Annotated in this window: 46 protein-coding genes (2 of these 46 cut by a window edge); 21 read left to right on the top strand and 25 right to left on the bottom strand. The window is 45.0% G+C overall.

The genetic code is table 11. The features are described 5' to 3' along the window. Window positions 1–1,155: the end of a tandem-95 repeat protein gene (locus GTQ48_RS11580; protein ID WP_163106855.1), read on the top strand. It extends 16,860 nt beyond the left edge of the window; 1,155 of the gene's 18,015 nt are visible here — the last part of the coding sequence; the start codon falls outside the window, past its left edge; the stop codon is at window positions 1,153–1,155. Window positions 1,156–1,378: 223 nt separating this feature from the next. Here GTQ48_RS11580 and GTQ48_RS11585 read toward each other — a convergent pair whose 3' ends face one another. Continuing rightward, entirely contained in the window at window positions 1,379–2,305 is a 927-nt protein-coding gene (locus GTQ48_RS11585; protein WP_163106856.1) for a virulence factor BrkB family protein, read from the bottom strand. Window positions 2,306–2,514: 209 nt separating this feature from the next. Further along, window positions 2,515–3,405, bottom strand: a complete 891-nt coding sequence (gene metF / locus GTQ48_RS11590) for a methylenetetrahydrofolate reductase (RefSeq protein ID WP_032094949.1) — start codon at window positions 3,403–3,405, stop codon at window positions 2,515–2,517. A gap of 161 nt (window positions 3,406–3,566) precedes the next feature. Between metF and metJ the strand changes: the two genes are divergently transcribed. Next, window positions 3,567–3,896, top strand: coding sequence for a met regulon transcriptional regulator MetJ (gene metJ / locus GTQ48_RS11595; protein WP_032094948.1), 330 nt, complete (start codon window positions 3,567–3,569; stop codon window positions 3,894–3,896). A gap of 187 nt (window positions 3,897–4,083) precedes the next feature. Here the strand turns inward: metJ and GTQ48_RS11600 are convergent, their stop codons facing one another. After that, window positions 4,084–5,301, bottom strand: coding sequence for a malic enzyme-like NAD(P)-binding protein (locus tag GTQ48_RS11600; RefSeq protein ID WP_163106857.1), 1,218 nt, complete (start codon window positions 5,299–5,301; stop codon window positions 4,084–4,086). A gap of 647 nt (window positions 5,302–5,948) precedes the next feature. On the opposite strand from GTQ48_RS11600, the gene GTQ48_RS11605 reads away from it, so the two are divergent. After that, a complete protein-coding gene (locus GTQ48_RS11605) occupies window positions 5,949–6,263 on the top strand; it encodes a hypothetical protein (protein WP_163106858.1) in 315 nt (104 codons plus the stop codon). Window positions 6,264–6,530: 267 nt separating this feature from the next. On the opposite strand, the gene rpmE is transcribed toward GTQ48_RS11605, so the two are convergent. Beyond that, the gene (gene rpmE / locus GTQ48_RS11610; protein WP_032094946.1) at window positions 6,531–6,743 is read right to left on the bottom strand and encodes a 50S ribosomal protein L31; all 213 of its coding nucleotides are present in this window, start codon (window positions 6,741–6,743) and stop codon (window positions 6,531–6,533) included. 555 nt (window positions 6,744–7,298) lie between these two features. Here rpmE and priA point away from each other — a divergent pair. From priA to hslU, 4 genes are all read left to right on the top strand, one after another. Continuing rightward, entirely contained in the window at window positions 7,299–9,491 is a 2,193-nt protein-coding gene (gene priA / locus GTQ48_RS11615; protein ID WP_163106859.1) for a primosomal protein N', read from the top strand. A gap of 101 nt (window positions 9,492–9,592) precedes the next feature. Next, window positions 9,593–10,195 (top strand): SPOR domain-containing protein, encoded by a 603-nt coding sequence (locus GTQ48_RS11620; RefSeq protein ID WP_163106860.1) that lies wholly within the window; start codon window positions 9,593–9,595, stop codon window positions 10,193–10,195. Window positions 10,196–10,340: 145 nt separating this feature from the next. Beyond that, on the top strand, window positions 10,341–10,865 hold the full coding sequence (gene hslV / locus GTQ48_RS11625; RefSeq protein ID WP_032094943.1) for an ATP-dependent protease subunit HslV: 525 nt from the start codon (window positions 10,341–10,343) through the stop codon (window positions 10,863–10,865). 154 nt (window positions 10,866–11,019) lie between these two features. Continuing rightward, window positions 11,020–12,348, top strand: coding sequence for an HslU--HslV peptidase ATPase subunit (hslU, locus tag GTQ48_RS11630; RefSeq protein ID WP_032094942.1), 1,329 nt, complete (start codon window positions 11,020–11,022; stop codon window positions 12,346–12,348). 198 nt (window positions 12,349–12,546) lie between these two features. On the opposite strand, the gene GTQ48_RS11635 is transcribed toward hslU, so the two are convergent. From GTQ48_RS11635 to GTQ48_RS11655, 5 genes are all read right to left on the bottom strand, one after another. Beyond that, window positions 12,547–13,503 carry an ATP-grasp domain-containing protein gene (locus tag GTQ48_RS11635; protein ID WP_163106861.1) on the bottom strand — a complete coding sequence of 319 codons (957 nt, stop codon included), beginning with the start codon at window positions 13,501–13,503 and terminating at the stop codon, window positions 12,547–12,549. 258 nt (window positions 13,504–13,761) lie between these two features. Next, window positions 13,762–13,956, bottom strand: coding sequence for a hypothetical protein (locus GTQ48_RS11640; RefSeq protein WP_163106862.1), 195 nt, complete (start codon window positions 13,954–13,956; stop codon window positions 13,762–13,764). Window positions 13,957–14,002: 46 nt separating this feature from the next. Beyond that, on the bottom strand, window positions 14,003–14,314 hold the full coding sequence (locus GTQ48_RS11645; RefSeq protein WP_032094940.1) for a helix-turn-helix domain-containing protein: 312 nt from the start codon (window positions 14,312–14,314) through the stop codon (window positions 14,003–14,005). Further along, complete coding sequence (locus GTQ48_RS11650; protein ID WP_163106863.1) at window positions 14,301–16,604, bottom strand: peptidase domain-containing ABC transporter; 2,304 nt, start codon at window positions 16,602–16,604, stop codon at window positions 14,301–14,303. Before GTQ48_RS11650 ends, GTQ48_RS11645 begins: the two co-directional genes overlap by 14 nt. Before the next feature lie 2 nt (window positions 16,605–16,606). After that, window positions 16,607–17,860, bottom strand: coding sequence for an HlyD family secretion protein (locus tag GTQ48_RS11655; RefSeq protein WP_163106864.1), 1,254 nt, complete (start codon window positions 17,858–17,860; stop codon window positions 16,607–16,609). 524 nt (window positions 17,861–18,384) lie between these two features. Here GTQ48_RS11655 and GTQ48_RS11660 point away from each other — a divergent pair. Further along, window positions 18,385–19,929 carry a hydroxymethylglutaryl-CoA reductase gene (locus GTQ48_RS11660; RefSeq protein WP_163106865.1) on the top strand — a complete coding sequence of 515 codons (1,545 nt, stop codon included), beginning with the start codon at window positions 18,385–18,387 and terminating at the stop codon, window positions 19,927–19,929. Between the two features lie 155 nt (window positions 19,930–20,084). Here GTQ48_RS11660 and GTQ48_RS11665 read toward each other — a convergent pair whose 3' ends face one another. The 7 genes from GTQ48_RS11665 to GTQ48_RS11695 all read right to left on the bottom strand — a co-directional run bounded on the left by GTQ48_RS11665 (window position 20,085) and on the right by GTQ48_RS11695 (window position 31,797). Beyond that, on the bottom strand, window positions 20,085–21,620 hold the full coding sequence (locus GTQ48_RS11665) for a M20/M25/M40 family metallo-hydrolase (protein ID WP_163106866.1): 1,536 nt from the start codon (window positions 21,618–21,620) through the stop codon (window positions 20,085–20,087). A 224-nt stretch (window positions 21,621–21,844) separates the two neighbouring features. Beyond that, a complete protein-coding gene (locus GTQ48_RS11670) occupies window positions 21,845–25,186 on the bottom strand; it encodes an amidohydrolase family protein (protein WP_420837606.1) in 3,342 nt (1,113 codons plus the stop codon). A 371-nt stretch (window positions 25,187–25,557) separates the two neighbouring features. Beyond that, window positions 25,558–26,907 carry a glutathione-disulfide reductase gene (gene gorA, locus GTQ48_RS11675; RefSeq protein ID WP_163106868.1) on the bottom strand — a complete coding sequence of 450 codons (1,350 nt, stop codon included), beginning with the start codon at window positions 26,905–26,907 and terminating at the stop codon, window positions 25,558–25,560. Window positions 26,908–27,266: 359 nt separating this feature from the next. Beyond that, window positions 27,267–28,574, bottom strand: a complete 1,308-nt coding sequence (nosR, locus tag GTQ48_RS11680; protein WP_163106869.1) for a response regulator c-di-GMP phosphodiesterase, NosR family — start codon at window positions 28,572–28,574, stop codon at window positions 27,267–27,269. A gap of 148 nt (window positions 28,575–28,722) precedes the next feature. Beyond that, window positions 28,723–30,384: an ATP-binding protein gene (locus GTQ48_RS11685; RefSeq protein WP_163106870.1), complete on the bottom strand. Its 1,662-nt coding sequence runs from the start codon at window positions 30,382–30,384 to the stop codon at window positions 28,723–28,725. 10 nt (window positions 30,385–30,394) lie between these two features. Next, window positions 30,395–31,210: a phosphate/phosphite/phosphonate ABC transporter substrate-binding protein gene (locus GTQ48_RS11690; RefSeq protein WP_203565203.1), complete on the bottom strand. Its 816-nt coding sequence runs from the start codon at window positions 31,208–31,210 to the stop codon at window positions 30,395–30,397. Window positions 31,211–31,236: 26 nt separating this feature from the next. Beyond that, the gene (locus tag GTQ48_RS11695; RefSeq protein WP_163106871.1) at window positions 31,237–31,797 is read right to left on the bottom strand and encodes a response regulator; all 561 of its coding nucleotides are present in this window, start codon (window positions 31,795–31,797) and stop codon (window positions 31,237–31,239) included. A gap of 341 nt (window positions 31,798–32,138) precedes the next feature. Here GTQ48_RS11695 and prlC point away from each other — a divergent pair, with 341 nt between their 5' ends. From prlC to GTQ48_RS11735, 8 genes are all read left to right on the top strand, one after another. Continuing rightward, window positions 32,139–34,175 (top strand): oligopeptidase A, encoded by a 2,037-nt coding sequence (prlC, locus tag GTQ48_RS11700; RefSeq protein ID WP_163106872.1) that lies wholly within the window; start codon window positions 32,139–32,141, stop codon window positions 34,173–34,175. An 8-nt stretch (window positions 34,176–34,183) separates the two neighbouring features. Then, a complete protein-coding gene (locus GTQ48_RS11705; protein ID WP_203565204.1) occupies window positions 34,184–34,873 on the top strand; it encodes a DNA-3-methyladenine glycosylase I in 690 nt (229 codons plus the stop codon). A gap of 68 nt (window positions 34,874–34,941) precedes the next feature. After that, on the top strand, window positions 34,942–35,796 hold the full coding sequence (gene ubiE, locus GTQ48_RS11710) for a bifunctional demethylmenaquinone methyltransferase/2-methoxy-6-polyprenyl-1,4-benzoquinol methylase UbiE (protein ID WP_203565205.1): 855 nt from the start codon (window positions 34,942–34,944) through the stop codon (window positions 35,794–35,796). Then, window positions 35,796–36,431, top strand: coding sequence for a ubiquinone biosynthesis accessory factor UbiJ (locus tag GTQ48_RS11715; RefSeq protein WP_163106873.1), 636 nt, complete (start codon window positions 35,796–35,798; stop codon window positions 36,429–36,431). The genes ubiE and GTQ48_RS11715 overlap by 1 nt, the downstream gene beginning before the upstream one ends. A gap of 9 nt (window positions 36,432–36,440) precedes the next feature. After that, a complete protein-coding gene (gene ubiB / locus GTQ48_RS11720) occupies window positions 36,441–38,072 on the top strand; it encodes a ubiquinone biosynthesis regulatory protein kinase UbiB (RefSeq protein WP_163106874.1) in 1,632 nt (543 codons plus the stop codon). 300 nt (window positions 38,073–38,372) lie between these two features. Next, on the top strand, window positions 38,373–38,582 hold the full coding sequence (gene cspE, locus GTQ48_RS11725) for a transcription antiterminator/RNA stability regulator CspE (RefSeq protein WP_032094913.1): 210 nt from the start codon (window positions 38,373–38,375) through the stop codon (window positions 38,580–38,582). 377 nt (window positions 38,583–38,959) lie between these two features. Further along, a complete protein-coding gene (locus GTQ48_RS11730) occupies window positions 38,960–39,754 on the top strand; it encodes a hypothetical protein (protein ID WP_163106875.1) in 795 nt (264 codons plus the stop codon). A 130-nt stretch (window positions 39,755–39,884) separates the two neighbouring features. Next, window positions 39,885–40,358, top strand: coding sequence for an Lrp/AsnC family transcriptional regulator (locus GTQ48_RS11735; RefSeq protein WP_203565206.1), 474 nt, complete (start codon window positions 39,885–39,887; stop codon window positions 40,356–40,358). A 245-nt stretch (window positions 40,359–40,603) separates the two neighbouring features. On the opposite strand, the gene GTQ48_RS11740 is transcribed toward GTQ48_RS11735, so the two are convergent. Genes GTQ48_RS11740 through GTQ48_RS11750 form a run of 3 tightly spaced genes read right to left on the bottom strand, consistent with a single transcriptional unit; the run spans window position 40,604 to window position 43,560 of the window. Beyond that, window positions 40,604–41,611 carry a cytochrome d ubiquinol oxidase subunit II gene (locus GTQ48_RS11740; RefSeq protein WP_163106876.1) on the bottom strand — a complete coding sequence of 336 codons (1,008 nt, stop codon included), beginning with the start codon at window positions 41,609–41,611 and terminating at the stop codon, window positions 40,604–40,606. A 9-nt stretch (window positions 41,612–41,620) separates the two neighbouring features. Beyond that, on the bottom strand, window positions 41,621–42,991 hold the full coding sequence (locus GTQ48_RS11745; RefSeq protein WP_163106877.1) for a cytochrome ubiquinol oxidase subunit I: 1,371 nt from the start codon (window positions 42,989–42,991) through the stop codon (window positions 41,621–41,623). An 11-nt stretch (window positions 42,992–43,002) separates the two neighbouring features. Then, window positions 43,003–43,560: a GbsR/MarR family transcriptional regulator gene (locus GTQ48_RS11750; protein WP_163106878.1), complete on the bottom strand. Its 558-nt coding sequence runs from the start codon at window positions 43,558–43,560 to the stop codon at window positions 43,003–43,005. Between the two features lie 212 nt (window positions 43,561–43,772). Here GTQ48_RS11750 and GTQ48_RS11755 point away from each other — a divergent pair, with 212 nt between their 5' ends. Beyond that, on the top strand, window positions 43,773–44,978 hold the full coding sequence (locus tag GTQ48_RS11755) for an MFS transporter (protein ID WP_163106879.1): 1,206 nt from the start codon (window positions 43,773–43,775) through the stop codon (window positions 44,976–44,978). Between the two features lie 207 nt (window positions 44,979–45,185). Next, window positions 45,186–47,888, top strand: coding sequence for an ATP-binding protein (locus tag GTQ48_RS11760; RefSeq protein WP_163106880.1), 2,703 nt, complete (start codon window positions 45,186–45,188; stop codon window positions 47,886–47,888). A gap of 126 nt (window positions 47,889–48,014) precedes the next feature. On the opposite strand, the gene GTQ48_RS11765 is transcribed toward GTQ48_RS11760, so the two are convergent. From GTQ48_RS11765 to ubiD, 4 genes are all read right to left on the bottom strand, one after another. Further along, the gene (locus GTQ48_RS11765; RefSeq protein WP_239060092.1) at window positions 48,015–49,127 is read right to left on the bottom strand and encodes a hypothetical protein; all 1,113 of its coding nucleotides are present in this window, start codon (window positions 49,125–49,127) and stop codon (window positions 48,015–48,017) included. A 299-nt stretch (window positions 49,128–49,426) separates the two neighbouring features. Then, window positions 49,427–50,773 (bottom strand): M28 family metallopeptidase, encoded by a 1,347-nt coding sequence (locus GTQ48_RS11770; protein ID WP_239060101.1) that lies wholly within the window; start codon window positions 50,771–50,773, stop codon window positions 49,427–49,429. Window positions 50,774–51,023: 250 nt separating this feature from the next. Then, window positions 51,024–51,719, bottom strand: a complete 696-nt coding sequence (gene fre, locus GTQ48_RS11775; RefSeq protein ID WP_163106882.1) for an NAD(P)H-flavin reductase — start codon at window positions 51,717–51,719, stop codon at window positions 51,024–51,026. Between the two features lie 53 nt (window positions 51,720–51,772). Further along, window positions 51,773–53,242, bottom strand: coding sequence for a 4-hydroxy-3-polyprenylbenzoate decarboxylase (gene ubiD, locus GTQ48_RS11780; RefSeq protein WP_163106883.1), 1,470 nt, complete (start codon window positions 53,240–53,242; stop codon window positions 51,773–51,775). 225 nt (window positions 53,243–53,467) lie between these two features. Here ubiD and GTQ48_RS11785 point away from each other — a divergent pair, with 225 nt between their 5' ends. Both GTQ48_RS11785 and GTQ48_RS11790 read left to right on the top strand, forming a co-directional pair. Continuing rightward, window positions 53,468–53,719 carry a TIGR02647 family protein gene (locus GTQ48_RS11785; RefSeq protein ID WP_032094905.1) on the top strand — a complete coding sequence of 84 codons (252 nt, stop codon included), beginning with the start codon at window positions 53,468–53,470 and terminating at the stop codon, window positions 53,717–53,719. A gap of 117 nt (window positions 53,720–53,836) precedes the next feature. Continuing rightward, window positions 53,837–54,487, top strand: a complete 651-nt coding sequence (locus tag GTQ48_RS11790; RefSeq protein WP_239060093.1) for a tetratricopeptide repeat protein — start codon at window positions 53,837–53,839, stop codon at window positions 54,485–54,487. Between the two features lie 164 nt (window positions 54,488–54,651). Here GTQ48_RS11790 and GTQ48_RS17710 read toward each other — a convergent pair whose 3' ends face one another. Together GTQ48_RS17710 and GTQ48_RS11805 are read right to left on the bottom strand one after the other, a co-directional pair. Continuing rightward, entirely contained in the window at window positions 54,652–55,539 is an 888-nt protein-coding gene (locus tag GTQ48_RS17710) for a cytochrome b/b6 domain-containing protein (RefSeq protein WP_239060094.1), read from the bottom strand. A gap of 103 nt (window positions 55,540–55,642) precedes the next feature. After that, window positions 55,643–55,927 (bottom strand): PepSY domain-containing protein, encoded by a 285-nt coding sequence (locus GTQ48_RS11805; RefSeq protein WP_163106884.1) that lies wholly within the window; start codon window positions 55,925–55,927, stop codon window positions 55,643–55,645. A gap of 344 nt (window positions 55,928–56,271) precedes the next feature. Between GTQ48_RS11805 and GTQ48_RS11810 the strand changes: the two genes are divergently transcribed. Beyond that, window positions 56,272–57,671 carry the 5' portion of a TonB-dependent receptor gene (locus GTQ48_RS11810; RefSeq protein WP_163106885.1) on the top strand. Its footprint extends 964 nt past the window's final position, so only the first 1,400 of its 2,364 coding nucleotides appear in the window; it begins with the start codon at window positions 56,272–56,274; its stop codon lies beyond the right edge, outside the window.

Raw genomic sequence — 57,671 nt, forward strand, 5'->3', positions numbered from 1 at the left:
CCTCCCGAGGCCGTCGATGATGCCGTATCAATTGATGTGGACCAATCTGTAACAGTAGATGTGCTTGCCAATGACTTTGATGAAGACGGCGACAGCATTCGTGTGGTAAGTGCTGAGGCGTCTATAGGTAGCGTGTCAGTTAATCCTGACAATACGCTGATCTTTACGCCGCCTGCAGCATTTACAGGTAATGCAGTAGTAACTTATGTTATTGAAGATACGCAAGGTGGCATGAGTGAAGGCAGGCTAACCATTACCGTCGAGCCAGTGACGGTCAGAATTGAAAACTCTGGCGGCGGTGGGGGCAGCATGAATGCTGCACTATTGATATTACTTGCATTTGTAATGATACTGCGCCGCTTAAGCGGCGCAGAGAAAGGGAGTATAAGCGTGAGAGTAAAAACCATGAATAGAACATTGATAGGCGGGCTAGCAAGCTTAGTGATTATAGGTGCAATGTTCTCTTCTCCAATAATGGCACAGCAAGAAGAGCAAGACGTATTTCCTGTTCTCGCTGGTAAAACGCAGTGCCTGTCTAAAGACGATGCAATGCGGCTTTCACAAGAACATGAGAAATGTGTAGCCAAGCACTTTTTTGTGAGTGCAAGTTGGGGAACAGCGTCAGGTGATTTTAAAGAAAGCGACGTTCAGCAGGAAGCGGCCAATCTTGGATTTGATGTATTCGACATTAATATCGACGATACGCGAGGAGCATGGAAAGCGGTAATTGGCACAAACCTCACTGAAAATAGTTTTATTCAAGCAGGATATACAGATTTAGGCGATGTTTCGGCCGCCTTTTCAACGACGACCAATGAACCAGCACGTTTTTTTAGCGATACCTCTGAAATTCGTCCGACTTCGGTAGACGGTTTTACTTTAAGCGTGGCATACCAGTTTTTGCGAAAAGAAGACTGGTTTTTACATGCTCATATTGGTTTGTTTTTTTGGCAGGGTGATTATAATTCACTCGATGTGTTTGAAAATGAAGTATTGCCCGAAGTTGCAGATGATGATGGCACCGACTTGTTCTACGGTGTAGGGGCAAACTATCGGGTGCAAAACAACTGGGCTGTCACTATTGAGTACGAACGCTACGACATTGATGACAACCCGACTGATCTTCTCTCGCTAGGTATTAATTATCTGTTCTAGTAGAGTGTGAGGCCAAATGTAGGACAGTTAATCTCTATTTTCGAGGCTGGCTCATCTAATGCTCTCCTCTTACCTCTTGCCTCTAAACCATAAAAAATCCGATGAGACCGCGCCATCGGATTTTTTATGGACATTGAAACGGTATCAGTCACTGCACTCAGCGCCACTATTTATTGCGAGAAGTCAGTGCAAGAATTCAATGCAATTCTCAAAACAAGCTTTCTTATTCGTAGTTCTGCCCACGCTGTGATGAATCAGTTGATCCGTCATCTTCAGGCACATACTTTTCTTTATCGACGACGTTTTGATTTTCAAAGGCTTCGCCTAGACTACAGGTGAATTCTGCGCCAAATAAGACGATTATCCATGACAGATACACCCACAAAAACAAAATAGGCACCACGGCTAGCGCGCCGTAAATTAGTTCATAGGATGGGAAGTTAGTCACATACAATGCAAAGCCCGACTTGGTGAGTTCAAAGGCAACCGTGGCGATAAAGGCTCCACAGGCAGCATGGCGGGCGTAAACCTGTTTATTCGGCACCATGGTATACAAAATGGTAAATGCGAGCATGGCCGCGCCACTAGGCACTAGGCTGAGCAGTAATGTACCCAACCCTGGGGTATATTCTTCGGTAAATGCGGCTAGGCCTGTAAGGTAGGTACTAACGATAACGCTAGAGCCTATCAAAATAGGGCCCAATGTTATTACCATCCAATATATAGCAAAGGTAAAGACAATGGGTCTTTCGCTTTTGGTTCGCCAGATTCTATTGAGGGTTTTATCTACATTTGAGATTAGCATCAGCGCCACAAAAAGCAGCGATAAAATGCCAATAGCACTCATTTCTGAGGCGTTACCCACAAAGTCTGTCATGTACTGGTGAACAACGTCGCTGGCGGTGGGAACGAAATTGCTAAAGATAAAATGCTCTATTTTGCTGCGCACCGATGCGAAAGCAGGAAAAGCCGACATAATGGTAAACGTCACCATAATAAACGGCACTAGCGAGAGTAGTGTAACGTAGGCAAGATGGCCTGCAGATATCGTTACATTATCTTCTTTGCAGCGATTGATGAATATAGTAAAGAGATCTTTTGCTTGCGGCCTTATATTCTCATAAATGGCTTTAACCCGCTCTACGTACACACTTGCTCTCCTGACAGTTATATCAACGTTTTGGCACGAACATTGAGTCGGCACCAACGTTTAGAGACGTTGCTGCTGAGGTTCTTGCTGTGGTTCTATAATTTGATGGTAACTGCCAGCGACGTTATGAGCAAAGGTTTATTCTAAAGCAGGTCGATGCATTTTCTCTGCATTTTGCCTGCATTGTGTCTGTGGCTTACGGTCGGCAATTACTTGCTGTCGCCACGTACCCCAAGCATATGGCAAATCGCATAGCTTAACTCGCTGCGATTTAGGGTATAAAAGTGGAAATGCTTTACTCCCTCTTTTGCTAATACCTTAACTTGGTCCATCGCAATGTTGGCACCAATCAGGTTACGGGTAGCTTGATCATCAGCGTCTAAACCATCAAACATTTTATGCAGCCAGCCCGGCACGTGAACATTGGTAAATCCAGCAAACTTCACTAGGGTTTGATAGTTTGTCACTGGAAGAATACCTGGCACTAAGTCTAAATCAACGCCGGCAGCAGCGGCCCGGTCTCTAAATCGCAGGAATACGCTAGTATCAAAGAAAAACTGTGAAATGGCCTCGGTAGCACCGGCTTCTGCTTTGCGCTTCAAATTCAGTAGGTCAAACTGCGCATTGCGAGCTTCAGGGTGTTTTTCAGGGTAGGCGGCAACCGATATATCAAAATCAGCAACCTCTTTCAGTAAGGCCACTAAATCCGATGCATACATTTCAGTGTTATCCATGCCCGGCGGTAAATCACCGCGTAAAGCAACAATGCGGCGTATTCCTGAATCCCAGTAGTCTTGCGCAATTTGCCTTAATTCGTCTTTACTGGCGTCAACGCAAGTAAGATGAGGAACTGCGGCGACGCCTGTTTGCTGCTGAATACGTTTGACCACATCGTGAGTTCTGTCTCGTTCGCCACTGTTCGCGCCATATGTCACCGACATATAGCTTGGTTTTAGTGGTGCTAAACGCTCAACTGACTTCCAAAGGGTTTGCTCCATGGCTTCTGTTTTAGGGGGGAAAAACTCAAAAGAGACGTCAATGTCACGCAGTTCCGATAGGGACTGGTTGAGCGCATCAATGCCTTGTGCATAAGAAACCATGTAATTTTCTCTCTACTAGCGATATTAATAGACGTTTAGACGTCTAAACTAAAGAATATATGTCTAGACGTCAAGAGGTTTACACTGCTCAATTGACCTTTTCGTGAACTCGTTTAGAATTTCACTTCATAACATAAATAAAATAAGACCGAGTTAGTACTATGGCAGAATGGAATGGTAAATATATACACCCCTACGCAGAGCACGGTAAGAAAAGCGAACAGGTAAAAAAAGTCACTGTTTCAATACCGATTAATGTGCTGAAAGCGTTAACTGACGAACGCACCCGTCGCCAAATTAATAACTTGCGACATGCAACTAACTCAGAATTGCTGTGTGAGGCATTTCTTCATGCCTTTACAGGTCAGCCTTTACCGAACGATGATGATTTGCGTAAAGACAACGGCAACAGAGTGCCTGCAGAAGCAAGAAGAATTATGGAAGAGATGGGCATTGATCCCAGCTTCGAGAATGAGCCTACCGAAGAATAGGGTAGAGCGAATGCACCTAAATATGACAGTGTGACGCTGTCATACTTAGGTGCTCAATTTAATAAAGCCGGTTTAATAAAACCAGCTTAATAAGACCATTATCAACACGTACGTCTGTGTTTTACATTCGCTCATATGCCTTTTTATTAAGCCTTTTTCTCAAACGTAATGGCTCAGACTGAGCGTCTTAAATGCCAGCTACCCCAGAGTCTATGGCAGCTTTTGATACTGCACTAGCAATGCGTTCGCACAATCGTGGGTCCATGGGTTTAGGAATAATGTAGTCCTTTGAGAAACTAAGACTTTTGCTATTGCTCGCGGCAAGCACTTCAGCAGGTACTTCTTCTTTTGTGATGGCGCGCAGTGCCTCAACGGCGGCTACTTTCATTTCATCGTTAATAGCGCTGGCTCGCACATTTAATGCGCCGCGGAAGATAAACGGGAAGCAAAGTACATTGTTTACCTGATTTGGGTAATCTGAGCGACCGGTTGCCATAATGAGATCATCTCGTACCGCGTGAGCGAGGTCTGGCCTAATTTCAGGGTCTGGGTTAGAGCAAGCGAACACGATAGGGTTATCGGCCATAAGCGCCAATGTTTCCGGAGGAAGAAGGTCTGGGCCAGACACGCCCACAAATATATCAGCACCGTCCATGACGTCTTCTAGGGTTCGCTTGTCGGTGTTGTTAGCAAATAATGATTTATGCTCTGTTAAGTCTTCGCGACGAGTGTGTATCACTCCCTTTCTGTCGAGCATGTAAATACGCTCGCGCTGTGCACCGCATTTTATTAGCAACTCCATACAGGCCACGGCAGCGGCTCCCGCTCCCAGACAAACAATTTTGGCATTTTCGATATTTTTGCCCTGAATTTCTAGCGCGTTAAGCATTCCGGCGGCGGTGACAATTGCGGTGCCGTGTTGGTCGTCGTGAAAGACGGGGATTTTACAGCGCTTAATAAGCTCTTGTTCTATTTCAAAGCACTCTGGCGCTTTAATATCTTCAAGATTGATACCGCCGAACGTATCAGCAATATTCGCTACCGTATTGATAAACTCTTCGGTAGTTCTGTGCTTCACTTCAATATCAATAGCGTCGATACCAGCAAAACGCTTAAACAGCAGCGCTTTACCTTCCATTACCGGTTTTGAGGCTAGTGGACCCAGATTACCTAAGCCTAAAATAGCAGTACCATTACTGATAACCGCCACCAAATTGCCTTTAGCCGTATACTTGTATGCGTTGTCTGGATCTTCAGCTATTTCTCTTACTGGCTCGGCAACACCTGGGCTGTAAGCAAGCGCTAAATCATCAACGCTGTCTGCGGGTGTCGATAGTTCAACGCTTATTTTTCCTGGCGTTGGCTTGGCGTGATAATCGAGAGCGCGTTGTCTAAAATCTGACATGTGAAATAGATTCCTTGAGTGTAGGGTTCATGGATATTGCTAGATATTACTATATGCTTAAAGGGTAGCGCCTACTGGCCATTTTTTTAAAGGCTAGCTGCATCAAATCCGGACTGTTATCCGTGTTATTTATCTGTGTTATTCTTGCTTTAGCGCACGTGGTAACACTAACACAGGCCATGGTGGTGTACATATCTGATCAGAGTTACCAGGCCGTTCTCTATTGTGCTACGTAACGACGTTGTTGAGTCATAATTAATGTAGGTGAGAGAAACTCGTTAGACCAGTAAAAGCAGACTATGTTTGTCATTCATGCATATTATGTTTATTTTTCGTTTCATATTTCTTCTGTATTTGTACAGCCTTTAAAATAATGCGTCAAAATTAACATAGTGAGTCGACAGGACCGGCGAAGAGGCGCTAGGCATAGAGCTACTTGGCAGATAGTCACCTGACAGAGAGCTACCTGATGGAGATCCTTCTGGCACAGAGAAAACAGTCGAAGAGCCAAGTATTTAGAAGATAGCTCTTTAAAAGCTGTGTTTAAATAGCTATCCAGTAAAGAGAAAATCACTAGTGAGCATAAATCCAAATGCTAAAGCTTTGGGTTAGCGTCCTTAAGTAATAAAAACGGTGAATGGGAAAATATGACAGAACGTCGATTAATCAGCGAGCTTACTGAGGTTTGCGAGGGGCTAAAAAAACAAGATAATGGCTTTGTTTGGCTCACTCATTTAGGTCACTGGCGCAACCCAGAGATTGTGGCCGTGTTTGACACCGACATAAATCGCAACCGCGCGCTTGAACAAAACTGGGACGCGACATTTATAACTCAGGTAGAAATAGCGCTGGAAGGAATTAAGTCGACGCTTGTATCTGTGCGTTTTGATAGTGAGGAGGCATGCGCAAAACAAAGCCAGGGAAATTGGGATACGCATTTCGCTAAAAATGTCACTCATTAGGTTTTCACATCTGAGAACTATCAACGCACAGCCAATGTTTTCTTGTACTCGCACGCTATTCAGTGTTTTCTTGTGCTCGCGCACTATTTAGTTTTTTCTTGTGCTCGCGCACTATGATACCTGTTCTCTTTGTCGCTCATTGGCGGCACTATCTTCTGCTTATGCAGAAGCCCACGGAGCTGATCATTCAAAAACCATCTAAAAAGCAGGCAATAAAAAAGCGCCCGAAGGCGCTTTTCAAACTCAATACTTGATACAGTACTCAGTTTATTTCTTGCTAAGTGCACCAAAACGCTTCTTGAAGCGATCAACACGGCCACCAGTATCAACGTTACGTTGCTTACCAGTGTAGAATGGGTGACAAGAAGAACATACGTCTAAGTTGATGTCTTTACCCATTGTAGAGCGGATTTTCATTACGTTTCCGCAAGAGCATGTTGCTGTCATTTCAGCGTATTCTGGGTGGATACCTTGTTTCATGGGATTACCTCACAATAAGGCCGTATCGCTATTTCGCCCGAAGCCAAACACCATACGTAACTTAATATTCAAATGATGAGCAGTTCTTGGAACAGCCCATCGCAAAAGAGCGGCGGATAATAAAGGAAGCCGCGCCAGCGATCAAGCGGTTTGTGAGTTTAAAATGTCCGTACCCTTTGTTGTGTCACCTTGATGCAGAGCCATTGCACCTGCGGTAACCCGCCGCGATTACAAACATTTTAAATCTCGCTGAGTGGGTAACTATCTATGCGGACTGGTATCAATTGACCAAAGCGAAAAAGGTAGGGTCAAAAAATAGGTTCTAGTACGGTAATCTAAAACTATTTGAGATGGTTTTATGGCAGCGATAAAAATTGTGTTTAAATATGCCCTATATTAACTCTCACATTTCAACTCTCAAATTGATTGTGTGTATTCATTTTTGTTAATAGTGCTCGTTGTATTTGCTTGTCGTATAAGCTCGTCATATTAACGGTTAGTTAATCGGGGGCCTAATAAACAGCGAAGACATTAGCTTTAGAGATGCGTTCTAACATGGCTTATATTTGTGTTGCGGTGCCAGTGCCTCTGCGACAGTTGTTTACTTATACTCACCATTGCGACTTGGCCGCAGGCGTGCGAGTGCGCGTGCCATTTGGGCCAAGAAAGCTGGTGGGTATTGTTGTTGACGAGCCAAACAAAGATGCCCCTGAGATAGAGAATGCCGATAAGTTAAAGGCCATAGAGACGGTGCTCGATGAAGCTCCTATCATCGATGCAGTGCTTTTGAAAATGGCACAGTGGCTGTGGCAATACTATCATCATGCACCCGGTGAAGTGCTTCACACTATGCTTCCTGTTTTATTGAGAAAGGGTGAAACAGCGCAAGTATTGCCAGAAGAAAGAATACGGCTGACTGAAACGGGGGAACGCACTTCATCTGATGAACTAACACGGGCACCGAAACAAAAAGCATTTTTTGAGGCGCTACAAAAATCCAGTTTGTCAGCGCAGCAAAGTCGAAAGTTATTTGGTTCGCCAGCGGTCAAGTCTATTATTGATAAGTCGCTTGCCGAAGTGGTAGATGTGGTGCCTGAAGTGCGAGAGCAAGAATGGCTATCGACGATAAGCATTGATGAAAAACCCATTCCCGATACCGAGCAGTCTGTTGCCATTGCAGCGCTTAATCAGCAGCACGGTAAGTTTGCCGTCAGTTTGCTTGAGGGCGTGACGGGGAGCGGAAAAACCGAGGTCTACCTACAGGCCATTGAGCCCTTATTACAAGCCGGTAAACAAATTCTTATACTGGTTCCCGAAATTGGACTGACTCCACAAACCGTATCTCGCTTTGAAAAGCGCTTCAGCATCGATGTTGGGGTGTTGCACTCTCAGCTTTCTGATAAAGCTCGGCTGCGGGTGTGGCAGCGGGCAAAATCTGGCGAGCTAGGCATCGTCATTGGAACCCGTTCGGCAATATTCACTCCTCTCGCTAATCCGGGGATGATCATTGTGGATGAAGAGCATGATGAGTCGTTTAAGCAGCAAGACGGGCTTCGTTATCACGCCCGCGACTTAGCGGCGATGCGTGCAAAACAACACAGTATTCCTTTACTGCTAGGTAGTGCAACGCCCGCTTTAGAAAGCCTTAATAACGCTTTAGGTGGTCGGTACGCCCATTTACATCTTACCCGCCGAGCAGGTGGTGCACAGAATACGCACCAGCACCTTCTAGATGCGCGAGATCAGCCTTTGCATTACGGTATATCCCAAGCGCTGTTAACTATCATGCGCCAGCATATTAATGCGGGAAATCAAGTGCTGGTATTTGTGAATCGCCGCGGATACGCGCCTGCTTTGCTATGCCACCATTGTGGCGAAACCGTAACCTGCAAGCGTTGTGACAGACCTTACACCGTGCATAAGTCGCACAATCGGTTACAGTGTCACCACTGCGCTGGCACTAGAGCAATGCCAAGGCAGTGCGAAGCTTGTCACAGTTCGTCTCTTGTAACCGCAGGCACTGGCACAGAGCAAGTGGAAGACGGACTAGCGTCTTTGTTTCCAGATGTTAAGCAGGTGCGTATTGATAGCGATACGGTGCGAGGGAAGGATAAACTTCATCAAACCTTAGGTGCCATTAATCGCCAGGAGTATCAGTTACTTGTTGGCACTCAGATATTGTCTAAAGGGCATCACTTTCCTCACGTTACGCTTGTGGCCGTGCTTGATTGCGATGGCGCCTTGTTTAGCGCCGATTTTAGAGCGCCTGAAAAGTTAGCACAGCTAGTGACTCAGCTAGCAGGGCGTGCAGGAAGAGCCAGTAAGCCCGGCGAAATGTGGTTACAAACCCACAACCCCCATCATCCGCTGTTACAAGATTTAGTGAATAACGGCTATGGCCATTTTGCTCGCCATGCATTAATAGAGCGAAAAGCGGCAGGGCTACCCCCTTATATCAGCCAATTCGTGGTGCGCTGTGAAGCGGCTGACAGTGCGTTGGCGTTTGCCTTTTTAAGCGGAAGCCGCAATGTGTTTGCGGCGAGCAACAATGACATAGAAATGAGTGGCCCTTTTCCATCGTTAATAGAAAAACGGCAGGGACGCTTTCGGTTTATGTTGATTTGCAGCCACAACAAGCGGGCTCCACTTCATGGCGTATTACGCCAGTCACTGCCGTTTTTGCAGGCACTGCCACAAGCAACAAAAGTGCGATGGTCGGTGGATATTGACCCAACAGATTTCAGTTAGCTTGTTAGCGAGCAATACGTTAAAATTCTTCGCATCAAAACACGTAGCATTAAAATACACATTTGGCATTTTAGTGATAATAAGCAGGAATATTGCCAACTATGGCTCAACGCGATTACGTCTCTCGTGGACGCACACAAAAAAATAAAAAAACACCAAAGAAAGCGTCAAGCAGCGCCAATAGTCATTCCAATAGCCACGCGAGCAGCCGACAGTCGAGCGCGCCAAGCTTTCATACGCTTCCGGTATTTAGGATTGCTATAATTATTGCCCTTGTCCTCGGCTTTGGCGTGTTTTTATGGTCAATTAAAGATAACGTAGAAGACGACGTGGATACCCAAGCTGCGCGTCCTGTAGCACCAACCGAAGAAGCCTTGCCTAAATTACCCGAAGAAGAATGGGAGTATATTAAAACGCTGCCTGGCTATGAAGTAGAAGTAGATGTAGAAGCCCAAGAGAAGTCAGACAAGCGCTATCTTATGCAGTGCGCATCGTTCAGGACGCGTGCCCAAGCAGAAGAAATGAAGGCGAAAATCGCCTTTCAGGGTTTAGAGGCGCTCATTCGTCAAAGTACTGGAAGTAACGGAGAATGGTTCCGCGTTATTTTAGGTCCGTTTGAGTCTAAGCGAGATGCAGAAAAAGCCAAGCACAGCCTTCGCAAAGTCAACATTGCCACCTGTCAGATTTGGTATTGGAATTTATAATAGATAAATCAGGTAAGCGTACAAACCCTCCAGCCCCTTGAAATTATAAACCGTCCCCCCACTTAAGGTTTATAGAATTGATAAGTTGCTGCCGCTCAGGTTCTGTCTAAGCGGCGTCAACTCCCAGACAAAACGGGGAATTAACGTGACAACGATTGTATCTGTACGACGTGGAAATCAAGTGGTAATGGCCGGTGATGGTCAGGTATCACTAGGAAATACTGTGATGAAAGGCAATGCTCGTAAAGTGCGCCGCTTGTATCACGACAAAATATTAGCTGGGTTCGCCGGTGGTACCGCCGATGCATTTACCCTGTTTGAACGTTTTGAATCTAAGTTAGAGGCGCATCAGGGCCATTTAACAAAAGCGGCCGTTGAACTGGCCAAAGATTGGCGAACCGACAGGGCGCTTCGAAAGCTTGAAGCACTGCTCGCCGTGGCCGATGAGACCGCATCGTTTATTATCACTGGTAACGGCGACGTCGTTCAGCCAGAAAACGATCTTATTGCGATAGGCTCTGGTGGCAACTTCGCCCAAGCTGCGGCAACGGCGATGTTAGAAAATACCGAATTAAGTGCTAAAGACATCGCTGAAAAGTCATTGACCATTGCGGGTGATATTTGCGTATTCACTAACCATAGCCAAACGGTTGATGTACTAGATTATTAATTAGTGTACTAATTTACTAACGTACTTATCCATCAGCGTATTAATGCATTAGATGGGCAGTAGCGACGTTATTGCTACTTTTTAACTGCGCGAACCGATACGTCGGTGTTTTCATAGCGCGCAGACCGAGCATGTTTTATAAAAGGGTTTATTCATGTCTGAAATGACACCAAGAGAAATTGTCCACGAGCTAGACCGTCATATTATCGGTCAACAAGATGCCAAGCGTGCTGTATCTATTGCGCTTCGCAACCGCTGGCGCAGAATGCAGCTAGAGCCTGAGCTGCGTCAAGAAGTGACACCTAAAAATATTCTTATGATTGGGCCAACGGGCGTAGGTAAAACCGAGATCGCTCGCCGTTTGGCTAAGCTTGCCAACGCACCTTTTATTAAAGTAGAGGCGACAAAGTTCACCGAAGTGGGTTATGTGGGTAAGGAAGTCGAAACCATTATTCGCGACCTTGCTGATATTGCCGTGAAGATGACGAAAGAAAACGAAATGAAGAAAGTGAAATTCCGCGCTGAAGAAGCCGCTGAAGATCGCATTCTTGACGCGTTGTTACCCCCTCCAGAAGACGCATGGGGTAACAAGGAAGAAGTAGAAGACCGCGGTACACGTCAGGCATTTCGTAAAAAGCTTCGCCAAGGTGAGCTAGACGACAAAGAGATAGAAATTGACGTTGCGCTTCCACAGGTAGGTGTAGAGATAATGGCGCCTCCTGGTATGGAAGAAATGACAAACCAGCTTCAAGGTATGTTCCAAAACTTGTCTGGTTCGCAAAAGAAAAAGAAAAAGCTGAAGATTAAAGATGCGTTTAAATTGCTGATTGAAGAAGAGGCGGCGCGCTTAGTTAATCAAGAAGACTTAAAGGAAAAAGCCATTGAGTCGGTAGAGCAGCACGGTATTGTGTTCGTTGATGAAATTGACAAAATTTGTAAGCGCGAAGGCAATAATTCTGGCGACGTGTCGCGAGAAGGTGTACAGCGCGACTTGCTACCTTTAGTTGAAGGCTCCACGGTATCAACCAAGCACGGTATGGTAAAAACGGACCACATCTTGTTTATTACCTCTGGTGCATTCCAAATGAGCAAGCCCTCGGATCTTATTCCTGAGCTTCAAGGTCGTTTGCCCATCCGCGTTGAATTATCGGCACTGAAAGTGGGCGACTTTAAACGTATTCTTACCGAGCCAAGCGCGTCGCTTACTCAGCAGTATATTGCACTAATGAAAACTGAGGGGGTAACGGTAACCTTCGACGATTCAGGAATTCAGCGTATTGCAGAAGCGGCGTGGCAGGTTAATGAACGCACCGAGAACATAGGCGCTCGTCGTCTTCACACCGTGCTTGAGCGTTTAATGGAAGATATCTCCTATGATGCATCGGAGAAAAGCGGCGAATCATTTGTGATTGATGCTGATTACGTTAACAGCCACCTAGAAACGTTGGTAGATAACGAAGACCTTTCACGCTTTATTTTGTAATTAAAGCAAAGGCCTGCCAATAGTCCTAATGAGAAAACTAACAAAAAACCCAGCTGCTAGCAGCTGGGTTTTTTGTTGGGTCACCTTGATGTATAACCACTGCACCTGCGGTAATACGCCGCGATTACGAACATTTAAAGTCTCGCTGAGTAAGTAATCATCTATGCGGACTGGTATACGCTACTACAAAGTCGCAACCTACATAGTTAACAGGTTTAACAGTCTTCCTGTGATGTCCAAACCAGTGTCGCGCTCTACTTTTAGGTAAAAAGGGCTCGGGTTTGCTTCTAAGAAAAAGTACGTGTCTTTATTGGTCTTGCGCCAATCAATAGCGCACCAATACATGCCAAGTGCTTTACATATTCTTACCGCCAAGCGTTTAATGTGTTGGGGGATCAGTGTAATTACCGGCGTTGCACCATCGTCGTTTCTGTAATCCAACTCATCTGAGTCGATGCGCACACTCACCACTTCATTACCTAGTACGTAGCTTCTAATATTCGTGCCGCTTATATACTTTTGAAAAGTAACGGGGCGCTGCGATAGCAAGGTTGTTAGCAAAGGCCGAAGATGTTCTGTTTTATTGACAAACTGAGCTACCTTGCCGCCCCGCACCGGTTTGTAAACGACCTCCTGCAAATTACTGCAAAATTGCGCAGCAGCCTCAGGCGCATTGCCCACAAAAGAGTAGGGGATATTCGCGCCTTGTTGCGATGCAATACTCAACTGCATGGGTTTACATTGATGCGATCGAACGGCGTCTATTGAGTTTACCCATTTGGTGCCATGGTATGTAAACCAGCACAACAGTGTGCTCGACAACTCTTGTTCAATCCACACGGCTTGTGCAGCTGTTTGTTGCAGGTTTTTAGATGCTGAAGAAGTATCAGAGTTCGCTATCATAGTCTTTGTAGGAATGTACTGGTGCCAGTACACGGCCTTTATCTGTGAAAACATTACCCTTTGTTTAGGCATAAGCTGATGTTGTGTAAAATGCAAATAGCCTTCGTTGCAATCGGGGTCAAAACTAATGGTCCACTGGCTTCCAAAATAGGCGGTATTAGCAATGAAATAGGGTGTGTTTTGTTGGGTTAGCGCGCTCGCTAAATGAATGAGTTGCGGGTCGTTTTCGTCGCCAATAAGTCCAATGTACATGCGATTTCCTTTTTGCATGAAAAATGTAAAAGCGCTGAAAAAGATAAAGGGCGTGACGCCCCTTTTCTCATCGATACCTGCGTAAATATTCATGCATTAAAGAGCGGCATTTAAATGGAACATTTAAGTGCAGCTTCTAATTGGAACATTTAACTGCAGCAATCAAGGGCAGAAAATGACTGCATAATTCAGCGCATAGGTTGCTGCCCAGCCGCGCTTACAACAACTAGCACGCAGTTAGGCAGGTATTACGTAGGGCTAGGCAAGTATATCCGGTAAGGTTCCTCCGCCTTCACCAATAGCCATGGTGATATAAACCGGTTCCTTGTAAATCGGCAGACTGGGTAAACTGAACGTTGGTGGTTTTACATCTTCCTCTTGATATGTCCGGCCGCCTGATACAACAAATAGTTGCTCTTCTGCTAGTGTTACAGCTTGTTGTTGGTCTTTCATTGGTTACGCTCCTTGTATTAGCGTGGGTTAAAATGAAGTCGTCGCGTTAGTGCGAGACGACTTCGCGGTAAAGGGTTCTGAAGCAGCCAGCGATAAGTGCTGTCCGACTGGTGATATTGAGCTTTTTATAAATATTGGCGCAGTGAAATTTCACCGTTCGCTCACTGATAAACAGCTGATCTGCAATCAGCTTGTTCGAGCATCCCCCCATTATTTTGTGAACAACCTGAAGCTCTCGTTTAGACAAACATTTTATAGGGATAAGTGTGCCACTTGACGTGATGCCCTGGGCCTCAACCTGCATTCGCTCAGATTCGGTCATTAGGACGTTGCTTTCTCTTACTTCATGTATTTTCATCGGTGTTCTCCATGGGGGTTTCTATAGGCTTTGTTTCTTCAGTTGAGGGTGGTAAAAGCTGTAAACTGGTATGTGTTAGTCGGTAAACGGTATCGGCAATGGCGATAGATTGAGGGCGATGTGCAACCATAATACGAGTGATATTCAGCGCGCTAAGATGGCGATTAATGCTTTCCTCGTTTGCCATGTCGAGATGGCTACTGGCTTCATCTAAAAATAAAATGTCTGGGCATTGGTAAAGAGCTCGAGCTAGCAATAGGCGCTGTTTTTGCCCGCCGCTTAAACTACTCCCCATGTCTCCCACCAATGAGTGATATTGCATAGGCATCGACGCTATTTCTTCGTGAATACAAGCTAGCTGAGCGGCGTGAATAATCTGCTCTAAACAGGCTGTTTCTGAAAAGCAGCTGATGTTATCGGCAATACTGCCATTTAAAAGGGTGTCTTCTTGTAACACCGAGGCTATTTTGCACCTTGCATGCTGCATATTGTGTTGCTGGTGGCTAACGTTGCCTTCAGAGGGCGCGTATAAGCCCATGAGGCATTTGATAAGTGTACTTTTTCCGCTGCCACTGTCTCCGGTAATGGCAATAATGTCGCCGTGGTGTACCGCTAAATTAATGTGTTTAAAAACAGGCTCGCTCGCTTCGCTGTACCGAAAACTCAGATTTTTTGCCAGTAACGCGGTGCTGTTACTCGTTGTATTAGTCGGACTGTTCAGCGTAATGCTCGCGCTTCTCGGTGTTTCAGCTTGCGCTGTTTCTATACCGCTGGCTTTTATACCACTTGCTTTGGAGTTATCGAGTGCTTCACGCTTTTGAGGTTGGTGGCTCTGAGGATAAAGCCCTGCCGAAGCTTTAAGGGAGTGAGTGGCTGGTTTAGTTAACACAATATCGCCTAAGCGAGTAAAGTGAACGCTCAGCATTTTAAATTCAATAATACTATTGATGACGCCATCAACTGCGCTGGTGAAGCGGACTTTATAGGCTATAAAGGCCAGCAGCATTCCAATGCTCATGGTGCTGTCAATCACAAGCAGAGCGCCGGCGTAAATAACCGCGAGATTCTCAAGGCCAAACATGGCTTTATTCACTGCGTCATTGCCAATGTTGAGCTTGCCCAGACTAATATCTTTATTCAACGTGGCAACAAGCTTATTTTGCCAATGACTGTGGCGCTGTACTTCTTGGTTATATACTCGAATGGGTAAAATACCGCGCATACTTTCAATGAAGTGACTTTGCTCCGTTGCCGCTAAGCCAATTCTTTCTGTCGTTAACCGTTTCATAAACGAAAGCACGGCGAGGCGACAGGCCACATACAGCGCCATTACTCCAACAACTAACGCGGTAAGCTGTATGGAATACACCGCCATGACCACCAGTGTAATAACGGCTAATAAACCATCTAGCAGGGCGGTAACAACCCCAGTAGTTAAAAATTCTCTTATCTGCCCTAGTGAGCTAAATCGAGAGACAACATCTCCCACATGGCGTTTGGCAAAATAGTCTAAAGGCAGTGAAAGAAGGTGTTTAAATACGGAAGCGGAAAGCTGTAGCTGCAAGCGCATAGACACAGATAATACGAGTAGTTTGCGCAATACATAGGTGAAAATTTCAATAAGTAGCAATAAGGCAAAGCCAAGCGCTAGCGCATTGAGAAGGGCATCATTACTGTAAATCAGCACATCGTCTACTACCGTTTGCATGTAGTACGGACTGGCCAGTACAAAAAGCTGTAGTAAAATGGACAGCGCAATAAGCGTAACGAGATTGCGCTTGAAACCAATAGCGTTGACGAAAAAGTCTTTGAGTGTGAGCGTAGGCGCGGTACTCACTGGCGTAAAACTGTCAGTAGGAGAGACTTCAAGGGCAATACCCGTCATTGACTTTGAGGCCTCGCTGAGCGTTAAAGTGCGCTCTCCCTGTGCGGGGTCGTTGATGGTGACCCTGTTATTATCAACGCGGGTCAACACAACGAAGTGCTTCATCTCCCAGTGCAAAATGGCAGGACAAGTCAACTGGCGCAAATGGTCTATTTCGATTTTCAGCGCACGACACTGCAGCCCAACATGTTGTCCAATACTCATTACATCAAGTAGTGTGCAGCCCCGCATCGATACCGACATGGTTTGCCGAAGGTGATTAAGGTCTCGTTTGTCGCCGTAAAATTGTGCAATCATATTCATGCAGGCCAGCCCACATTCTGCCGCTTCACTTTGTAAAATGAGTGGTACTCTGGTTTTTGGAAAAAACGAGATATTTAGTGGTGTACTTGCTTGTGCGAACATGATTATAACCTCCCTGAAAGACTATAAAGAGGCTCTAACAACCACTCTATGAGTGTGCGCCGACTTAGCTCAATATCTGCAGAAAAAGTCATTCCTGCTTTTAATTGAATATGCTCACCATAGGCAACAAGCGTCTCGTTAATAAGCTCGGCAGTAACCAAATAAGCAGGCTCGTTTGCAATGATCGGAGCATCGTTTAATTCGCCAGGCAAAATTAAGGTTTTAGAGATACGAAGAATGTGGCCCGACTGCATACCAAACTTTTGATAAGGAAACGCATCGTAACGAATATTGAGTGATTGTCCTTCGTCGATAAACCCAGCTGAGTGAACCGGAATTAACATGTGGGCCTGCATGGAGGAAGATTTAGGCACTAAAGTAAGCAATAAATTATTACCTTTTATATCGTAACCGGGTTTGATATGCAGGCCCGATACAACGCCTCCTTGAGGCGCATAAATAGTTTCTTCGTGGGCGTTGTGATGAGCCACTATCTGTTGATTCAGATCGCTAAGGGCATTTTGATAATTGGCTAGCTCATTTCTCTGCTGCATGGGCAGCGATGCTCGCTTCTGAGTGAGCGATGAAATCTTGTTGTTCGCAGTATTTTGGTTTTGAATAGCGCGCTTTAGCTGCTCTTCACTGGCGAGCTTTCTTAAATTTTGTTCTTGATAAGCAATATGACTAACGTGCCCGTCGTGATAAAGGGATTGAGTGTTCTCAAAGTGAGTAAGCGTAACCTCGTACTGTGAGCGTGTTATCCTCGTGATATCTTGAAGTTCTACTTGCTCTTTTTTTGCATGGGTAATCAACACATCAAGCGTATGCAAGGCATTGCTATGAAGGGTGTGTAAGCGCTCGATAATACCTTGTGTTCTTTTTCGCTTTTCTTCTAGTTCCTTTAGAAGCCTTTCGCTTACCGGAGTCCCGAGCGCATTTTTATTGCTGTAACTCACCCTTAAAAGCGACGCACCACGCTCAACATACTGACCTTCTTTAACGAAGATATCTGCTACCTGTCCTCCGCGTGGGTCGGCGTAGAGTTTGTATACACCACCATGGGGCTCTAACCATCCCTGAACAGAGGCCTTTCTGGCGTAGCTGCTTTGCATCAGAAAAACAATAACGACCATTAACCAAATGACTAATACTGCGGCAATAACCATGAAAGCTGGTTTTGGTGTCATCAATAAACGACCGGTAATGGCCGTCGATTGATGAGCTATTGCTTCCTTTCGGAATAATCCCTTTCTCATTACTGCTCCTTTTTACCCTACGCTAAGGTGTATCAAACAGGGCCTATTCTGTGTGATTAGCTCACCGAATATGCCTTGGTAAAAAAGGTATCTGGCTGTCTCTTCCGTGCAGACGTTTTATCCCTGGCATCCCATTCCATGACGCCTCCCTTATTGCTGCCAGATACCTTCTAGTCATCATTGTTGCGACGACACATAAACTTTAGGTAATTGATTAGTGGTGTGTAATTTAGCGAAGGCCCAGTGCTATGAAGGTCAATAAAAATGGGTGTTTGGCTCATTTTTGAAAAGCGTGGCGCAAAAATAGATAAGAAAATGTGCAAAAAGCAGCAAAGATTGACCTACATTAAATAACAAGTAGTCATAGATCTGTATAAAGAATGTGCTATAAAAAACATCAGAGATCTGCAGTAGCCCGAAGGGTAAGTTAGGAAATACCAAAAAAATGGAAAAGAAAAAATAGAACATAAATACCAAAGCGACAAATAAGAAACAGAAAATATATACGCTAATAAGGAAGTCTCATGTTTGTGCCCAGCATATTATTAAAACAACTCTACACACGCGCCAGCCTCTCAAAAACAAGCACGGGGTTATCGTTCTCGCTTAAAAACAGATTAAAAGACGCAACCATTGAAAAGCTGCATTGGGTTTCTTTGGATGGAGAGAAAATTCCTGAGGATAAAATTTCACTTCAACTTACTCATGATACGTTTTTACCTGCAGCTGAACTTAATCAATCTGACGGTAGGCCCTTCGCGCTTAGACAAACCATCACGCTACATTTAGATATCGAAAAAGACGCGTGCCCTGAAAAGCGAAAGCTTGGGATCTGCTTTTCTGCATCTCCGTTTGGAAAGTTGAAGTTTGAGGTAGAGGACAATATTACCTTAGCTGGGCAGCGCAGCGCACATATTCCTCGAGATGATTTAGACGATTATGGCGATTCTATTATTAAAACTCGTCAGCAATATTTTGAAAGCGCCACCGGTAATAAGGTCAATCATGTAGGTAAGTATTCAATCGACCCCAATGATTTGAAAGGCAATATCGAACACTTTATTGGCGTAGCTCAAGTGCCAATTGGTATTGCGGGCCCTTTAAAAATAAATGGCGAGCACGCAAAAGGTGAGTTTGTTGTACCTTTAGCAACCACAGAAGGTACCTTGGTGGCTTCGTATAACCGAGGTATGAAGTTGTTAAACATGAGTGGCGGCGTAACTGCTACCGTTGTTGACGATGCCATGCAGCGCGCGCCTGTGTTTATATTTGAAAATGCCCGAGGTGCAAGAGATTTTGTGAAATGGGTACAGGAAAACATCGAAAAAATACGTGAAGAAGCCGAGGCCACGTCAAGTATTGCCAAGTTAACGTATATCGACCATTTCCTCTCAAACAAATTTGCCTTCCTTCGCTTTAACTACCGTACGGGCGATGCAGCCGGCCAAAACATGGTGGGTAGAGCCACATTTGCTGCCTGCGGGTGGATACTGGACCACTACGAAGGTATTGAGAACTTCTATCTTGAATCGAATTTCGCTACCGATAAAAAAGCATCACAAATTAATATTATGCGTACCCGAGGTAAGCGCGTAACTGCAGAGGCCACCATTAAGCGTGAGCATTTGCTAGAGGTGATGCGGGTTGACCCTAAACAAATTGATTATCACGGACGAGTGGCGGGTGTAGGCTCATTCTTATCTGGTGTAAACAACACTGGCCTGCATTCACCCAACGGCATCACTGCAATGTTCATCGCCACAGGGCAAGACGTGGCAAACGTGTCCGAGTCATCAGCGGCAATTATGTACTCAGAATTAACCGAGGAAGGAGACCTGTATGTCTCTATTACCATACCCTCGTTAATTGTGGCTACCTATGGAGGTGGTACTGGTATTGGTACCCAAAGAGAGTGTTTAGAGCTGCTTGATTGCTATGGACGCGACCGCGTGTATAAGTTCGCTGAAATCATTGCATCGGTAGTATTGGCAGGTGAGATATCACTGGCATCGGCCATAAGCTCGTCAGACTGGGTGTCGTCTCACGAGCAGTATGGACGTAATAGGTAGCTACAGTCCTAATAGAAGACGTGCGGCTGTGGCATGCTTAAAAGCCCGCTTATTCATTAGGTGAGAGAGTCGCGTTTAACAAACGGGAGTCTCTTCACCCTTACTCACGTTGTTGCATTTTCTTGCACAGCGCATATTGCCCAGATCAAACCCGCTTAGCGATCATATTCCGATAAAATGACGGCATACATCGCCACCGCATCCCACAAATTCTGCAGCCGAAGGTTTTCATTGCGACCATGTTGGTTATTATCATGGTTAGCGATGGGCAGAATAATAATAGGCATATCAAGAGATTGCTCAAATAAATATATGGGTAAACTGCCGCCGAGAGTTGGCGTTAGGATAGTTGGCTGTTCGTCCATACTATTCATGATAGCTGCTAATTTTTTTGCTTGTGGGCTATCTATTTTTGAGCGAAAGGCAGGGTAGGCACCTGCGCGCCAATCTAGCATCACAACCTTACTGTTTTCCCGGCGTAATTTAACGCTAGGCGGTTCATGCACAATGGTGTAACCCTGTTTTTTGATATGTGCTTCCATTTTTTTGCGCAAGAATGCGGGCGTTTGGTCTGCAGCCAATCGCATGTTAATGGATGCCGTGGCTTCTGACTGTATTATATTGCGCGCCTGATTACCTACGCCACCGGCTTGCAGCCCCTTAACGATAATGGCTGGACTCAGCGCGCCTTCCTCTACTCGTACTGTTTTACCCAAACTTTCGGCAATGGCTAAGTCGTATTTAAGCTGCTCATCCACAGGAGGAATGTTGGCGATTGCCTGTCGCTCCACCTCACTGATAGGACGCACTTCATCGTTATAGCCATCGATTAAAATAGTGCCTTGTTCGTCGGTCATTGAGGTGAGTAGGCGCATTAATCTATCGGTAGGGTTTGGGGAGAAATTACCGTAATGGCCGCTATGCAGTGGGCTTAACGCACCATAAGTGGTGATATCTACGGTCATGCTGCCGCGCATACCAAACACTAGCTGCTTGTTTCTGCTTGGGTGCATTGGGCCGTCGCAAAATAGCATGAGGTCGGCAGTCATCTTGTCGCCGTGTTCTTGCATAATAGCCTCTAATGTTGGACTGCCTACTTCTTCTTCACCGTCTAAAATCAGTTTTATATTCACGCTAGGCGCTACGTTATGGGCTTTCATAGCGTCTAGCGCTGCCATTAGCGCAATGACTGGGGCTTTGTCATCGCCAGCTGAGCGAGCCGCCAGTCGCCATTCTGGGTTTAGTGGCGATTTGCCATCCCAATCAATGGGTTTACCACCACGCTCGATGGGCTTATCAATCAACGTAGGTGTAAAAGGCGGTGTTGCCCAGTTAGCAGGCTCCACTGGTTGTCCATCAAAATGGGCATAAATCAGGATGGTTTTGGTAGCACCCGGTACGCTTTTCTCTGCCAAAATATAGGGTGCACGACCTGCCGATACGACTTCAGAGGTAAACCCTCTTTGCGCAATATAGTTGGTTATCCATTTGGCGTTAACCAGCATGTCCTGTGTGTTAGCACTCACATTGGGAAGGGCTAAGAGAGACGTAAAATCTTGCAATATTTGTTGCTGATTTTCTTGGGTGTAATTTTTGATATCACTGATGTTTTTCAGCCGAGAATTATCAGCGATTGATGGCAAAGTGAATAGCACAAAAACCAATAGTAAGGAGTATTTAAGGCCGCGCATAGATTACCTTTAAATGGCAAACGAGTGGTTTAAAAGTAAGGCATTAGCTTGGCATAAGCAAATAGGGTTTCCTTTTGTCAGTGCAGTATTCTCAGCTTGAGTTAAAACATAAATAAAAAGCCAGCGATGAGAGGTATCAACTCATTCATCGCTGGCTTTTAAGTGTTGCAAATTATGTCGGGCTATTTAGCCCGTCTGTTGGCGCTAATTACTGCTTGGTAGAATCAATGCTCCCAATGGAAGTGGTGCGCTTTGGCTTCAACCGCATCGGCCGTTGCCTGTGGCATAAAGGTGGCGTTATCTTGCTCGAAAAAGAATGGTTTACGCTTTTTCTTGCTGCCTACTTCATTCATCGTTGCCGACTCGTACACGCGACCGTTTAGCACGGTATATTCAACGTACTCACTCTTTTTAATGTCGCTGAGTACATCGCCATCTATTACCACTAAGTCTGCTAATTTTCCGGCTTCAATACTGCCAAGATCTTTAGACATACCTAGGTGTTTAGCGCCATCAATGGTTCCACCGCGTAATGCTTCCCAAGGAGTAAAGCCGCCTTGATGCATTATCCACAGCTCCCAGTGAGCAGCTAAACCTTCACGCTGTCCGTGAGCACCAATATGTACACTTACTCCATTGTCGCGAAGCTCTTTAGCGTAGCTAGCCACGTTTTGATGGTTATATTGATTTTCTGGTGCGCTAGGTCTGCGAATAGCACGTCTATCTAATATGGTTGATGGGGTATAACGCAGTAAGCGAGGGTTTTTCCACACTTGTGTTTTGTCATACCAGTATTCTTCACCCATCATCCCGCCATAAGACACAACAAACGTGGGTGTGTAACCAAACTCTGTGGCTTTCCAAAGCTGAGTTACGTCGCTGTACCCTTTTTCCACCGGTAAGCTGTGCTCTAAACCTGTATGGCCATCAACTAGCATGGTTAGGTTTTGCTGGAACTTACCGCCGCCCTCAGGCACTACCATCATTTCTTGGTTTTTAGACGCCCATAACACCTGTTGACGTTGGTCACGACGTGGCTGGTTATAACTTTTGACTGAAATCGCGCCAGCCTCTTTTAAGCGCTCAACGTGGAAGTAAGCATCGTCATAATCGTTAATGATGGCTTTGTATCCTAGTCCTTCTGCGCCATATAAAATGGTGCCGGTAGAGTAAATACGTGGCGCTACAATTTTACCTTTGCGCTGCAGTTCAGACGCCGCAAATATTTCGGTAGTGTCGTTTGACGGATCGTGAATAGTGGTGACACCAAAGGACACATTCGAGTACTGGCTCCAGTTTTGCTGTGGAATGATTTCATTTCTTCCCTGGGAACCGTGAGCGTGAGCATCGATAAGACCTGGAATAATGGTTTTTCCACTGGTATCAATTTGCATCGCGTCGGCAGGGATCTCGATATCGCTGCGCTTGCCAACAGCTTCAATGCGGTTATCTTTAATAAGCACAACGCCATCTTCGATGATTTCCTGCGTATTATCAGCGTCGCGCATGGTGACCACTTTGCCGCCTACCAGTGCCTTATACCCTGATGGTTTGTCAGCGTCGGTAGAGAACGATAGGTCCATTCCCTGTGCCACTGGCTCTGGTAATGTGTCTGAAGCTCCGTCAACGAAGGCGAAGGCTTCATCAAGAGAGCGCTTAAACAACGTTGGGCCGTTAAACCAGCTCAGTGTTTTATTGTCAGGCGACCACGTTAGGTACTCTCCAGCACGGCTTGAAAGCTGTGTCACTGGAAGTGAGGTCATGTCTGGACCAATGGTAATTTTCTTACCATTATCGACGAACGGCGCTACATACGTTTTGAACTGATAGACAAAGGCAATCCACTTTTTATCGTGAGAAAGTTTGTACTCACTTACCTTGGTACTGCCATATAGGTGAGTTCGCTTGTCGTTGCCTTTAAGGTTTACACTCGATAGCTGCGTTTCGTAATAGGCTTCACCGCCCGCAGACTCAGTAAAGTAAACCCGTTCGTCACCGCCTGCAAAGTGGGCATTATACCCACCGTCAGTCACCTTATTGACGGTATCTTCTTCAAGGTCAGCCACGTAAATACCTGGCTCTACAGAATATTTAGGGTTAAGCAAATAGCCACCCGTAAATTTGCGAAACAGCACTTTCTCTCCATCTTCAGAGAATGATGGCTCAATGTAATGGCCCGGTTGTTCGGTAATGACTTTGCCTTTACCGCCTCTCGCTGACACTATGCGAACGGTACCTAAATCTTGGTCGTCCCACGTGGTATACACCACTTTTTTACCGTCGTTAGAAAAACGTGGGTAAAACTCGTCGTGGTCGTTTTGTTTGGTTAAACGCTTAATGTTGCCCGACTTCACGTCGCGAACGTACAGCTTACCTAGTGCTTGAAATAAAACGGTTTTGCCATTGGGTGACATTTGAGACCAGCGGATCATATTGACATCAAACTTGTCTGGAGCCACGTCTACGTCGAAACGAAGGGCGTCGGCGTATTGCACTTTGGCGTCTACACTAATTTCAATCGTTGATGTGCTTTTGTCAGCAATATCGATGGTGTGGAATTTTCCGCCTGTCCAGTACACGATTTTAGAGCTATCGGGCATCCAGTCGAAATACGCAAAGTAGCCTTCGGAGCCAAAGCCTTCTTGCATATCTCTTTCAAGTTCTAGTGTGAGGGGCGTTTCAATTCCCGTTTTAACGTCTTTTATAAACAGAGCAGTTCTGTCTTTTACGCGGCGAACAAACGCAATGTACTTGCCATCTGGTGACGGAGTAGGGACAACTGCACCGCCAGTACCGCTGATGTATCGGCTTTCTTCACCGGTTTCACGATCAAAGCGGGTAATGGCGAAGATACCTTCTAGCGGGTCGCGATTGTATTCAAAGCGGCTGCCAGGGACGGTATTTTCTGTGAAGTAGATGTATTTGCCGTCATGAGAAAACACAGGGTCTGCAATGTTTTGCTGGTCGCGCTTTCCGCTGTTTCGCGCTTTAATTTGCAGGCCGTCACCGCCTGACTTGTGATACATCCAAATCTCGCCCGCAGGAATACTGCGACTCGACATAATCCCCTTTGTTACCACGAGGTATTCGCCATCAGGGCTCCACTTAGGGGAGTGAATGAGGTTGTTCTTCTCACTCGTCACTTGATGAAGGTTTTCGCCATCGATATCCATCACCCATACATTGCTTAGGCCATCGCGGTCTGAAATAAAAGCGACCTGCTTACCGTCTGGCGATATGGAAGGATGAATATTCCATGCGAAGTCTTGGGTAAGTGGCGACGCATCACCGCCATTGATATCAACTTTGTATAGATCGCCAAGCATATCAAACACCATAAACTTGCCGTTAGGTGCCACATCTAGGCTCGACCACGTGGTTTCAGTGGTGCTTATTGCCACCTCGTTCAGTGCATAAGGCGGGTTATTAACATCCCAGTTCTCCACATCGTAGCCGTTTTCTTCTTTATTCTGAGACATTGCTTCCTGTGCAAAGGTAGGAGCAATGCCTGATGCCAACATCGCTGATGCGATGAGACTCAGTGATAATTTTTTCATTGTATTTATTTCCAACTTTTTAATGTCGTTAGTTTTTATAGAGTGCGTGTTGTTGTTTCTTTTTCGTAAGCCCGTAAACAAGAACAGCATTAGTTGTTAATATCATACGTTACAACATAAACGTTATATAAACATAACGCGATTAGTCGCTTTCATTAAGTGATGAATGCCCGTTAACATTATATTTACGTTGTTTGTAAGAAGAAACAGAGTGGAGAAAGAGTAAGGCTGAGTTATTTAGCTCACAAAAAAGGCCGCTTAATTTCAAATGCGGCCTACGGTTAATATTTTACAGCAATTGCGACCTATTGAAGGTCACAGTTGCTGGTTATGTCACGAATTCAAGTCTAGGGCTCAAGCCCAAAGCCCAATCCCAGAGGTTAAGTCATAGTAACGAATTCTTCACCGCTAGTAGGGTGTATAGCGACACAGGCATCAAAATCGGCTTTAGTTGCGCCCATTTTTATTGCCACTGCGAAACCTTGTAAAATTTCATCCATGCCGTGTCCAATGCCGTGCAACCCAACGACTTTTTCATCTTTACCCGCGCAGATAAGCTTCATTTTTGTCATTTGACGATGACGGGTTACGGCGGTGTACATAGATGCAAAGCTTGACGTGTACGCTTTAACATTGTCTTCGCCGTGGGCTTCAATGGCTTCAGGCTCTGTCATTCCAATAGTGCCGATAGGCGGGTGGCTAAACACCACCGTTGGAATAAGTGAATAGTCCATATGCGCATCTTTTTGGCCGTTGAACAGACGCTCACTGAGCAGCCTGCCGGCTTTTATTGCAACAGGAGTCAGCTCTGCTTCACCGGTAATATCACCAACGGCGTATACATTTTTGGCCGTTGTGTTTTGGTATTTATCCACTTTCACCGTGCCGTCATCACTAAGTTCAACGTCGGTATTTTCCAATCCAATTTTATCGGTAGATGGCTCGCGGCCAATGGCCCAAATTAAGCAGTCTGCTTTTAATTGCTCGCCGTTGGTTAACGATATTGTTAATTCACCATCGTCAGCTTTTTCCACTTTTTCGACACTGGCGAAGGTATGCAATTTACAGCCTTCGGTATTGATCATATCAACCAAGGTTTCGTGGATGATAGGGTCGAAGTTTCTAAGTGGTGCATGTTTTCTCACTACCAAATGAGATTCTGTACCTAAAGCATGAAGTACACCTGCTAATTCAACACCAATGTAGCCAGCACCTACAACGACTGCGCGCTTAGGCTGCTCTTTTAGGGCAAAAAAGCCATCTGAGTCGATACCGTACTGCGCCCCTTCGATATCTGGAATAGAAGGGCGGCCACCCACAGCTATAGTAATGTGATCTGCCGTAATGCGTTCACCATTCACTTCAATTGTATTGTTGTCGATAAACTTAGCGAAGCCGTGAATTAACGTGACGTCATTAGCCGTTAACACGCGATCGTATGATGCGTGAATGCGTTCAATGTACGCTTGGCGACTTGCAATTAGGCCATCCCAGCTAAAGTGATTTACCGAAACATCAAATCCATATTCCGGCGCATAGCGATGCACGGCTTCTGCAATTTGCGCCCCATACCACATCGCTTTTTTAGGTACACAGCCCACGTTTACACAGGTGCCACCAATATCCTTCGCTTCGATAATTGCCGCTTTTTTACCGTGCTTCGCTGCGCGATTAGCAGATGCAATGCCACCGCTACCGCCGCCAATAGAAATATAATCAAAATGTTTCATACAAAAGCCTTTTAAATTGTTGGAGCCAATTCTTATTTTTCCATTCTCACATGAATTCTACTGTAACTACATACGAAATAGCATCGCCAGCAACAATAATGCGATTAATCGCAAGCAATACATAAGACTATGCGTATTAAACACAACACGAACCACACGCCTTTGCTGCTAAAAATGTCCGTACTCTTTGTTGTGTCACTTGATGTAGAAGCACTATACCTAAGGTAACACGCCGCTATTACGAACCTTTTAAGTCTCGCTGAGTAGGTAACTATCTATGAGGACTGGTATAATAGGTGCGCTAGTCGCTAGTCGCTAATCTCTAATTATTAGCGACTAGCGCACCTTTTTAAGAGAAACTACTGACTTGTAGTCTCAGAATTGCTTTCTGGTTCTATTTGAATGCTAAATGCTTTACCGCGCTCTTCTTCAAATTGCTGCAGTTTTTGAATGGTTGCACGGTTAAATACGTGGCCTTCAGGCAAGATGAGTATATGACTGTCGTTATACAAGTTTTTCGCCAGCTGCATCCCTTCTTTTAACTGGGCCGCCTTCATTGTGGTATCGAGTAGGGTAGAGGTGCCAATGTCCTCGGCGCTTAATAGTAAATCAAGAAACTCACCGTCGTAGCGGGTGTTTCTGTGCTTTTTCATTTCTGCTTTGGCGTCTCTAGGCTGCATTTCTACACCGCTCATTCGGCCAGTTACCAAACGCCAGTAGTCCCTTGCAATCGCCAATATTCTTGCGCCCACAGGAATTTCCTTGGCTACCTTATTGTAAAGACCTGAGCCATTGTAGTGCTCAAACTGAAACTCGATGATATCTGATATGGGCTGAAGCTCTTCTGCTGGAGCGAGAATAAGCGCAGCTTGTTTGGTTTGCGATAAGTAGTTCTGTTGCTGTTGATATTTTAGCTTGGCAAACGGCTCTGCGAAATCTTCTACCAATAAACCCAATTGGCCAATTTCACAAATAAGCCCTGCATACTTTACCTGTTTGATATCACATTTCTCTAGCTGTGCAATTCGGGCAATTTTTGCAGCAAGTTCGCTCACTTCAATAGCAAACTTACCGTTGATGTGGGGGTTGATACTGATTACGTTAAAGAGCACTTGCTCCATGGCCTGGTTGTGCTTCTCAATCTTATTAAGCGCAAACTTTATCTGACGGGTTCTTTTTTGAACCACACTTTCAAGAGAGGTATTCACATCTTTGAGCTTTTTGTTCTGAAGACGGGTCAGCTTTTGCAGCCGCGTATTTTCCTCTTTAAGCTTAACTCGTTCTAGCCCTTCATTGATGACTGAAATGAGCTCTTGGTTTTCCCATGGCTTTTGCAAATAGCGATGAATTTTACCTTGGTTTACGGCTTTGATTGTAGACTCGATATCGGCATAGCCGGTGAGAACCACTCTAAAGGTGTCAGGATAGTTTTTAGCGACTTGCTCTAACAGTTCAGCCCCAGACATTTGCGGCATTTTCATATCCGAAATTACCACATGGACTGTCTGCTTCTCCATCAGCTCTAAGGCTTTTGAGCCGCCGTCAGCGAGCAGCAAATTAATATCCATTGTAAACAGAGCACGTTTTATCGCGCGCAATATATTGGGCTCGTCATCGACAAATAAGACAGTGTATGTCACCGGCTTTTCTGGGGTAGGTGCTGTCATAAAAAACGTAATCCTGTTAAAACGCTGTCTCTCACTATGTAAGCATTGCACTGCCTACGTCGAGTCTTTCTTAAAGTACTGACAATTACTCAATACTTTAACCAAATATTACTACCTTGACTGTTAGCCAATAGGTAACCTTAGATAGCTAGGTTTCCGGTTCGTCGCTTTCATCTTTCACAATGGGTAATGCCAATGTAAACATGCTGCCTTCATTCTCTTCGCTTGTAACGCTTAAGCGACCGCCATGTTCCTGTGCTATTCCAAACGAAATAGACAACCCTAATCCGGTACCTTGCCCTTCTGGCTTAGTTGTGAAAAATGGATTAAACAGCTTATCTAAATTGTCTTGAGGAATACCGCACCCAGTATCTTCCACTCTTAACTCTACAAAGTCGTCAACGACGACTGTGGAGATAGTGACTCTTCCATGTACACCTGTGCTTTCTACCGCTTGGCCTGCATTGATGAGCAAATTCGTCACTACTTGTGAAATTTTGCCAATATTCATCGTCACCGCAGGCACGTTGCCTAATTTGGTTTCTACAGTACATACATACTTTAGCTGGTTGTTAACCATAGCCAATGTGGTGCGTACGCAATCGTTAATGTTGTGTAACTGCACGCCATCACTATCTACACGGGAGAACAGTTTTAGTCCTTTTACAATTTCTGCAACGCGATGAAGCCCCTCGGTGGAGTCATTGAGTAAATCGCTGATATCTTCATTGATAAATGCCATATCTTTATCGATGATGTTTTGCTTTATATCAGCAATGAGAGCTAATCGCTGAGCCTCATCATCGCTATTTAGTAGCGCCGTGACTTGCGCGAATAACATTTGATAGGTGGCAATATAGTCGTTTAACGTTGATATGTTGCTACTCACAAAGCCAATAGGGTTATTAATCTCATGGGCAACACCGGCTGCTAATTGACCAACGGAAGCCATTTTCTCTGCTTGCAATAACTGCACCTGCGCTTCTTTTAGGTTTTTGTTTGTCTCTTCAAGCTCCATGTTCTTTTGATTAAGCTTTGCCGTTCTGTCCTTTACCTTGTCTTCAAGCAGGGCGTTGAGTTCTTTAAGCTCATCTTCAAAACGCTGCCGCTGTCCGTGCTCTTCCCTTAACCGCTCCACTAAATGGTTAAAAGCTTCCGCTAAATCACTGAGTTCGTCTTTACCGCGAACTTCGATAAAAATATTTTGATAATGATTATTTTCAATGGCTTCGCCAAGATGTTTAGCTCCAGTGTGGAGGGATTGAAGCTGTCTCATTAAGTAAGAACCAAGTAAATAAGACAACAAACCAACAAGTATGAACTCGAGCACCGCTAGGGTGAGCGTCCAGTTTCTCACCCGCGACACCGAGTCTGTCACCGAAGCAATATTTAACCCCATTTCTACATAGCCGTAGAGTGTGTCGTTCACCAAGATGGGAGCCCGGGTGTCGTAAATGCCATCGTCGGTGTGTGAGGCCGAAGTGTCCTCGTTAAACGTGTTTTGCAAGGCCCTCGTATCGCCTTTTTCAACAAACACTCTGTTGTTTTTGTCTTTAACCCTTACGTAAGCAATATTGGGGTTGGTGAGTATTTCTGTAACATCAGCATCAAGAGAGGAAAGGTCGTAACTTAAAAATGCATTTTTAGTGGTAGAGACAAACAGTGCCGCGCTTGTGCTGGCAGATTTTTCAACGCTGCTATCAACCAGGTCGTTTAAGAATTGAAAAATAGTGACCACCAAGACAATAAGCAGTATGGCGGTTATTGATACCACGCCTGTAATGGTTTTTGTTCGCAAGGATAATCGCACAGTTAGTCCTTTAACTATGAGGCCGAGACAGCGATGATATGCCAAGTTTACGGACATCATCCCAATGAGAATCATCGGCTTCAACAAAGCCGTTCATACCCAAGTTCTTTAATATATCGACGCTACTGGCATCACTAGAAATCGAGATTAATGCATTGATTATCGATTTTCTGTCATCCTCACTCAGCCTTGGGTGTGTAGCAATAGCGTGAGGGGTATAAAGAGGGCTTTCCCACAATACCCTTAACGATTGTTGGGCTGGAGATGACTGTAGCGTTCTATAAATTCCACCGCCAGCGATAAAAAACTGTTTTTCTACATTCAAATAAACGGAATCGTGAGAGTTTACATAGCGAGGAACAAAGGCAATATCTTCGTTTCGTAACTTGGCGCTCGTGACTATGCTTGCTGCAAAGGCGGCCGGCGCTGGAAATACTAGCTCGGCGCCGTTTAGCTCGGATAAAGACTGAATGCCGCTATCTTTATGTACAACAATAATGCCCTGCAAACGTTTATCTTTTTGTTTTGCGAGTGCTTGGTAACCCACCGACGAATTAAATACGACAAAATGAAACGGATTCATGTAGGCAATGTCATATTCCCCATTGGCAAGGTTAGCTTCGAAGGTCGGAATATCTTTGGCCGTTTGAAAATCGATGCGAAACCCAGCGTAATTTTCGATATATTCGAAAAGGGGCTGCCAAGACTTTGCCATTTTCTTTGCAGATTGTTGAGGAACAACGCCAAAGGTGAGGGTTTTCGCTTGGATTTCATGCGGTAACATCAGTATAAAAGCGGTGCACATTGCATATAGTATTCTACACATGAAAACGCTCCTTTTGCTCTATTGTCCTACATCGACATAAACTGCTCGAGTACCATGGTGAGATCGTGGTTAGAAAATGGCTTTTGAAGTGATGCATCAGCACCTATTTCTAAAGCCCGCTCAAGGCTAATATCATCGAGTGCAGAAATAACAACGATTTTTAAATCTTTATATTTGCTTTGCTCACGTGTGAAATCGATGACGCTGTATCCATCCATACCCGGCATACTGAGGTCGAGCGTCATTACCTTGGGCTCATGCTGACTCAGCATTATGCCCGCTTGGAAACCGCCGGTAGCAATGTAGCTGTCGAATCCGGCTCTGCGTGCTACCCGTTGAATTGACTTGGCAACGGGCATTTCATCATCGACAATAAGTATTGACGGTGTTGCGTCACCCTTCAGTGAGTCGGGGATGGGCATGTCGTGACGCTCTAAAAATTCAATGAAATCTTCAACGAGCACACGATTATTCCCTCGGCCGGGAAGCTTGAAACCTTTAAGTTTACCGTTTTCTATCCATCTGATTACGGTACGCAAATTAACATCGCAGTATGATGCTATTTCGCCCGATGTAAGTGTCTTCATAGTTTCGCCTTTTTCATATCCTTGTGAATTATAGCGTCATACGCACAGAAGACAAAGTAGACAAAAGATTTAATTGTGACATTAGTGACACTTTAGTTTGGGTCGGCTTAAAGGCCAGTAAAAGTGCGCTTTGTTACTGTTAATAGCTTTTGATCTTCGACTAAAAAATAGTTGTACTTACAGGTTAAGTCAAATCACTAACCAAGCATGGCACGATACGGCGAAGTGTGGAGGTATTGTTTAGACGAAGCTTGGCTAAGAATGAATGTTGTTTTTCGATGAAAACCCCCCACCTTATTTATAATTAAGATTATGCATACAACGATAAGAGTGAATATATTATGACGACCCCAGCAATTGAATTAGTCGACGGTTTACCTATATTTTCTGGCATTGAGGCCGATTCGATAAAACCAGCCGTTGAGCGCGCTATTGAGGCCTGCAAAGCAGAAATTGACGATGTAGTCGCGTCTAAAGATTATTCTTATCAAAATGTAGTTCTTCGTCTAGAAGAAGTTGACGACCGACTTAGCAAAATATTTTCTCCAGTGTCACACATGAACAGTGTGGTTAGCAGTGATGAGCTGCGAGAGGCCCACGATGCCTGCTTACCATTATTGTCAGAATATGGCACTTGGGTAGGGCAGCATGAAGGTCTGTTCAATGCATATGTAGCGCTACAAAATTCAGAAGAGTTCAACAGCCTAGATGATGAACAACAAAAAGTAGTCGAAAACGCGGTTAGAGATTTTACGCTGTCTGGCGTGGCTTTACCTGATGCGCAAAAAAAGCGCTTTGCAGAAATACAGGCAAAGCTAAGTGAATTGTCTTCGACGTTTTCAAATAACGTGATGGATGCCACCATGGGGTGGACCAAGCATGTTAGTGATAGAAGTGTGTTAGAGGGTATGCCAGAGTCTGCCTTAGAAGCGGCGGCGCAGGCTGCCCATCAAAAAGATCTTCAAGGCTATTTGTTCACACTAGATATTCCATCTTACCTTCCTGTAATGCTGTATGCCGATAACCGTGAATTGCGTGAGGAAATGTATCGCGCGTATTCAACGAAAGCCTCTGATCAAGGGCCGAATGCAGGCAAGTGGGACAATACCGATATCATCAAACAGATATTATCTCTTCGTACTGAGTTAGCTGAGCTACTCGAATTTTCGAGTTACGCCGAGCGTTCGCTAGCCACTAAAATGGCCGATTCTACCGAGCAAGTCATTGGTTTCTTACGCGACTTAGCGGCTAAGTCGAAGCCTCAGGCAGAACGAGAGTTAGACGAAGTAAAAGAGTACGCCCGCAACACGCACAATGTGACTGAGCTAGCGTCTTGGGACCTGCCTTATTACAGTGAAAAGCTGAAGCAAGAAAAGTACACAATATCAGATGAAATGCTGCGCCCTTATTTCCCAGAAGACAAAGTGCTGTCCGGGTTGTTTGATGTGGTTCACAAGCTATATGGCCTATCAATTGTCGAGCAACCTGGCGTTGATACCTGGCATGAAGATGTGCGCTATTTCACTATTACTGATGAAGCTGACGTGCTTCGCGGAAGTTTCTATTTAGATTTGTATGCGCGAGCGAAAAAGCGCGGCGGTGCGTGGATGGATGAATGTCGCGTGCGACGCGAAATGAGCAATGGCGAACTGCAGCTTCCTGTCGCCTACTTAACGTGTAATTTTAACGCGCCCATTGGCGATAAGCCTGCCTTATTCACCCACGATGAAGTGGTAACGCTTTTCCATGAGTTTGGTCACGGCATCCACCATATGTTAACTAAAATGCGCGTGGCGGGTGTATCTGGTATCAATGGCGTACCGTGGGATGCGGTGGAGCTACCAAGTCAGTTTTTAGAGAACTGGTGCTGGGAAGAGGACGCGCTTAACTTCATTTCTGGACACTATGAGACTGGCGAGCCACTACCGGCAGATTTACTAGAGCGTATGTTAGCAGCCAGAGACTATCAATCTGCCATGCAGATGGTCAGACAGTTAGAATTCAGCTTGTTTGACTTCTTACTTCACAGTGAAAAGGGCAGCACCGTTGACGTGCAAGGTGTGCTCGATAGTGTAAGAGACGAAGTGGCCGTATCTGTACCACCCTCTTTCAACCGTTTCCAAAATGGATTTGGTCATATTTTTGCTGGTGGATATGCAGCGGGCTATTACAGCTACAAGTGGGCCGAGGTATTATCTGCCGATGCGTACAGCAAGTTTGAAGAAGACGGTATTTTCAATCGTGAAACTGGAAAAGCCTTTCTAACAAATATCTTAGAAATGGGTGGAAGCAAACCGCCAATGGAGCTATTTGTCGCGTTTAGAGGTCGAGAGCCTAAAGTGGATGCATTACTGCGTCACAGTGGGATAAAAGGATAACACAGGCTATGGCTGAATCGTTTCACTCTATATATCAGCGAGCGTGTGAGCGAAAAGGCGGGAAAAGGGTGCTTGAAGCTATGCTTCACGCACCCTTGTCGGCTTCTGATGTAGCTACTATACCCGACGATCGCTTTTTGGCCGCAATGACAAAAAAAGTGTTTCAGTCGGGTTTTGTGTGGCGAGTTATCGAAAATAAGTGGGACGACTTTGAAACGGTCTTTTTTAATTTCGATATCGACAAAGTATTGTTGATGCCTGATGAGATGCTAGAGCAAAAAGCATCTGATAAACGCATTGTAAGAAATTATAAAAAAGTAATGACCGTGAGAGATAACGCCATCATGATTAAAGATGTGTCGTTAGAATACGGGAGTTTTGGAAAGTTTGCGGCTTCTTTTGGCCCCGAAAACATCACCGAACTATGGGCTTTTTTGAAAAAGCGAGGCGCAAGGCTTGGCGGAAATACTGGGCCTTATACACTTCGCTCCCTAGGTATTGATACCTTCTTGTTGTCCCGTGACGTTGAAGACTATTTACGTAAAAGCGATATTGTTGATGGGGGCCTTACCTCGAAGAAAAGTCTTAGGGCAGCGAATGATACGTTCGCCAATTGGCATAAAGAAAGTGGCCGGTCTTTGCAAGAGATTAGCACTACGGTGGCATTCAGCTGGGGTACGAATTCACGGGTGCTTTAAGGCTTTAGCTTACCTTCACAATCCTATACACTTCAGCTTTGTGAAATACAGTTAGCAATAGGAACGTTATGAGCGACAATCAGACCTCATCAGCGGGTGATGTGCACTCTTCATCCAAGCACTCTTTCTCTGAAGAGCACGTGCTAGAAAACGATGTGGAACAAACGGCAGAGCAAGCTACAGAGCAAAAGACGCACTTCGGTTTTAAGCAAGTAGAGAAAGAAAAAAAGGCGTCTTTAGTTGCCAACGTTTTCGATTCTGTTGCAGCGAAATACGATGTGATGAACGATCTGATGTCCATGGGCGTTCATCGTTTATGGAAGCGATTCACCATTGATTGTTCAGGTGTGCGCGCGGGCAATAAGGTGCTCGACATTGCGGGTGGCACTGGCGACCTAACTGCTAAATTTTCTCGCTTAGTTGGCCCCACGGGCCGTGTAACCCTTGCTGATATTAATCTATCCATGCTTCAGGTAGGTCGAGATAAACTGCGCGATCGCGGGCTTGTCAGTAACATTGACTACGTTCAAGCTGATGCAGAAGCACTGCCATTTCCTGACAACCACTTTGATGTGGTTACCATGGCATTTGGTTTGCGAAATGTGACGGAAAAACAAAACGCGCTTAATTCAATTTATCGGGTGCTAAAGCCTGGCGGTCGCTTATTGGTGTTAGAGTTTTCCAAACCAACATCCGAGCAGCTTAGTAAGCTTTACGACATGTATTCATTTCACTTACTTCCCAAGATGGGGCAATTGGTCGCGAACGATGCAGAAAGCTACCAGTACTTAGCTGAAAGTATTCGCATGCACCCAGACCAAGACACCTTGAAAGGCATGTTTGAAGAAGCCGGGTTTGAGCAGTGCGACTACCAGAACTTAACAGGCGGTATTGTAGCGCTTCACCGAGGTTATAAATTTTAATGCCTGCATCTGCACTTTTTGCGGCTACGTTAGAGTCTTCTATCAATAAACTGCTAGCGCTGGATAGCGACAGTAAGGCGAGGCTCAACGCCCTTGACGGTTCGCGGATGACAGCGTTTTTATCTCCTATTCCATTTGGCATTACCCTGGTGTTTTCCGATAAGGTTGACGTGTTGATAGAGCATGGTGATTTTGAAGAGGTAAAGGCGCAGTTAGGTGCCAAAGACTGTTGCATTAAAACCTCACTCGATACATTGCCAGCGCTTAAAGAAACCAGTCAGTTAACTCGCCTTATTCAGCAACAAGCGCTGTATTTAGAAGGCGAGTTAAATGTGGCGCAGCAGGTAAGCAGTCTGTTCAAAGACCTCGATATAGATGTAGAAGAGCTTATCGCTATTAGAACAAATGACGTTTTTGCCCATCAGTCGATGAAAACGGTAAAAGCCGTTCATGAAAAATCCATGTCGATGCTTGCCAACATGAGTGATGTGTTTGGCAACGCCCTAGTGGAAGAAAAAAAGTTGGCTGCACATAAGCTCGCGGTTATGCATTTTAGCGATGAAGTCAGTGCGCTGCGAGATAGCACAGAGCGCTTAGACGCCAGGCTACGTGATTTAGAAGAACGACTTAAATAAGAGACTTGCATGCGAATTGTTAGGCTGTATAAAATTAATCGAGTGCTGCTAGAACACGGCCTCGACGAACTAATTCCTGCAAAGTGGTTACCTTGGTATGCAAGGTTATTGCGCCACAGTATCTTTTGGGTGCGCAACAAGCACAAAGGTAAATCCCAAGGCGAGCGAATTACGCTTGCACTACAAAGTTTAGGGCCTGTATTCATTAAGTTTGGACAAATGCTGTCTACCCGCCGAGACTTGCTTGCGCCTTCTATTGCCAATGAACTTGCTCGGTTACAAGATAAAGTGCCGCCTTTTCCTTCACAAGCGGCCCAAGCGATAATCAAGTCTTCTTTAGGCTTAAACGAACTGAGCGAACTGTTTAGTGAATTTGAAGAAGAGCCCTTAGCATCAGCGTCTATCGCACAGGTGCATGCAGCAAAATTAAAGGCAAATAACGAAGACGTGGTAGTAAAAGTACTGCGCCCTGATATTCGCGACACGATAGTGGCAGACATGGAGCTGTTGTTCAGCTTTGCCAATATTATTCAACGCTGGCTTCCCGACGGCAGGCGCCTGCGCCCGGTTGAAGTGGTGGTGGAGTATCGCAAGACGATTGTCGATGAGCTTGATTTACTGCGTGAGTCGGCAAACGGTATTCAGTTGGGTACCAACTTTGAGGGTTCTGATGCCCTGTATGTACCTAAAATTTACAGTGACTACTGTCGTCACAATGTGCTGGTAATGGAGCGAATTTACGGTATTCCCATTTCGAATATCGATGCGTTAATAGCCCAGAACACCAATTTAAAGAAATTAGCAGAACGTGGAGTAGAGGTGTTTTTTACCCAAGTATTTCGCGACAGTTTTTTTCATGCAGACATGCACCCGGGTAATATTTTTGTTTCCACCGAACACCCAGATAACCCAAAATATATCGCTATCGACTTTGGCATTGTGGGTACCTTAAATAAAGAAGATAAGCGCTATTTAGCCGAAAACTTTATTGCCTTTTTTAATCGAGACTATCGCAAAGTAGCCCAGTTACATGCTGATTCTGGTTGGGTACCTCAAGACACCAACATCGATGAATTTGAGATGGCCATTAGAACGGTTTGCGAACCCATATTTCAAAAGCCGCTAGCTGAGATTTCATTCGGTAACGTACTGCTGCAGCTATTTAATACAGCCCGCCGTTTCGACATGGTGGTGCAGCCTCAGCTGGTTCTGTTGCAGAAGACTTTACTGTATGTGGAAGGGTTAGGAAGGCAGTTATATCCGCAGCTAGACTTATGGAAAACCGCGAAGCCGTTTTTAGAAAACTGGATGAAAGAGCAGATTGGTTTTTCTGCCATGATGGGGAAGGTGAAAGCCAACTTGCCATTTTGGTCAGAAAAATTGCCCGAGATGCCAGACTTACTTTACGACAGTTTACAGCATATTAAACGGATGCCGCTACAGCAGCAAAAAGCCTCTACAGCACTTCTTCAAGAGCAGAAAAGAACTACTCAGACCACTCATTTAAGCGTGGTGGGTGGCACATTTATTCTACTTGCCGCTATTCTGCCAATTTACGGTATTTCGTGGTATTTCCCAGCATTTAGCGGTGTAATTGGTACTGTTTTTTGGTTCTTGTCTTGGCGAAATAGTCGGCAATAACGCCAAAGCAATAATGAACTTTTTATGAATTTGGTTAATAAGTCATTAATTAGTATGTTAATTGTTCCCAAGAGTGTTATAGTGGCATTGGCTGTTTGCCAGAGTCTTTAAATAGACGAGATTTGTATTATTTGCTATATGTTGCTATATGTAAAAACTGCTCGAGTTACCTTGTAATTTGTGTTTGTTGTTAGTCCATTCGTAAGTAAGCCTCAATACTCCGCCAATTTAAAGACCAACAGAAACACAGTTACACGCGCTTTTTGCGCAATTTATTACGATATTTGAGGTCTATACGACATGTCTAAAGTTACAGGCACCGTTAAGTGGTTTAACGCTGATAAAGGTTATGGTTTTCTTACTCAAGATAATGGCGGCAAGGACGTTTTCGTTCATTTCCGTGCAATTATCTCTGAAGGTTACAAAACTCTTCCAGAAGGTCAGCGCGTAGAATTTGAAGTTGAAGAAGGTCAAAAAGGTCTTCAAGCTGCTAACGTGCAAGCTATCTAAGAAATTCAAAAATGGCGGTCAACTTGACCGCCATTTTTCTTTCCGCTTTACATCACCTCCATCGACAATCTCTTTGTCCGGCAATGTGTTTGTTGTGCTTGTTCTCATAGCCACGCCAAACAAAATCTAATTTTCCAATTCCAAGAAATCGCTCTCGTTAACGAAAATTCACTCTCTGCATTGCTTGCTATGTATTGCTATTTCCTTGTGTAAAGTGTTCTACTAAACCTATTAGTTTGATGGTGTTTGCAGCATGCACTCTGAGCTTTAGGTTTTGGTGTGGGCTCTGCTGTACCGTTTATCACTAGAGTATAAACAAACCGACAAACGCCTTATTTTTGCTTATATTTTCACATTTGGTTTTTAGGGTATTCATTATGATTATTCGTATGGTTGGCTCGCAACTTTTCTCAATCTCTAATCTGAGACGAGCCAAAAGAGGTGTAGGAAGAACTACGGCGATGGTCACTTTATTGAGTCTGGGTGTCGCTTTAGGTACGGCCACTGCTGCCGAAGTGCCTGCATTAGCATCTGTGCAAGCGACCACATTAGCATTTCCTTCAGCCTCTGAACCCTCATCTGAACCCTCATCTGAATCGTCGCAAAACAGCGACTCGAGTGATGAGGAGCCGTCGACAGTAGTAGCCACGCTTTTTGATAAATCTATTACCGCAAAAGATATTACCCCAGATGACGAGGTTTTAGCTGAAATGGCCTCTCAAGCGAATAGCAGTGAAGAACAAAATGCCATGGTGGCACTTGCCAGCCTAACGAATTTGTCAGAACGTATTATTGAAGGGGTTCTCGACGATTACTTCGTGCAAAACAACCTCGCTGTTGATGCAGCGTTGGTAGAAAAATTTAAAACTAAATTTGCGGGTAGCGCCAGTGAAGATGGCATTGGCGACGATGTTGCAAAGCGCCAAGTTATGATTTATTTGGCAGAAAAGCATATGTACAACACCTATGGAGGTAAGGTCGTGTTTCGCCAGTCTAACCCACAGTTACCCGTTGGTGCCTATTACAAAATACTAAAAAACTATGAGCAATCAGGTAAATTTACCATCCTCGATAAGGGTCTTGCCGACGGTTTTTGGACGCCGTTTGCGCCGCCGTATCAGTACGAGTTGGCTAAAGAAAATATTAATTTTGCTCAGCCTTGGTGGCTGTAATTAGCATTGCAATGGCTTACGGCTTACGGCCTAACGCTGCGCTTGGCTTACTACTTAAATTAAAGCCGAGCTTTTAACCGTGCTTTTAAAGGCGTAAATAGAGAAGCAATGAAATGACAATATGTAATGTATGAAAAACACAAACATTGATGCTATCGATCGCACCATCTTGAGTATTTTACAGCAAGATTCAGAAACGCCTGTTGCACAAATAGCTGAGCAAGTGGGGTTAACCTCAACACCCTGCTGGCGCAGAATACAAAAGTTAGAAGCAAACGGTATTATCTCTCGACGAGTAGCGTTACTGCAGGCACAAACACTGGGCCTTACCATGACCGTGTTTGTGCAAGTTAAAGCGGGTAATCACGATAAAAAGTGGTTGTCGACCTTCTCGCAGCATGCATCTTCTTTTGATGAAGTGGTGGAGTGCTATCGAATGTCGGGGGAATATGACTATTTGTTAAAAGTGCTGGTGACCGACATGGCCTGTTTCGACCACTTTTATAAGCGGCTGGTAAGCGGTATCGCCTTTTCAGACGTCACCTCAAGTTTTGCCATGGAGCAAATTAAATATACTACTGCGGTTCCTCTTACACATTTGTAGTGTGATGAAGCCCTTTCACGCAACAGGCATTTTAGGCAAAAAACGTACAGCGCCAAAAACATATACTGCCAAGGCAAATTCTATCAGGCGCTTAGCGCTTAGGTATATAAACAAAAACATATATAACAAAAACGCAAAGGGGCCTATCGAATAGACCCCTTGGTTCGCTTTGATGACGTTGAAGCTTGTAAGCTCGCTCCGCTTCACTTCTCTTTAACGCCTAATTGTGTCAGCACACGCTCTAGTTAATAGTAAGACAGTTTCTCTGACTTCCCTGAGAAAATTTTGTAAACCATCACGGTGTAAGCCAAGATAACAGGTACTACAACCACCACGCCAACTAATAAAAACCTCAGTGAGCTGGCATCACTTAGTGCGTCAGATATCATCATTTGCCCGGGAATAATGAACGGGTAATAACTAATGGCAAACGCGGTAAAGCACAGTAGAAAGACTAACAATGCGATGAAGAACGGTAGCCATTCTCCTTTACCATCACTATGGGGAAGCTTTTTAAGCAGCACCCCACACAGTGTTAATAGCGCAAAGCAGGTAACCGGAATGGCAAATAGCATAACTCCCCACGGTGGCGAAAGCCATAAGTTGCGCACCTCTTCATGTAGAGATAGATTGGCAATACTCACCGACACAATACCCAGCGCTAATATCCCTAACCCTCGTTTTGCCCAGTAATAGGCCTTTTGCTGTAACTCACCTTCCGACTTTAAGATAAGCCAGCACGAGCCAATAAATGCATATGCTGCAGTGACGCCAAGTGCTGCTAATACGGCGAACGCTTGTGCCCACAAGTCTGTGCGAAGTCCGGTAACATAAATACCAAGCATATAGCCTTGGGCAAGCGTGGTAAGCAAAGAGCCATACTTGAATACCAAGTCCCACTTACGTTTATTCACTTGCACTACCTTTGCGCGAAAGTCGAAGGCAACGCCCCGTAAAATAAGCCCTAACAGCATAAAAGTTGCTGGCAGATATAAGGTTTGCAGTACTTCGCTGTGCGCCTCAGGAAAGGCAATAAGCAACAGGCCTACGGCAAGTACTAACCAGGTTTCATTGGCATCCCAGTATGGGCCAATAGAGGCTATCATATCGTCTCTAAAGGCTTCGGTGCGAGGCGGTATAAGCACGCCCACACCCAAGTCGTAGCCGTCTAATATGGCATAAAGTAAAACCGACAAGCCCAATAAACCCACATAGATATTGCCGAGCATTTCAGGTGAAACATGTTCAAACATAGTAACTCCTTACACCGTGACAGGGTTATTGTTGGCGCTCATTTTCGCTTTTGCGATCTCTCGCTCCTCGGTGGTGATTTCTTCAATCTCAACCGCTCGGCGACACATCAGCATTAGGGTGCCAATATAGGCGATGAGTAGCCCGCTATAAATGACGGCGTACAGAGTGAACGATATCGCGATATTGCTGGGAGGTAGTTGCGTTACTGCGTCTGTGGTTTTTAGTACGCCGCTAACGAGATAAGGCTGTCTGCCTATCTCTGTAACATACCAGCCTGCAAGGGTTGCTACCCAACCGCTAAATGCCATACCGGCAAAAGTACGCTTTAACCACACGGGAAATGAACGGTTACGCATTAAGTAAATACTGCCTAGCCAGGATACTGCAAGCATTAACATGCCCATGCCTACCATTACTCGAAAGCCATAAAATACGGGCGCTACTGGAGGATGCTCCCCCTCAAACTCATTAAGGCCTTTTATCTCGCCTTTTAATTCGTGGGTAAGAATTAAACTGGCTGCATAGGGAATGGGAATTTCGAAATGGTTTTCTCTGCCTTCCTCATCCGGTATAGCAAACAACAGTAGCGGCGCGCCCTCAGTGGTTTCCCACAGTCCTTCCATGGCGGCTACTTTCTGCGGCTGATGCTCAAGGGTGTTAAGCCCATGCATGTCGCCCGCAAAAATCTGTAGCGGTATTAGCACGGCTGCTGTGTATGTAGCCGTTTTCAGGGCAAGTTTAGGCGCAAGTTTATCGTCGCCTTTTAGCATTCTGTAGGCGGATAGACCGGCGATTAAGAAGCTTGCCGTTAATCCCGATGCCAACATCATATGCACAAAGCGATAGGGGAACGACGGATTGAATATTATTTCCTTCCAATTGGTGGCGTAAACCACACCCTCAACTACTTCAAACCCTTGTGGGGTCTGCATCCAACTATTCAGCGCCAAGATCCAAAACGCAGACGTCGTGGTGCCAAGGGCGACAATAAGTGTGGAAGTGGTATGCAGCCAATTAGGAACTCTGCGAATACCAAATAGCATAATACCTAAGAACGTGGCTTCTAAGAAAAAGGCGGTGAGTACTTCATACCCCAGTAAAGGGCCTGCGACATTGCCTACTTTTTCCATAAAGCCAGGCCAGTTTGTGCCAAACTGGAAAGACATGGTTACACCGCTCACCACACCTAGGGCGAAGCTTAGCGCGAAAACCCGCACCCAGAAACGGTACATACGCATCCATACAGGGTGACCAGATGTATTTGAGCGCATTTTAAAGTAGAAAAGAAACCACCCCATCGCCATGGTAATGGTGGGAAATAGAATGTGAAAACTGATATTTAAAGCAAACTGTAATCGAGACAACAAGAATGCATCCACAGAACGTCTCCTTAATTAACGCTATTTTTACCCGGTAAAATCTTATCCTTAAGGTCAAGCATACGGCCTACGCCAGAACCGAGTTTCATCAGCGTATTAAGTTTTTCAGGTCCAAGGTTTTGTAGTTCTTCAGACCATGCCGTAATTGATTCCAATAAATCGTGTATTTCACTCAGCTTATTTTGCGCTCCGGCTTCTGTGCCGTTTGCAGGCTCATCGAGCAGTAAGTCTCGTAGCAGGCTTAGTGTTGGGTCTATTTCCCGTTTTCTTCTCTCTTCAAACACGCGATTAGCCAAGGTCCAAATATCGCCTGCAGGAATAAAAAACTCTTTGCGTTCACCAGGTACTAAATGCTGTTTGACGAGTCTCCACGACTGAAGTTCTTTCAACCCCATGCTGGTATTTCCGCGGGAGATATTCAGCGCATCAGCAATTTCCTGTGCTGAAATCGGTTCTTCGTTTAACACAATAAGGGCCAAAATCTGTCCTACTGTTCTGTTAAAGCCCCATCGACTTCCCATTTCACCAAAGTGCATTACTGCTGATGTGATCAAAGGTGTCATCTTCATTTTGTGCGCCTATTGAAGTTTCAGAAATTACTGAAAGTTTAATATTCTATTTGATGCAAATCAATCTTTTTTGACATTAATATGGTTTCATAAATATGCCGCTTCGCTTCACACAAGGGCGCAAGCATACAAGACAGGATTGATAGTTAAACTGTAATACGAGAAAGGTAAGCTACTGTTTAGGATATTTTAGCGCTTTTCGGTATCTTTACATGGCATCGACTTTTTCCCGGTACAACTTTTACTTGGTAATAGGTACATTCACGTTGCTGTCTGTACTGGGGCAGGTTTCCACTAGCATCTATACTCCTTTCTTCCACGACCTAGCCCATAACTACGACAGTCACATTAGCCTTATAGAAAAAAGTGTGGCTATCTTTCTAATCGCTTTTTCAGCTTCACAGTTACTGTCTGGCATTCTCTGCGATTACATAAGCAAACGTTTTTTTCTATTATGTGGAATTTTGGTGTTTATGGGCGGCACGCTATTGGTTGCATTGGCTGATTCAGACAACAGCTTTCTTTTCGGTCGAATTGTGCAGGGCCTTGGCGGCGGCGTCGGAGTGTCAGTGTCACGGGGTTTATCGAGGCAAATATTTGATGAAAAGCAACTGAGTATATCGCTCTCCATCACCAACATGGCATTTGCTATTGCGCCTGCGATTGCTCCGCTATTAGGCACTATAATTGGAGAGCAATTAGGTGTTTCTGCCATCTTCTATTTCGTCTTAGCGATAGGGGGAGTAGCCTTATTACTTCTTTTAATAACTTCTGAAACTATTTCACTTCACAGCCCGGCGATTTCACCTAACGTTTCAGAAGAAACCTTCAGGTTGATTAAAAAGAGTAGTGCGCCGATCATCTTGGTGGGCGTGGCAAGTGGATTGCTCTATGGAATCGTGTTTTGCTTCGTCACTATTGCGCCGTCGATGATTATGGATCAGCATGGGCTTAGCAAAACGTTATTTTCTATCTATTCATTGCTCGCAACCCTTTCTTTTGTTGCAGGCAGCATACTTAATATTCGACTTTCTAAGTGGTCAACCTTACTAAAATTTAGGTTATCGAGTGTTGCCATACTGAGCTTATCAGTGCTCATTAGTGCGCTGACATTTCTTCTAAAGTTTAACGGATTAGTTATTATGCTTGCTTACAGCTATGCCACTTTCTTTTTTATTGGTATTGCTATGCCGTGCAGTGTCACTATTATGCTGAGCTTTTCAGCGAAATCAGCGGGCTTTTTGGCCGCATTGGTGGGTTTTTTTCATTTATCCGGCGCTGCCGCAGGCGCTTACTTAGTTGCTTATATAGGCAGCACGTTGTTGATGTTGCCTGCATATACCTTCGTTCTTATTACTACTGGCTTATGCCTTTTAAGCGTGACTGCTTGCTTGTTCCTAAAGCAGGCTAAGACATAACTTGCTGTCTTGGTGAAAAGTCAGTTCATCCACGTTTTTAGTACTTCTGCGGTATTTTTTATTAAAAAATGAGCAAAAAAGTGATTGTTGACGGTAGAAGCTTTACTATGCTCGATTAGTTATTTTATCAGGTGCTTTCATGATGTTGCGCCTGAATGACGCCTCATCTCTTGCTAGATAGTGGCGTAACAGAAAAAGGTTTCCACTATGAGTCAAGCTTCGCCACAATCAAACGAGAATTGTGCAGACGAACCCATTCACCTTATCGAAAGTGTGCAAAGCTTCGGTTACGTGATAGCCCTTAATCCGGCAGATAAAATCATTCAAGTTGTTAGCAGCAATATTCGCGAACTTTTCAAAGTAGACATTGTTCCGGGTAAAACGCTTATTACTGAGCTTTTTACCATTCCAAACCCAGAAGCTCATACTTTCAAAACCATCTTTGAAGCGGTAAAAGGTGGCAAAGTACGTCACGCTTATCAATGGCAGTTTGCACAAAACGCGCTTTGGCTCGAAGACTGGGAAAAAGAAGGCAGTGGAGTTGCGTATGAGTCTAACGGCTTGTTGGTCATTGAATTAGAACCCACGCCACAATTAAGCTATGAAGCAGCGCAGCAGTGGGTGCCCATGGATATGGACTTGCGTGCGCTATTGCCCGATGTAGATGACCGCGATTCCATAGGCGATGTGGCAGATAGTATAGCGCGATATTTTCAAGACTATGTGGGTTTTGATGCCGTCATGGTTTATCAATTCGACGATGACTATTGCGGTGAAGTCATCGGTGAGGCTACTGAATCTGAGAATAAATCGTTTAAGGGTCTTAAATTTCCAGCGACGGATATCCCGCAGCAGGCCAGAGAGCTTTATCTATTGAATCGCGTGCGCTGCGTGCTCGATGTTAACGAAGCAGCAATTCCATTGTTGCCTCGTATTGAGGAGTCTGAGCGCCCGCCACTCGACCTTTCTATGTCTATGGTACGCTCAGTTTCCCCTACTCATATTACCTATCTTAAAAATATGGGCGTTCGTTCATCATTTTCTGTATCTTTGGTGTTTGAAGGCAAGCTATGGGGCCTAATAGCCTGTCATAGCAAGCAGCCGATATATGTCGATCAGAAGAAGCGCCTGGTGTGTGAATCACTCGGGCATCTTTATGCATGGCAACTACATACAAAAACGCTTCATGAAAAAAAGGAACTTTTCCAGAATCGTCAGCGTTCATTGAATAACATTGTTCAGCAGCTGACGTCTTATTCAAACCCCCTCGATGCGATAACAGAGAAAGAAAAAGAATTGTTGCAGGTTGCGGACTCATGCGGCATGGCGGTGATAACACCATCGAGTAATTACTTTGTTGGCAAAACCCCTTCAGAATCAACAGTAATGAAACTGCTAGAGAAATTTGCCACGCCAAACTCTGAGCAGTCCGTTACGTTAAATCGACTGGCGGAACAGGTGACAGACTCGTGCAATCTCAATGGTATTCGAGGTATGTACATATCGTGCGTGTCTGCAAAGCTTGGCTATTATACGGTGTGGTTCAGAGAGCAGCGGGATAAAACTATTCGTTGGGCAGGTCGGGATGCCGCTAAACAGGACAAGCTGAAATCGCTAACGCCTCGAAACTCTTTTGAGCTTTACTTGCAAAGTGTGGCAGATGAATCGGTGGATTGGACAGAAGACGATAAGTTAATTATTGAAGGCTTCGATCACTTATTTATTCCCTATGCGCTGAGTTTAAAATCGTCTCTTGATAAGCAAATCAATAAGCTTGAAGAGCTTGATAAGGCAAAGGACCAGTTTTTAGCCAGTATTTCTCATGAGCTGCGATCGCCACTTAATTCGATTGTAGGCTGGACCGATCTGGCGCTGATGGACGTGGACAACGTCGATAGGATGAAAGACGCCTTAGGTGTTATCAAGCGAGCGGCATCTACGCAAGCGGCATTGATTAACGATATTCTCGACTTATCGCGGATAATATCGGGCACGATGAAGCTATCTACTCACTCGTTAAAGATTACCCATTCTATATCAGAGGTGGCTAAGTCATTTGAAGCCGGATTCGCGGGCAAAAATATTCAGCTGTCTATTAATTGTGATGATGAAAATACGCAAATATTAGGCGACAATTTACGGATTAAACAGGTTATTAATAACCTGCTGAGCAATGCCCTTAAATTTACTTCAAAAGGCGGTACGGTTCATATTAAAGGTAGGCGAGAACATTCAAATTACCTGTTCAAAGTAAAAGACAACGGAAAGGGTATGACCCGTGAGCAAATTTCTCACGTGTTTGAGCGCTTCTATCAGGGCAAAAACGAGCATAACAAGAATGGGCTTGGGTTAGGCCTTTCTATTGTGAAAAGCCTTGTTGAAATGCACGGCGGTGAAATTTATGCAGAAAGTGACGGTCCTGATACCGGCACGACATTCTTTGTCTCGCTGCCCATCGCGCCGCTAAATGTATTTGATGAGATTATAGAGGTGAAAAACACCGAAATAAGCGACTTGTCTCCATCGCTTCGACTAAACGGTTTGCGGATTTTAGTTGCCGAAGATGAAAAAGATGCCAGAGACTTTATCAAACTCTTTTTAGAGTCTAACGGGGCGCGGGTTAACGTGGTGAAAAATGGCCTGCTTGCGTGGAAAGAGATCAACGAAATGCCAGAGGCGTTTGACCTTGTGTTATCTGACATTGGCATGCCAGAACTCGACGGGCTAGGGCTAGTGCTTAAAATTCGCTCTAGCGAGTTTGCGCAAATATCGTCTCTTAATGCAGTGGCGCTGACGGCGTATGCGTATACCTCTGACCGCGTAAAAGCACTGAAAGCGGGATTCAATAACTATGTGTCTAAACCTGTCGACGGCGAAGAACTGCTCACTATTTTAGAAATGTATATGTAGGGAAAACTCTACTGTAGGCGCCAAGGGTCATTATCAAACGGCTTGCGGCGCTCTAAAAAGCCCATTGAGACGGCATTTCCTAAAGCGACCAACAAATCCAGAAAGAAAAAACCAGAACGCAAAACGCTACCAGCGCCTTAATAGCGTCTCGTAAGTCGTCGCATCAAGTAATGAAATGCTCTTGTTCATTACATCGCGCTTTTCTGCTTCAGTGCCGTTTTCTTCAATGCCGTTTTCTTCAATGGCGTTTTCTTCACTACCGTTTTCTTCACTATTCGGCAATGCATTGAATGCCTCGGCTTTAGAGGTAAAAACAGTGCCGTCTAACACAAATACACTATCGTCAGAAGTCGGTGTTGAATCCAGATTATAGGCGGTTTTTAGTAAGCTCGATGTGCGGGTAATATCGGAATGCCCAATGTAATCGGCAATGCCGTCTTGGTTTATGTCTTTACGCAACCAGTCTATTTGAAGAAGCTTATTGTACTGCCCGTTTTGTTGCATAACAGATACAGCATTATTGAAGTTGTTGATAATCTTCTGTGCATTAGGCACGTCGTCGCGTATCGCTAACTGAAACCCACTTTTCATCAAAGGCTTTGCAGAATAGTGCAGAGTTTCTTCTCTATCGTTTGCAAGTAAGGTATTAAACTCTCTTATCAGCAATTCAGACGTAATTAAATAGGGCGCTCTGTCGTCGGCAAGTTGGCGAAACGCGTCAAAGGTGGACGGATTGCGCGACCATTTTATGTCTTTAATCAATCTGAAGTTCGGAGTGTTAGCAAATCGATTTTCAATCGCCACGCGGTTGCGTTTCAAATGCTGAAAAATTTTGATTTGCTCTACGTCGGCATCTTTACTGGCGGCATAAAGGTATAGGGGTAAAAACACGTTCGATGTGATTACACCTTCTGTTTGCTGGCCCATATCTAGCAAAGCATATTCACCGTCAACCCTTCCTGCTCGAACAGCGCTGCCCAAAAAAGCTTGGCGCATGACTTTTAAATTAGCATCGGTGCCGCTTTGCGCTAGCGCAGTGGATACTAGTTCATTCACTCTGGCAGGCTCACCGTCGTCATTGACGTAAGTCTCGAAAGGGGCAGCGGCCAGAGTGACTGTATTTAGCTTTTCATTTGATTGTTCAGCTAATTGGGCATTTGCGTGAGAGAGGGCCGACATGCAAAAGATACATGCAAGTGTGGTGGTGAACGTAAAACGACTAGCACGCTTTGTGAGCAAGTTATTTTTCCCCTTTGACTGATATAATGGTTTATACCTCTTTATACACTCTAAGGCAGATATAAAGTTTAATCCACCGAGGTCATATTAACGACAATTAACACAGCGTACATGAAGCGGCGGTGTTAAAGGCTTTTTAGAAGCTAACTTAAAAGCTATGTTTAAAAAAAGCGCTGCACATTGGTGAAGAGGGGTGTAAATACAGGTGTATTTGAAGCCTCCTCATTACAGTCGCAGCGCTTTGTCATTTTACTCGTGTGGCTATTTGACCAGTTTATTCACTGTGTTATACGAGCAGTTTACTCACCAAAGCTGCCCGCTGGGCCTGGGTAAACGACCACGCTTTCAACGCCATCGTTGTTGACACTGGCAACGCCGAAGAAGTAATTGTCAATCACTACATTCTCAAGTGTGGCCTCAGTAACATCACCAACAAATTTGCTGTATTCCCACTGCGGCGCGTCAGTATGACGCCAATACACTTTATACCCTTTCAACTGAGGGTTTTGCGCTTCGTTTAACGCATCCCACATTAATGTTGTAGAAGGCTGAACCGCGCCTTTTATCGACACGTTTGCAGGTGGGTTAGGTGCCCATGCCATAGAGGCCAAGGTTACGGCGTTTAAGCCTGTTAATTTGGCCGCATAGTCAAAGTTAACGCCATCGAGGGTATCGCCGTACTTAATGCCATCTTCTTCACGTAAGTCTTGATGCTGACGCGTGTAGTTTTCGTTAGTTTCCATAATGCGGATGCCCGGATAGCCAAGGTCGTTAAACGGGCGGTGATGACCGCCTCGACCGAACCTGTCTAAACGGTATACCACCATGGTATCGAGATTTTCAATATACTGGTCGGCCACCTTGTCGATGTAGCGAGCCAGGTTACGGCTTGGCGAGTCTACTTCACCACCGGTAAAACGGCGGCGTCTTGCTTCTGCTTCGGTTTCAGTAACTCGTGTACCTTCAGCAAAAATACGGGCTGTGGTGTTGTTGATAACCCCATTCACCCCTTCAATATTGCCAATCATATCGTTGTTAAGTACCGCTTTTATGCGCCAGCCGTCCTTCTTAGCTTGGTTCGCCATTATACGGCCGCCAAAAAGGCCTTGTTCTTCACCTGCCAGCGCGGCATAGACAATGGTGCCGTTAAATTTGTACTTAGACAGTACTCGTGCGGCTTCCAGCGTACCGGCTACACCCGATGCATTATCGTTAGCCCCAGGAGAGTCAGACGTAAAATCCATGACATCGGATACGCGAGAATCAATGTCGCCAGACATGATGACATAGCGCCCAGGGTCAGTAGCGCCACGCTGAATAGCAATAACACTGACTACCTCAGTAGGGTTAGGAATACGTTTTTCACCGCTGATGGTTTCAGACTGAAAGTATACTTCTAAGCAGCCGCCGCACTGAGAAGAAATTTCCTCAAACTCAGATTTAATCCAGCGCCTTGCAGCGCCGATACCTCTGGTATCAGACTCAGTCTCAGAGAGGGTATGGCGGGTGCCAAAATTAACCAGCGTAGTGATGTCGTCTTCTATTCTCTCTGGTGAAATAGATGCGGCAATATCATACAGCGCTGCTTTTTGTTTGGTGTCTGCAGCATGAGCATTACCAATTGTAGTGGCACTCACAATTGCCATAGGAAGTGCTAATGAAAGCGCAGACAGACCCACGCTTTTAAATGTTATAGGAATATTTTTTATCATTCTTTTCTCCAAGGGTGCTTTTAACTGAACACTGGTTGACAGAGTTACTCAACCATAGCGGATACGTTAGAAAGGAACAATTGGAGTAAACGTGTACAGCAGTTAGTTATCGAATTTGAAGGAATCAAAAAAAAGCCGACAGTGATCAGTCGGCTTTCAAAACACTAAAAAAAGTAGCAGGTTTTTAAATAAAGGCGAATGCATCACCATACAAATTTTCTACCTTTAATCCGCGCTGCGTGAAGTCATCACGAACGACTTTGGCCATTTCAAAGCGGCCAGCAACATATACCTGAATTTCACCAAAGTCGGCATGATCAGCCATTGCTGCATGGTGTACCCAACCCGTTCTTCCCGTCCAGTCGTCAGAAGCAAACTCAACCACAGGTACAAAGGTAAAATGGTCGTTAGCATCAGCAAGCGCGCTAAGCTCATCGGTTAAGTACAGGTCGTTTGCGTGCTTACCACCCCAATACAGCGTTAAAGGTGTTTTATCGCCGCTTTGTAAGTGCTCTTTTAAAATAGAGTAGGTGTAGGAAAATCCTGTGCCGCCAGCAATAAGCACCATGGGTAAACCATTGCTTTGCAGGAATGCATCGCCATGGCCAAGGCTGAGCGTTATTTCTCCGTCTTGCTGCATGCGCGCTAACACTTCACCAGCGTAGCTGTTACCTGGCTCTGCGCCAATATGAAGTTCTACTCTGTTATTGTCGTAGGCCGGGTTAGCGATAGAAAACGGGCGCATATCTTTTTCGCCCATCACCACCATGGCGTACTGACCTGCTTTAAACGCTACTGCTTCTGGTAACGTTAGCTCAACTTTTTGTACTACATCGGTTAAAGGCGTAATGCTTGCAACCTTGCAATTAATCTGTGGCATGTATTCTCTTCTTACCTTTTGGTTTAGCGTGTTGCCTTTGCTCTTGAGCCTGATTATTTCATAATACCAAGTTCGTCCCAAATATCATCAACACGCTTTTTAACGTCTTCATCCATAACGATGGGCTCGCCCCACTCGCGGTCGGTTTCACCAAACATCTTATTGGTCGCATCCATTCCCATTTTAGAGCCTAACCCCGATACTGGAGATGCAAAATCGAGATAGTCGATAGGAGTATTTTCTATCAATACCGTATCACGGGCCGGATCCATACGCGTAGTAATGGCCCAAATCACATCATTCCAATCTCGCGCATTCACGTCATCGTCACACACAATAACAAATTTGGTGTACATAAACTGGCGTAAAAACGACCATACACCCATCATTACCCGCTTCGCATGTCCTGGATACTGCTTTTTCATGGTAACCACTGCCATTCGATAGGAGCATCCTTCAGGCGGCAGATAAAAATCCACAATCTCTGGAAATTGCTTTTGCAAAATAGGGACAAACACCTCGTTTAGAGCAACGCCTAAAATGGCTGGTTCGTCTGGCGGACGCCCGGTGTAGGTAGAGTGGTAAATAGGGTCTTTTCTGTGCGTGATGTGCGTTACGGTGAACACAGGGAACTCGTCTACTTCATTGTAGTAACCAGTGTGATCGCCATAAGGCCCTTCAGGCGCGGTTTCATCCTGCGCAATATACCCCTCAAGCACTATTTCAGCGGTTGCAGGTACCTGCAAGTCATTACTGATGGAAGAAACAACCTCCGTTTTATCACCCCGTAATAATCCGGCAAACGCGTATTCAGATAGCGTGTCGGGCACTGGTGTAACTGCACCTAAGATTGTGGCAGGGTCGGCACCTAGTGCCACTGACACTGGGTAAGGTTCGCCGGGGTGAGTCTGACACCACTCACGAAAATCTAGCGCACCGCCGCGATGAGATAACCAACGCATGATCAGTTTATTCTTAGCAATAACCTGTTGGCGATATATGCCTAGATTCTGACGTTTCTTGTGCGGCCCGCGTGTTACGCTTAGCCCCCACGTCACTAATGGCGCGGCATCGCCTGGCCAACAGCGCTGAACCGGAATTTTTGATAAGTCTACATCATCCCCTGTTAGCACCACTTCCTGGCACGGCGCTTTTCTAACCACCTTGGCGGGCATGTTAAGCACTTGCTTAAACACGGGAAGCTTTGACCACAGATCTTTCAATCCTTTTGGTGGCTCAGGCTCTTTCAAATAGGCTAGAAGTTTACCCACTTCTCTTAACGCTTCTACCGAGTCTTGACCCATACCCATGGCAACACGCTGAGGTGTACCAAACAAGTTTGCCAACACAGGCATAGAATGATTTTTTGGGTTCTCAAAAAGAAGCGCAGGACCGCCGGCACGCAGGGTGCGATCAGCAATTTCAGTCATTTCAAGGTCGGTATCAATCGGCTGGCTAATGCGAACCAATTCGCCTTTGCTTTCTAGTTGGCGAATAAAGTCGCGTAAATCTTTATACTTCATTGGGGCTGCACATCCACGAACTCATGTTATGGCAAGAGTATACTATTTAGCGGTAAAGTCCGATCAGTTCGCGGTGTGAAATCCAGATTAAAGGTTCAATAGTGGCTATTTTCGAGAAAATGATCTGGACAGTGCGATTAATTGTGTGTGATATAGGAAATGGCGCTATAACTAATAGAGCAACATAAGCGCTATAACTTTCAATCCTTTGCCTAAGGTGGTTGTATGACAACATTCGATCAGGACATGCTCGACGAGTTAAATTTACTCCTCAAATTTCCCGACAATAGCCTGCTACAAGGTTTAAAAATTCACCACGACGCAAGTCAAACCATGGTTAACGCCGCCTCTCGATTATACTCAAAAGGACTTATTACTTTGCCTGATGGAGGTTATCTTACCGATTTAGGTATTGATCTCGCCGATCACGCCCGTCATATTCAGTCTGCTTTATGTTCCACCAAAGGCGGCCATTAAACTAGGCTGCCAGGAAAGTATGGTGATTTCAAAGAAGTGAGCAATGTAGTTAAGATATTCTATACTTGGACGATAACTTAACTACGCTTGCTTTATCTTTTGTTAGAACTCGTAATTATGAAACCATATTCTCTAATCACTATCGCGATCACTTTTTTACTGCTTAATTTTTCTGTGCGAGTTCATGCATTGGAAGGTGAGACCATCGAAGAAATACGTGCCGTTCAGCTTTACAGCCAAGATGCGCTTATTGAAATGATAAATGCGAACACGCATTTAGATAAAGTGCTGGCCGATCGCTGTCAGCTTGTTCAAGATATTGAAGCGCGAGCTGAAGTGCTCAAAGTACCTGCTTACCAATTTCTTTGGGGTGACATGCTGGCGTGGGGAGTGTGCGTTGATGAGGAGCCTGCACGAGGTATTGGCTATATAGAAGATGCGGCGAATCAGGGGTTGCCCGCAGCGCTAGAGCAGCTAGGCCGATATTACGCAAACGGAACACTAGTACAAGAAGATAAAGAGCGCGCCGTTGTTTATTTACGAGAAGCGTCAGCACTTAAGAATTTAAAGGCTCAAATTCAGTTAGTAGAGCTGTTCCTCGCCGGCTACGGTAGTCCATATGATTACGAAGATGCCTACCACTGGCTGCATAACGCCATTACTAACGATAAAGCACAGCACAAAAAGATAGCATCTTACCTTGATGAACTAGAAACTCTCATGCACCCCAAAGCAGTTCGAGCCGCAAAACGGCCTATGGATAGCTAGGGCATGTTAACCCTTACTATAGGAATTTAGCCCCTCTCGGGTAGCGCCTTTGCGATTTTTTTATCCCGTTACATGGTTTTGATTTAGTCCACTAGACCTTCAATCATTTGCCTTGTCTAAACATCACAAAGACCGTTGCGAAAATGCTCAGCAAAGATCACGCCCTAAGGCTTATCATCTCGCGGCAAGTTTCGTCGTAAGCCCGTTATCATAGGGCGCAGCAACTGTACGCGCCCTCTGTACTGCACAAAAAATACTGCTGCAATGTGTACTAATACACACGCATATAACACATCAGCAAATATGCTGTGCACCCATTCCAACGTGCTATTGCCAAATAGGGCGTCAACTTCCTCCATCAGAAACCCGGTAATACCTAGGCCAAAAAATAAACCTATAACCGCAAATATCATGAGCCAACCAAAGGGGTTGTGTCCTGTTTGGACAGGCACATTACGAAGTTTTAAGTGCTGTAGATGTTCTTTAAAGGCTTGGCTACTTAGGTTAACAGTGCGGAAGCTCGCGTAGTTAGACTCGCAGACCCCTTCATTATCAGTATTACTGTTATGCCTGTCATAAACATCACTGCTATGCCTGTCACAAAAAGCATCACTGCTATGCCTGTCACTGCTATGCCTGTCACAAAAAATGGAGTCTTGATAAACGCTTTGGTTCTTATTGTCCCTTTTATTATGACAGTCATAAGAAGTAGCCTTATTGCTATGCCTGTCATAAAGAGTATTGTGACAGTCATGAGAAATATCATGAGAAGCATGCCTGTCCTGATAAGTACTCTGATAAGTACTTTCTACTGATGGGCGTGTGAATCCCCAAATGATGCGCACGACGATAAAAGACACGGCGCTGTAACCTGCAATTTCGTGATACAGGCGTCCTGGCTCAACAATAAAGTAATTCGTGATAAAGCAGATAACCAAGCCCCAGTGACATAGCCTTACCACACCATCCCAAATACTAATGTCTTGTAGGTTATTGCTATGATTGTTATTTCTAGGGTAGCTATTTACAGGTGGTGTTGTGCGCTCTGTCATACCATTTGCCTTCGCTTGGATACACGGCGTCGAAAACAAAAAAGCGCCGCAATAATAATTGTGGCGCTTTTATATAAACCTTACAACGTATTTGATTTTAAGGTTAGTGGCTTTCTTCTTTAACGATGCTGCCATCTACAGGGTTGAAATAAATTTCTACCTTGTTTTCATCTTTGTTGAAGCCATAGATTTCGTAGCAGTTTCCGTCGGTCACTTTGAACTCATTGATTTTGTAGCCTTGCGCAACAAGTTGTGCTTGAAAGGTTTCTTGATTTTGCCAATCTGCCTGTGGTGCCGTTGTGCACATAGTTGTACCGTGCTCTGCACTACATGCGCTTAGCAGTGTGGCCGCGCCAACCGCGGTTAGTAGCATTATCGCTTTTTTCATTGTTTTCTCCTTCAACATGGTTAATGGTTTCACTGAATATTTATCGAGCCTAGTAAAACGTGAACACGCTTTAAATGCTCGCCCAATCGTCTGAGAATAATTCTTATTATCAGACTAGCATGCTTTTTATAGCACTACTATACAAGATGATAATGTACATAAATTACAAAAGTTTATGGTTAAAGGCACTGTCATAGAACTGCCTTTTATCTTTCATGTATGTGTCATCGAAACGTCTCAAATCCACTCTACCTTCATGAGCGCCAGCGCAGAAAAATCAATCACCTTACTCATAGGCGCTGAAATCAAAAAACACAAAGCTTGCACACATAAAGGAATGAACTATGTACCCCCGCTCATTGTTAGCCAGCGCAGTTTTATGCGCGCTCTCTGCAACCGCTTTTGCGTCAGCAAATGCACAAGAGTCTAGTGTCGTGGCACCAGACACGTCAGATGATACGTACGACTATATAGAAGAAATTACCGTAACTGCCCAAATGCGTGAGCAATCGGTAATGGATGTACCGGTAACCATGGATGTTATCGGCAGTGAGTTTTTAGAACGCACCAACATAATGGAACTCGACGATTTATCTCGCCTCCTTCCTAACGTTCAAATTCAAGAGCAAGCGGTGAGTTTACCGTCTTTCAATATTCGCGGTGTCACCGATGACGTGTCAGCGGTTTCAGCAACACCGCGAATTTCAGTATACCAAGATGGTTTTGATATCAGTAAAAAGACCGTGTCGAGTGTTGCGCTTTACGATATTGCGCGAGTTGAAGTGCTTAAAGGGCCTCAGCCGACCCTTTTCGGTGTCGCCGCTGCAAATGGTGCTATTAGTATTCACTCTCAGCTACCCACTGACACAGAAGAAGGTAAGGTACAGCTTGGTTACAACAGCGAGCAGGGAAGAGAGCTCGACTTTATGTACAACAAACCAGTAAACAAAAACCACAGTTTTCGAATTGCAGGGTTGTACCGGGAAATGGATGGCATCGTTGAAAATAAAGCCTGTAGCGACGAGGCGTTTTATGGTGAAGCTAATGTTATCAACTACCTAGGGAATAGCGTTCCGTGTAGCGGTGAAGATTTACAAGGGGTGTCGGTTCAGGCGTTGCGCGCTACGTGGAAGGCTGATTATGACAAACTGGAAATTATTGCCCGTGCTTCAATGGAATACAATGACCAACCTGGTATTGCGTTTAAATCTGGCTCTATCGCGCCTAAAAATGGCGATACTAGCCCCTACACTGCGGCTGAATTTAGCATGGGGAGTGATTTGGGCATCGAGCGTTCTTTGTACGCTTATGATCTTACGGTTAACTATGACATCAACGACACGCTGCGCTTTCATGCAGATGGCTTTTACAAGGATGTTGAAGTAAGCGAAGGTTTTGACGCTGATGGTTCAGCGCTTCGAATTCAAGATGCGTATTTTGATAACGATGCCACACTAAAAGGCGGCTCCATGCGCCTAGTTTACAACTCTGGTGACAGGCTAACGGGGTTTGTGGGGGCATCTATTATGCAGGATGATTCAATCTTGCCTTACTACATCATGGTGGACCCATTTGTTCGCGGTACATTCGATGCGGTAAAGGCTCAGTTAGAAGCGTCGTCAGATATTCCACTTAACCAAAATATTGCTACCGACGCAACGCTTGAGCAAATACAAGCCCTTCGCAGCCAGTTGGTATCGGCGTTGTTTAACGCAGATGGTACGCCAATTTCCAATCCCGACTT

Origin of the sequence: Alteromonas genovensis (genome assembly GCF_010500895.1) — a bacterium.
GTDB classification, from domain to species: domain Bacteria; phylum Pseudomonadota; class Gammaproteobacteria; order Enterobacterales; family Alteromonadaceae; genus Alteromonas; species Alteromonas genovensis.

Bases quoted from the DNA above. Each gene is read 5' to 3' on its own strand.
- GTQ48_RS11790 (WP_239060093.1), top strand. From the start codon at position 53,837: ATGAAACCATATTCTCTAATCACTATCGCGATCACTTTTTTACTGCTT.
- GTQ48_RS11735 (WP_203565206.1), top strand. From the start codon at position 39,885: ATGAAAAACACAAACATTGATGCTATCGATCGCACCATCTTGAGTATT.
- GTQ48_RS11650 (WP_163106863.1), bottom strand. From the start codon at position 16,604: ATGTTCGCACAAGCAAGTACACCACTAAATATCTCGTTTTTTCCAAAA.
- GTQ48_RS17710 (WP_239060094.1), bottom strand. From the start codon at position 55,539: ATGACAGAGCGCACAACACCACCTGTAAATAGCTACCCTAGAAATAAC.
- GTQ48_RS11645 (WP_032094940.1), bottom strand. From the start codon at position 14,314: ATGAAAATACATGAAGTAAGAGAAAGCAACGTCCTAATGACCGAATCT.
- ubiE (WP_203565205.1), top strand. From the start codon at position 34,942: ATGAGCGACAATCAGACCTCATCAGCGGGTGATGTGCACTCTTCATCC.
- GTQ48_RS11655 (WP_163106864.1), bottom strand. From the start codon at position 17,860: ATGAGAAAGGGATTATTCCGAAAGGAAGCAATAGCTCATCAATCGACG.
- GTQ48_RS11620 (WP_163106860.1), top strand. From the start codon at position 9,593: ATGGCTCAACGCGATTACGTCTCTCGTGGACGCACACAAAAAAATAAA.
- GTQ48_RS11805 (WP_163106884.1), bottom strand. From the start codon at position 55,927: ATGAAAAAAGCGATAATGCTACTAACCGCGGTTGGCGCGGCCACACTG.
- metF (WP_032094949.1), bottom strand. From the start codon at position 3,405: ATGGTTTCTTATGCACAAGGCATTGATGCGCTCAACCAGTCCCTATCG.
- nosR (WP_163106869.1), bottom strand. From the start codon at position 28,574: ATGACAGCACCTACCCCAGAAAAGCCGGTGACATACACTGTCTTATTT.
- hslU (WP_032094942.1), top strand. From the start codon at position 11,020: ATGTCTGAAATGACACCAAGAGAAATTGTCCACGAGCTAGACCGTCAT.
- GTQ48_RS11730 (WP_163106875.1), top strand. From the start codon at position 38,960: ATGATTATTCGTATGGTTGGCTCGCAACTTTTCTCAATCTCTAATCTG.
- GTQ48_RS11690 (WP_203565203.1), bottom strand. From the start codon at position 31,210: ATGTGTAGAATACTATATGCAATGTGCACCGCTTTTATACTGATGTTA.
- GTQ48_RS11665 (WP_163106866.1), bottom strand. From the start codon at position 21,620: ATGCGCGGCCTTAAATACTCCTTACTATTGGTTTTTGTGCTATTCACT.
- cspE (WP_032094913.1), top strand. From the start codon at position 38,373: ATGTCTAAAGTTACAGGCACCGTTAAGTGGTTTAACGCTGATAAAGGT.
- GTQ48_RS11600 (WP_163106857.1), bottom strand. From the start codon at position 5,301: ATGTCAGATTTTAGACAACGCGCTCTCGATTATCACGCCAAGCCAACG.
- GTQ48_RS11750 (WP_163106878.1), bottom strand. From the start codon at position 43,560: ATGAAGATGACACCTTTGATCACATCAGCAGTAATGCACTTTGGTGAA.
- metJ (WP_032094948.1), top strand. From the start codon at position 3,567: ATGGCAGAATGGAATGGTAAATATATACACCCCTACGCAGAGCACGGT.
- GTQ48_RS11695 (WP_163106871.1), bottom strand. From the start codon at position 31,797: ATGAAGACACTTACATCGGGCGAAATAGCATCATACTGCGATGTTAAT.
- ubiD (WP_163106883.1), bottom strand. From the start codon at position 53,242: ATGAAGTATAAAGATTTACGCGACTTTATTCGCCAACTAGAAAGCAAA.
- GTQ48_RS11635 (WP_163106861.1), bottom strand. From the start codon at position 13,503: ATGTACATTGGACTTATTGGCGACGAAAACGACCCGCAACTCATTCAT.
- prlC (WP_163106872.1), top strand. From the start codon at position 32,139: ATGACGACCCCAGCAATTGAATTAGTCGACGGTTTACCTATATTTTCT.
- ubiB (WP_163106874.1), top strand. From the start codon at position 36,441: ATGCGAATTGTTAGGCTGTATAAAATTAATCGAGTGCTGCTAGAACAC.
- GTQ48_RS11770 (WP_239060101.1), bottom strand. From the start codon at position 50,773: ATGGCAATTGTGAGTGCCACTACAATTGGTAATGCTCATGCTGCAGAC.
- gorA (WP_163106868.1), bottom strand. From the start codon at position 26,907: ATGAAACATTTTGATTATATTTCTATTGGCGGCGGTAGCGGTGGCATT.
- GTQ48_RS11755 (WP_163106879.1), top strand. From the start codon at position 43,773: ATGGCATCGACTTTTTCCCGGTACAACTTTTACTTGGTAATAGGTACA.
- GTQ48_RS11660 (WP_163106865.1), top strand. From the start codon at position 18,385: ATGTTTGTGCCCAGCATATTATTAAAACAACTCTACACACGCGCCAGC.
- GTQ48_RS11785 (WP_032094905.1), top strand. From the start codon at position 53,468: ATGACAACATTCGATCAGGACATGCTCGACGAGTTAAATTTACTCCTC.
- fre (WP_163106882.1), bottom strand. From the start codon at position 51,719: ATGCCACAGATTAATTGCAAGGTTGCAAGCATTACGCCTTTAACCGAT.
- GTQ48_RS11715 (WP_163106873.1), top strand. From the start codon at position 35,796: ATGCCTGCATCTGCACTTTTTGCGGCTACGTTAGAGTCTTCTATCAAT.
- GTQ48_RS11705 (WP_203565204.1), top strand. From the start codon at position 34,184: ATGGCTGAATCGTTTCACTCTATATATCAGCGAGCGTGTGAGCGAAAA.
- GTQ48_RS11605 (WP_163106858.1), top strand. From the start codon at position 5,949: ATGACAGAACGTCGATTAATCAGCGAGCTTACTGAGGTTTGCGAGGGG.
- GTQ48_RS11760 (WP_163106880.1), top strand. From the start codon at position 45,186: ATGAGTCAAGCTTCGCCACAATCAAACGAGAATTGTGCAGACGAACCC.
- priA (WP_163106859.1), top strand. From the start codon at position 7,299: ATGGCTTATATTTGTGTTGCGGTGCCAGTGCCTCTGCGACAGTTGTTT.
- rpmE (WP_032094946.1), bottom strand. From the start codon at position 6,743: ATGAAACAAGGTATCCACCCAGAATACGCTGAAATGACAGCAACATGC.
- GTQ48_RS11740 (WP_163106876.1), bottom strand. From the start codon at position 41,611: ATGTTTGAACATGTTTCACCTGAAATGCTCGGCAATATCTATGTGGGT.
- GTQ48_RS11640 (WP_163106862.1), bottom strand. From the start codon at position 13,956: ATGAAAGACCAACAACAAGCTGTAACACTAGCAGAAGAGCAACTATTT.